We start from the raw sequence: 57333 nt of genomic DNA on the forward strand, positions 1-57333 counted from the left end.
ACCGACCACCTGGCCCACCTGGTTCTTCTTCTCGGCGCGGCCGAAGTCGTACTTGCGCACGCCCAGGAACTCGTTCAGGTTGTCCTCGTTGACCACCACCTTGCCCTCGAAGGTCTTCAGCTGCAGGCCCTTCACGACCTTGCGGCAGATCTTCGAGATCTCGCGCTCCAGCGAACGCACGCCGGCCTCGCGGGTGTAGTAGCGGATCACGCCGCGGATCGCGTCTTCGGTAACCTCGAGCTCGTCATCCTTCACGCCGTTGTTGCCACGCTGCTTGGGCAGCAGGTAGCGCTGGGCGATGTTGACCTTCTCGTCCTCGGTGTAGCCCGACAGGCGGATGACCTCCATCCGGTCCAGCAGCGCCGGCGGAATGTTCAGCGAGTTCGACGTCGCCACGAACATCACATCGCTCAGGTCGTAGTCGACCTCGATGTAATGGTCGGCGAAGGTGTGGTTCTGCTCGGGGTCCAGCACCTCCAGCAGCGCCGACGACGGGTCGCCGCGGAAGTCCATGCCCAGCTTGTCGATCTCGTCGAGCAGGAACAGCGGATTGCGCGTGCCGACCTTGGACAGGCTCTGCAGCACCTTGCCCGGCATCGAGCCGATGTAGGTGCGGCGGTGGCCGCGGATCTCGGCCTCGTCGCGCACGCCGCCCAGCGCCATGCGCACGAACTTGCGGCCCGTGGCGCGCGCCACCGACTGCCCCAGCGAGGTCTTGCCCACGCCCGGAGGGCCGACCAGGCACAGGATCGGCGCCTTCACCTTGTCGACGCGCTGCTGCACCGCGAGGTATTCGAGGATGCGTTCCTTGACCTTGTCCAGACCGTAGTGGTCCTCGTTCAGCACGGCTTCGGCATTGGCCAGGTCGTGCTTGATCTTGGTCTTCTTCGCCCACGGCAGGTTGACCAGCGTGTCGATGTAGTTGCGCACGACGGTCGCTTCCGCGGACATCGGCGACATCAGCTTGAGCTTCTTGAGCTCGGCCTCGGCCTTCTTGCGCGCTTCCTTCGGCATGCGAGCAGCCTGGATCTTCTTCTCCAGCTCCTCCATGTCGGCGCCTTCCTCGCCGTCGCCCAGTTCCTTCTGGATGGCCTTGACCTGTTCGTTCAGGTAGTACTCGCGCTGCGACTTCTCCATCTGGCGCTTGACGCGGCCACGGATGCGCTTCTCGACCTGGAGGATGTCGACCTCGTGCTCGAGCAGGTCCAGCAGCTTCTCCAGCCGCTTGCCCACTTCGGAGAGGTCCAGCACCGACTGCTTGGCATCGAGCTTCAGCGGCAGGTGCGCCGCGATCGTGTCGGCCAGCCGGCCGGCGTCATCGATGCCGGCGATGGACGTCAGGATCTCGGGCGGGATCTTCTTGTTCAGCTTGACGTACTGGTCGAACTGCTGCGTCACGGCACGGCGCAGCGCCTCGACCTCGGGCTGGTCGTCGGCTTCCGGCGGGATCGGCAGCACCTCGGCGGTGAAGTGCTCCTCGCCGTCCTCGATCTTGTTGGTCGTGGCGCGCTGCAGGCCTTCGACCAGCACCTTCACGGTGCCGTCGGGCAGCTTCAGCATCTGCAGGATGCTGGAGACGCAACCCATCTCGAACATGTCGTCGGGCTTGGGTTCGTCCTTGCCGGCCGCCTTCTGCGCGACCAGCATGATCTGGCGGCCCGCTTCCATCGCCGCTTCCAAGGCCTTGATGGACTTGGGACGGCCCACGAAGAGCGGGATCACCATGTGCGGGAACACGACGACGTCGCGCAGCGGGAGCAGCGGCAGCGTGATGGGTTCCGCGGGGAGGATCGGATGACCGGACATGAAAACCTCTCTTTCTCAGGCCCATCTAGGGCCCGAGGGGCCAATTACAAGGTGCCGTTCAATAGCCTTTGAGCAATTGCATTCCACGGCAAGGAGTGGCAAGCAGATCGCCCGGTGTCTCGGCTGGGTGGGCGGGCTCAGGCGCTCGCCTTGGCCTCGCGGTAGACCAGCAACGGCTTGGTGTCCTCATCGATGTTGTGTTCGTCCAGCACGACCTTGGCGACGCTCTCCAGCGACGGCAGCTCGAACATCGTGTCGATCAGCGCGTGCTCGACGATCGAGCGCAGGCCGCGGGCGCCGGTCTTGCGCGCCAGCGCCTTGCGCGCGACGGCGCTCAGCGCCGACGGGCGCACTTCCAGCTCGACGCCATCCATCGCGAACAGCTGCTGGTACTGCTTGACCAGCGCGTTGCGCGGCTCGGTCAGGATCTGCACCAGCGCGTCCTCGGTCAGCTCGCCCAGCGTGGCGATCACCGGCAGACGGCCGACCAGTTCCGGAATCAGGCCGAACTTGATCAGGTCGCCCGGCTCGACCTCGCGGAACAGCTCGCCGACCTTCTTCTCGCTCTTGCTCTTGACCGAGGCGCCGAAGCCGATGCCCGACTTCTCGGAACGGTTCTGGATGACCTTCTCGAGGCCGTCGAACGCGCCGCCGCAGATGAACAGGATGTTGGTCGTGTCGATCTGCAGGAAGTCCTGGTTGGGATGCTTGCGGCCGCCCTGCGGGGGGACCGAGGCCATCGTGCCTTCGACCAGCTTGAGCAGCGCCTGCTGGACGCCCTCGCCCGACACGTCGCGGGTGATGGAGGGGTTGTCCGCCTTGCGGCTGATCTTGTCGATCTCGTCGATGTAGACGATGCCGCGCTGGGCGCGCTCGACGTCGTAATTGCAGTTCTGCAGCAGCTTCTGAATGATGTTCTCGACGTCCTCGCCGACATAGCCGGCCTCGGTCAGCGTCGTCGCATCGGCGATCACGAACGGGACGTTCAGCACGCGCGCCAGCGTCTGCGCCAGCAGCGTCTTGCCCGAGCCGGTCGGTCCGATCAGCAGGATGTTGCTCTTGGACAGCTCGACGCCGTCCTTGGTGTCGGCCGCGTGGCGCAGCCGCTTGTAATGGTTGTAGACCGCGACGGCCAGCGTGCGCTTGGCCACGTCCTGGCCGATCACGTACTGGTCCAGCGTCGTCTTGATCTCGCTGGGGACGGGCAGGTCCGACTTGCTGGCGCGGCCGCCGGTCGCGGTCTCGGCCGGGACTTCGTCCCGGATGATGTCGTTGCACAGCTCGATGCACTCGTCGCAAATGAACACCGACGGGCCAGCGATCAGCTTCTTGACCTCATGCTGGCTCTTGCCGCAGAAGGAGCAGTACAAGACTTTTTCGCTGGAGTTGCCTTTTTTCTCGGCCATGGGAGTGCTGCTGGGGCTGCTGGAGGGCTGCGGGGAATACAGGCAAGTGCCTGCATTGATGATAGTTCAATTGCCGGCACCACCCTTGGGGGGATAAAAGCCCCTAAGAGTGGTCAGTTGGTACGGTCAACGGCGGTCAGTTGCCGTGCACGGCCGGCGGTTCCATCCCGCACCGCGGGATGGAGGCGGACGCAGCCGCGATCAGGGACGCTTCGCGATGACCTGGTCGATCAGGCCGTAGGTCGAGGCCTCGTCGGCCGACATGAAGTAGTCCCGCTCGGTGTCGGCCTGGATCTTCTCCAGGCTTTGGCCGGTGCGCTCGGCCAGGATGCGATTGAGCTGCTCGCGGGTCTTGAGGATCTCGCGGGCGTGGATCTCGATGTCGGTGGCCTGACCCTGCGCGCCGCCCAGCGGCTGGTGGATCATGATCTTGGAGTTCGGCAGCGCGAAGCGCTTGCCCTTCTCGCCGGCCGCCAGCAGGAAGGCGCCCATCGAGGCCGCCATGCCCATGCACAACGTCGACACCTGCGGCTTGATGAACTGCATCGTGTCGTAGATCGACATGCCGGCGGAAACGCTGCCGCCCGGCGAGTTGATGTACAGCGAGATCTCCTTGTCCGGGTTCTCGCTCTCCAGGAACAGCAGCTGGGCGACCACCAGGTTGGCGACGGCATCGTTCACCGGGCCGACCAGGAACACGATGCGTTCGCGGAGCAGGCGGCTGTAGATGTCGTAGGCGCGCTCGCCGCGGCCCGACTGTTCGATGACGATGGGCACCATGCCCAGGTTGCTGGTTTCAAGCGCGCTCATGAAATCCTCTGTATTGGTTCGAGATCACGACAAACCATTATGTCGTGCGCTCCATCCCCTTTCCGCCATGCGGGGGGGCCCTCCGGAGAGTGGCCTTCGCGCGCCGGTTGCGCCAGGGAAAGAAAAAGGCGCCGGCCTCGCGGCCTGGCGCCTTACTTGGCGGTGACTGCCCGGCGAATCAAGAGGGCACCGGGATAGTCCCTCGCCTGATCGGCAGACCAGGCCGATCAGGCCGTCGCCATCAGCTCGTCGAACGGCAGCTGCTTGTCGGCGATCTTGACCTTGCCCAGGACGAAGTCGGTGACGTTGTTCTCGATCACGACGGCTTCGACCTCGGCCATGCGCTCGCGGTCCGACAGGTACCAGCGCACGACTTCCGCCGGCTTCTCGTAGCTTTGCGAGATGTCCTCGATGTGCGCCTGCAGCTGCTCGGGCTTGGCCTGCAGGTTGTTGGCGCGCACCAGCTCGGCCACGACCAGACCCAGGCGCACGCGCCGCTCGGCCTGTTCGTTGAACAGCTCGGCGGGGATCGGGGCCTTGTCGGCGTCCTTGATGCCGCGCTTCTTCAGGTCTTCGCGGGCATTGGCGACCATGCGCTCGGCCTCGCCGGCGATCAGCGCCTTGGGCACCTCCAGCTCGGCCTTGCCGACCAGCGCATCCATCGCGGCGCCCTTGTTGCGGGCCAGCACGCGGAACTTCACTTCACGCTCGAGGTTCTTCTTGATGTCGGCGCGCAGCGCCTCGACCGTGCCGTCCTTGATGCCCAGCGCCTTGGCGAAGGCTTCGTTCACTTCGGGCAGGTGCTGGGCCTCGATCTTCTTGACGGTGACCAGGAAGTCGGCTTCCTTGCCGGCGACATCCTTGCCGTGATAGTCCTCGGGGAAGGCGAGCGGGAAGGTCTTGGACTCGCCCGCCTTCATGCCGCGCACGGCCTTCTCGAAGGCCTCGAGCATCTGGCCCTCGCCCAGCAGGAACTGGAAGCCGTCGGCCTTGCCGCCGGCGAAGGGCTCGCCGTCGATCTTGCCTTCGAAGTCGATGGTCACGCGGTCGCCGTCGGCGGCCACGTCGGCCGCGCCGCGCTGCGCGAACGACCGGCGCTGCTTGCGCAGGATCTCGACGGTCTTGTCGATGGCTTCCTCGGTGACGTCGGCGGTGACGCGCTCCACTTCAGCCTCGGCCAGGTCGCCGATCTTGACCTCGGGGTAGATCTCGAAGGTGGCGTCGAAGGCCAGTTCGCCGTCGGCTGAGGTGTCCTTCTGGGCGATGCTGGGCATGCCGGCCACGCGCAGCTTGGCTTCGTTGGCGGCGACCGTGAAGGCCTCGCCCAGCTTGTCGTTGACGACTTCGTACTGCACCTGCGCGCCGTAGCGCTGCGCCACGAAGGACATCGGCACCTTGCCGGGACGGAAGCCGTCGGCCTTGACGGTGCGGGCCAGCTTTTTCAGACGGGCTTCGACCTCGGTGTTGATGTCGGCGGCCGCCAGCGTGAGCGTGATGCGGCGTTCGAGCTTTTCGAGAGTTTCGACGGTGACAGCCATAGTGGACTCGGAATCAGTTGGAAGTGTGGTGCGCGGGGCCGGACTCGAACCGGCACGCCCGTGAAGGCGTCAGGACCTAAACCTGGTGCGTCTACCAATTTCGCCACCCGCGCCGGGTGAACTGGGGACGCCGCGATCGCTGCGCGCAGTCCGCGCGACGGCCCCTTGGTATTCAGAGTTGCAGAAAGTAGAGCCCATGGCCCTGCCGTCCGCGATCCGGAAAACCGGCGATTGTAGCCAAGGAATCGCGCGTTTCCGACGGGGACTCCCGCCCCTCCCGGGCGGGAGAAACCCCTCCCCGGTCAGTGGGACGAGGGCGCGATGCCCGCGTCCGGGTCCCGCTCGACGCGGAACCAGGCCGCGTACATCGCCGGCAGCGCCAGCAGCGTGAGCACGGTGGCGACGATCAGGCCGCCCATGATGGCCACGGCCATCGGTCCCCAGAACACGCTGCGCGACAGCGGCACCATCGCCAGCACGGCGGCCGCCGCGGTCAGCGCGATCGGCCGCAGGCGCCGCACCGCGGACTCGACGATCGCCTGCGCCGCCGGCACGCCGCGGCTGCGGTCCTGCTCGATCTGGTCGATCAGGATGACCGAGTTCCGCTGGATCATGCCCAGCAGCGCGATCACCCCCAGCAGCGCGACGAAGCCGAACGGCCGGTTCAGGATCAGCAGCGCCGCCGACACGCCGGCGATGCCCAGGAAGCCGGTCAGGAAGGCCAGCATCGCCCGCGAGAAGCTGTGCAGCTGCAGCATCAGCAGCGTGAAGGTGACGAAGAGCATGATCGGCACGCCCGCCGCGATCGAGCCGGTGCCCTTGCTGCTCTCCTCCACCGCGCCGGCGATCGTGATCGAGTAGCCCGGCGGCATCTCCTTGCGCATCGCGTCGAGCGCCGGCCAGACCTGGTTGGTCACGGTCGCGCCCTGCAGGCCCTCGATGACGTCGCCCTGCACCGTGATCGTGAACTGGCGGCTCTCCCGGTGCATGCGCCCCGGCTCCCAGGTGAACTGGGGCTTGGCCACCTGCGTCAACGGGACCGAGCGTCCCGAGGACGTCGTCACGTAGGCATTGGCGAGCTCCGACAGCGTGTCGCGCTCCTGCACCGGCTGGCGCAGGACGATGTCGATGAGGCGGTCGGCCTCGCGGTACTGCGACACCGTGGTGCCGGAGACCAGGATGCGCGCCGCCTGCGCGATGCTCTGGCTGGTGACGCCGAGCGCGCGCGCCTTGTCCTGGTCGACCTGCAGGCGCAGGACCTTGATGGCCTCGTTCCAGTCGTCGTTGACGCCCAGCATGTTGGGGTTGGCGCGCATCGTCTCCTTGGCGCGATCCGCGTACTGGCGCAGCAGCGCCGGATCGTCGCCCGAGATGCGGAACTGCACCGGGTACGGCACCGGCGGGCCGTTGGGCAGCAGCTTGACGCGGCCGCGCACCTCGGAGAATTCCTCGGCCAGGATCTGCGGCAGCTTGTGCCGCAGCGTCTCGCGGTCGGCCGGGGTCTTGGGCAGGATGATGGCCTGGCTGACGTTGGTGTTGGGCAGGATCTGGTCCAGCGGCAGGTAGAAGCGCGGCACGCCCGAGCCGATCCAGGTCGCGATGCTGCCCACCAGCGGCTCCTTGGCCATGCGGGCCTCGAAGCGCTGGGCGACCTGGTTGCTCTGCTCGATGGTCGAGCCCTCGGGCAGCCACAGGTCGACGAGGATCTCCGGCCGGCTCGAGTCCGGGAAGAACTGCTGCTGCACCTTGCCCATGCCGGCCAGGCCCAGCACGAACACCAGGATGGTCAGGCCGATGGTCTTCCAGCGGTGGTAGACGCACCAGGCGACCCAGCGGCGGAAGCGGTTGTAGAACGGCGTGTCGAAGACCTCGTGGGCCTCGCCCTCGTGGCCGGCGCGGGTCTTGAGCAGCAGCGCGCCGAGATACGGCACGAAGTAGACCGACACGATCCACGAGATCACCAGCGCCGCCGCGGTCACCGCGAAGATGGCGAAGGTGTATTCGCCCACGGTGGACTTGGCCAGCCCGATCGGCAGGAAGCCGACCGCGGTGATCAGCGTGCCGGTCAGCATCGGCTTGGCGGTGACGTCATAGGCGTACGTCGCCGCATGCATCTTGTCGTAGCCCTCCTCGAGCTTGCGCACCATCATCTCGACCGCGATGATCGCGTCGTCGACCAGCAGGCCGAGCGCGATGATCAGCGAGCCGAGCGAGATCTTGTGCAGCCCCACGCCCGCGTAGAGCATCACGACGAAGGTGATGGCCAGCACCAGCGGGATCGTGATGCCCACCACCAGGCCGGGCCACACGTCGATGCGCAGCGGCCGGGTGTGCAGGCCCAGGCTGATGAAGCTGACGCCGAGCACAACCACCACCGCCTCGATCAGCACGTGCACGAACTCGCCCACCGAGGTCTTCACCGCCGACGGCTGGTCCTGGATCTGCTGCAGCGTGATGCCCGCGGGCAGCTGCTGCTGCAGCCGCGCGACGGAGCCCTGCAGCGACTTGCCCAGCGCGATGATGTCGCCGCCCTTGCCCATCGACACGCCCAGCGCGACGACCTGCTTGCCGTTGAAGCGCACCATCGTCGTGGCCGGATCGACGTAGCCGCGGCGGACCTTGGCGATGTCCCCCAGCCGGATGCTGCTGCCGGCGCCCGTCTGCGCGTTGACGCCGCGGATCGGGAAATCGCTCAGCGCCTGGACCGAGTTCAGCTGGCCCTCGATGCGGATCTGCAGGTTGGCGCTGCCGGCGTCCATCACGCCGGCGCTCTCGACCGCGTTCTGCGCGTTGAGCTGCGACACGACCTGGTTGAAGTCCAGGCCCAGTTCGGCGAGCCGCTTCTGCGAGATCTCGATGAACAGCTTCTCCGCCTGCACGCCGAACAGGTCGACCTTGGCGACGTCGGGCACGCGCAGCAGCTCGGAGCGCACCGCCTCGGCCTGCTGGCGCAGTTCCTCCATCGAGAAGCCGCCGTCCGAGGACAGCGCGAAGATCGAGCCGTAGACATCGCCGAACTCGTCGTTGAAGAACGGGCCCAGCACGCCCTGCGGCAGCGTGGCCCGCAGGTCGCCGATCTTCTTGCGGACCGTGTACCAGAGCTGGGGCACCTCGCCCGGCGCGGTGTTGTCCTTCACCTGGAAGATGGTGAGCGACTCCCCCGGCTTGGTGTAGCTGCGGATCTTGTCGGCGTGCGGCACCTCCTGGAGGGTGCGCTCGATCTTGTCGGTGACCTGCTCGGCCATCTGCTGCGGCGTCGCGCCGGGCCAGTAGGCCTGCACGACCATCGCGCGGAAGGTGAACGGGGGGTCCTCGTCCTGGCCCAGCTGGAAGTAGGCGGCGAAGCCCAGCACCATCAGCACCACCATCAGGTAGCGCGTCAGCGGGGCATGCTCCAGCGCCCAGCGCGAGAGGTTGAAACCGGCGCGGCTCGGGTTGCTCATTCAGCGCTCCCCGGGATCAGCGCGAGGCCGGTGCGGCGGGCGATGGCGCGGCGCCCTCGGTCGGCGTGCCCGGCGGACGGAAGCGCTTGACCTTCTGCCCCGGCGTCAGCACGTGGCCGCCCGCCGTCACCACTTCCTGGCCCGGGGTCAGGCCTTGCACGACGAGCTCGTTGCCCTCGGCGCCGACGACGGTCACCGGCTTTGGATTCACCGTCATCGTCTTGGGATCGAGCAGCAGCACGGCGCTCTTGCCCTGCGATTCCATCACCGCGCTCAGCGGCAGCTTGATCGCGTTGTCCGTCGGCGCGCCGGTGAGGATCACGGTGGCGGTCTGGCCCAGATGCACGTCCTGATCGCGCAGTTCGGCCTTCACGAGGAAGGTGCGCGTCACCGGATCGGCGGCGGCGGCGAGCTCGCGCAGCTTGATCGGCTGGGCATCGGCCTTGGTGTCGCTCCACAGGCGGACCTTGAGGCCATCCGGGCGCGCCGCGGCGGCACGCACCAGCGCGACCTGGTCCTCGGAGACCGAGAACACGATGTCGCGCGGCCCGTCGTTGGCCACGCGCACCACGGGCGTGCCGGCGGCCACGACCTGGCCCGGCTCGGCGTCGATGCCGGTCACCACGCCGGCGACGTCGGCCACCAGGCTCGAGTACTGCGCCTGGTTGCGCTGCACATCGGACTGCGCGCGCGCCTGGTCGAACTGCGCCTGCGCGGCCTTGAAGGCGGCATCGCGGCGGTCGAGTTCAGCGGCGCTGATGAAGCCCTGGTTGTGGAGGTCGATGTAGCGCCGGTAATCGGCGCCCAGTTGATCGCGGTTGACCTTGGCGGCCAGCACGCCGGCCTTGGCGGCCTCCTGCGCCAGCACCAGGTCCGAGCTGTCCAGCCGCGCCAGCACCTGGCCCGGCTTCACCACCGAGCCCAGGTCCACGCGGCGCTCCAGGATCTTGCCGGCGACGCGGAAGGACAGGCGCGACTCGACGCGGGCCCGCACCTCGGCGGCGAACTCGCGCTGCAGGCCGGCGGATTGCGGCGTCAGCACGACGGTGCGCACGTAGCGCTCCGGCTCCGGGGGCGGCGTCTGCTTCCCGCAGGCCGCCAGCACGGCCAGGGCAGCAGTCGCTGCCAGGCCCTTCAACGCACGCCCCCAGGAGCGGCCGGACACAGAGCCGGCGAAATGATCGGACGGGCCGACGGGGGACACAGGAGACCGTGGGGGCATGAACACCTCGACAAAGCCGCGGCGCCCAGCACCGGGCACCGGAGTAACTGACTGACCGGTCAGTAATGTATTCAGCGGGTCCGGACGTGTCAAACCGACGGCGTACGGTTCGGCGGGGTACTGCAGGGGGACTGCGAGATTTGATGTTCCCGGACGACGGCGCGGAATTCCAGCGCCCCGGGTTCATCAAGAGGGCAGGCCCGCTCAGCGGAGAATGCCGGCCGTGAGCATAGAGCACTACGAAAACTTTCCTGTTGCTTCCTGGCTGAGTCCGCCGGCCCTGCGTCCCGCGATCATGGCGATCTATCGCTTCGCGCGGACCGCCGACGACCTGGCCGACGAAGGCGACGCCACGCCGGCGCGGCGCCTGGAGGACCTGGCCGGCTACCGCGCCGACCTGCGCGCCGTCGCCGCCGGCCAGGCGCCCTCCCCGCGCTGGGCGGCGGCCGTTTTCGCGTCGCTGGGGCCGGTGATCGCCCGCTTCCATCTGCCGGTGCGGCTGCTGGAGGACCTGCTGGACGCCTTCGAGCAGGACCTGGTCAAGACCGACTACGCGACCCGGGCCGAACTCCTGGACTACTGCCGCCGCTCGGCGAACCCGGTCGGGCGGCTGCTGCTGCACCTCTACGGCATCGGCGACGAGGAGGCGCTGCGGCGCTCGGACGCGATCTGCTCGGCGCTGCAGCTGATCAACTTCTGGCAGGACTTCACCGTCGACGGCCCGCGCGGCCGGATCTACGCGCCGCTGGAGGACCGCCTCCGCCACGGGGTCGAGGGACAGGACCTGCTCGCGCTGCGCGACGGCCCGGCGGCCCGCGCGCTGATCGAATCGCTGTGCGGCTGGGCCCGCGCGCTGATGCTCGAGGGCGCCCCGCTGGCTCACCGGATCCCGGGACGCGCCGGCTGGGAGCTGCGCTTGGTGGTACAAGGCGGCCTTCGCATCCTCGACAAGCTGCGGGCGGGGCGTTTCGACGCGCTGCGCCGGCGGCCCACGATAGGCGCGTCCGACGCGCCGCTGCTGCTGTGGCGCGCGCTGTCGATGACCGCGACCCGAATGAACACCCGCCGCGAAGGGACGGCGCGATGAGCACCAAGACCGACCAGACCCCCGATGCGCCGGCCGCCGGCGCCTCCACGCCGGAGCAGTACGTCCAGCAGAAGGCCGCCGCGAGCGGCTCGAGCTTCTATTACGCGTTCCTCTTCCTGCCGCCGCCGCGCCGCGCCGCGATCACCGCCTACTACGCCTTCTGCCGCGAGGTGGACGACGTGGTCGACGAGGTGTCCGATCCGGGCGTCGCCGCGACCAAGCTCGCCTGGTGGCGCAAGGAGGTGATGAGCGCCTTCAACGGCCAGCCCTCGCACCCGGCGATGAAGGCGCTGCTGCCGCACGTGAAGGACTACGACATCCGCGTCGAGCACCTGCTCGCCGTCATCGACGGCTGCCAGATGGACCTGGAGCAGACGCGCTATCTGGACTACGCCGGCCTGCAGCGCTATTGCCACCTGGTGGCGGGCGTCGTGGGCGAGGTGGCCTCGGGCATCTTCGGCCGCACCGACGCGCAGACCGTGGCCTACGCCCACAAGCTCGGGCTGGCGATGCAGCTCACCAACATCATCCGCGACGTCGGCGACGACGCGCGCCGCGGCCGCATCTACCTGCCGGTGAGCGAGCTGCAGCAGTTCGACGTCAAGGCGCACGAGATCCTCAAGCGCGACGCCCCCTGGGGCTACAGCGACCGCTTCATCGCCCTGATGACGTTCCAGGCCGAGCGCGCGCACCGCCTCTACGACGAGGCGATGGCGCTGCTGCCCGAGGCCGACCGCAAGGCCCAGAAGCCGGGGCTCATGATGGCCAACATCTACCGCACGCTGCTGCGCGAGATCGAGGCCGAGCACTTCCAGGTCCTGCACCAGCGCATCGCGCTGACGCCGCTGCGCAAGCTGTGGATCGCGATGAAGACGAACTGGCGCGGGCGCTGACGTGAGGCGGGTGGCCGTCATCGGCGGCGGCTGGGCGGGGCTTGCCGCGGCCGTCGAGGCGGTGTCGCTGGGCGCCGCGGTCACGCTGCTGGAGATGGCACCGGCGCTCGGCGGCCGGGCGCGCAGCCTGGAAGGCACGGCGCCGGCGCTCGACAACGGCCAGCACATCCTGATCGGCGCCTACACCGAATCGCTGGCGCTGATGCGCCGCGTCGGCGGCGATCCGGAGGCCGGCCTGCTGCGGATGCCGCTGCGGCTGCGCTACCCCGACCGCGAGACGCTGACCCTGCCGCCGGGCCCGCCCACCCTCGCCTTCCTGCGCGGCGTGCTGGGCTGCGCGGCCTGGCCGCTGCTCGACCGGCTGCGCTTCCTCGCCGCGAGCAGCGCCTGGACGCTGCGCGGCTTCCGCTGCGATCCCGCGCTGACGGTCGCGCGGCTCTGCGCGACCCTGCCGCGCGTGGTGCGCGACGATCTCATCGACCCGCTCTGCGTCGCCGCGCTGAACACGCCCGCCGACCAGGCCAGCGCGCAGGTCTTCCTGCGCGTGCTGAAGGACGCGCTCTTCAGCGGGCCGGGCAGCGCGGATCTGCTGCTACCCCGCCAGGGGCTGAGCGCCCTGCTCCCCGCGCCCGCCCGCGGCTGGCTGCTGGCGCGGGGCGCGGCGATCCGCACGCAGCGCGTGCAGCGGCTGGAGGCGGCGGGGCGCGGATGGTCTGTCGACGGCGAGCTCTTCGACACCGCCATCGTCGCCTGCAGCTCGGTCGAGGCGGCGCGGCTCACGCGCGATCTGGCGCCGTCCTGGAGCGCCACCGCCGGCGCCTTCGAGTTCCAGCCCATCGTCACGATCTATCTGGAAAGCCCCGGCTCCGCCTTGCCGGCGCCCATGGTCGCGCTGCGTGAATCGCCGGCCGAGCCCGCGCAGTTCGCGTTCGACCTGGGTCAACTCGGCCTGCATCCCGGCCTGTTCAGCCTCGTCGTCAGCGGCGCGGCGCCATGGATCGCCAAGGGCCTGGAGGCCACCGGCGAGGCGGCGCTCGCGCAGGCGCTCGCGCACTTCCAGTGGGCGGCGCCACCCAGGATCGTCCGCGTGCTCAGCGAAAAGCGCGCCACCTTCGCCTGCACGCCGGGTCTGCGACGTCCCGAAGCGCCGATCGCCGCCGGACTCTGGGCCGCCGGCGACTATCTGGCCGGCCCTTATCCGGCGACGCTCGAAGGGGCGGTGCGGAGCGGTCTGGCCGCGGCGCGTTCCGCCATGCGGCAAGCCCCGGCCGGATTCGCCGCCTGATGGGCAAACGCGACGGAGATCGCCCGGTAGACGCGCCTCTCGGTTTCGCCATGCAAAAACCAGGAGAAATCCTTCACAATCGTCCGCCATGAAGTCCAAGGAGCTCCAGACCCCCGCCATCCAGGTCCTCGAGCGCACGTTCGCCCTGCTGGACGTGCTGGCCCAGCACCAGGACCCCGTCTCGCTGAAAGTGATCAGCGAGACCACCGGCCTGCATCCCTCGACCGCCCATCGCATCCTGAACGATCTGGCGCTGGGCCGCTTCGTCGACCGGCCCGAGGCCGGCAGCTACCGCCTCGGCATGCGGCTGCTGGAACTGGGCAACCTGGTCAAGGCGCGGCTGGACGTGCGCGAGGCGGCAATCGGCCCGATGCGCGAGCTCCACAAGCTGACCCACCAGCCGGTCAACCTGTCCGTGCGGCAAGGCGACGAGATCGTCTACATCGAGCGGACCTACTCCGAGCGCAGCGGCATGCAGGTCGTGCGTGCCGTCGGCGGCCGGGCGCCGCTGCACCTGACCTCGGTGGGCAAGCTGTTCCTGGCCAGCGACGATCCCCAGCGCGTGCGTGCCTACGCGACGCGCACCGGCCTGTCGGGCCACACCCGCAACAGCCTGACCGAGATCAGCCTGCTCGAGCGCGAGATGGCGCTGGTGCGCCAGCGCGGCGTCGCGCGCGACGACGAGGAGCTGGAACTGGGCGTGCGCTGCATGGCCGCCGGCATCTACGACGACCAGGGCAAGCTGGTGGCGGGGCTGTCGATCTCGGCGCCGGCGGACCGGCTCGAGGAAGGCTGGCTCCCGCGCCTGAAGGAAACGGCGACGCGGATCTCCGCCGCGCTCGGTTTCCGCGGCTGAAACGACGAAGCGGGCCTCAGGGCCCGCTTCTGCTTTCAGCCTCGACGGCTGGCCGGCTTACTTCGCCGAGATCACCGGCGTGACCGCCGTGGCCGTGGCCGCCGCCAGCGGCGATGCCGCGCCGGTCAGCCACTTGCGGACGCGTTCCGCGTCACCGATCCGCGAGTACTTCCCGGCCGAATCCAGGAACACCATGATCAGCTTGCGTCCGGCGAGCTGCGCCTGCATCACCAGGCACTGGCCGGCCTCGTTGATGAAACCGGTCTTCTGCAGCCCGATGTCCCAGTCGCCCTGGCGGACCAGACCGTTGGTGGTGCCGAAGCGCACCTGCCGGCGGCCCAGCGCCACCGTGTATTCGGGCGAGGTCGACAACTCGCGCAGCAGCGGGAAGGCATGGGCCACCTTGACCAGCTTGGCCAGGTCGGCGGCGCTGGACTGGTTGCGGCTCGACAGGCCGGTGGGCTCGACGTAATGGGTGTCCATCATGCCCAGCAGCCGCGCCTTGGCGTTCATCGCGCCGACGAAGGCTTCCAGGCCGCCCGGATAGTTGCGCCCGAGCGCATGCGCCGCACGGTTCTCCGAGGACATCAGCGCCAGGTGCAGCAGCTCGCCGCGGGTCAGCGTGGTGCCGACCGTCAGGCGCGAGCCGGTGAATTTCTCGGTGTCCTTGTCCTCGTCGGTGATCTCGAGCTTCTCGTCGAGCGACTGGTTGGCCTCGACGACCAGCAGCGCCGTCATCAGCTTGGTGATGGACGCGATCGGCAGCACGGCCGATGGGTTCTTCGAGAACAGCACCTCGTTGGTGTCCTGGTCGACCACGTAGGCGACGCTGGACTTGAGGTCGAGGGGGTCTTCCGTGTCGTGCAGGCCGTACATCGTCCCGAAGGACGGTTTGGCGGGCACGACTTCCCGGATCGGGGCCGCCGCGCGGGCGGCCACCTTGCGCGGAGAACGCGGGGCCGGCTTGGCCTTGCGCACGCTCTTCGCCTTGGCTTTGGAGGACGACGTGGTGGTGGCCGCCTGCGCCGTTTGAACCGGCGCGAGACTGGCGGTCAAACCCGTCAGCAACATGACGCCGCTGAGCGCGGCACCAGACAGCAATGTCGCAATGGTCTTCAATCCAGTCCCCAGATGTGGGCGCGAGTTTAGGGGATCGCTGAAAGACCGGCAAGATCAATGACTTAACGCAGGCTCTTAAAGTGCCTGAATCCGTGCCATCCGACGCGGCCCGGGGGCCTGCGCGTGTTGTCCTGTCAACCTTGGGCGGCGACCCGCTCCGTTTTGCTCTGCAACTTGTTCAGAGCGCTCAAATATGCTTTGGCCGAGGCGACGACGATATCCGGGTCTGCCCCCACGCCGTTCACCACGCGACCGGCATGCTGCAAGCGCACCGTCACTTCGCCTTGCGATTCTGTGCTGCCGCCGGTGATCGCGCTGACCGAATACAGCAGCATTTCGGCCCCACTTTGGACCTTGCTCTCGATCGCCTTGAGCACCGCGTCCACCGGACCGTTGCCGTCGCTCTCGGTGCGGTGCTCGACCTCGCCCTCGGCGAACACCACCTGCGCCTGCGGGCGCTCGCCGGTCTCGGAGCGCTGCGCCAGCGCGACCAGCCGGTAGTGCTCATGGACCTGCGTCACCGACTCGTCCATCACCAGCGCGATGATGTCCTCGTCGAAGATCTCCGACTTGCGGTCCGCCAGGTCCTTGAAGCGGACGAAGGCGGCGTTGATCTCGGCCTCCGACTCCAGCGGGATGCCCAGTTCCTGCAGCCGCTGCTTGAAGGCGTTGCGTCCCGACAGCTTGCCCAGCACGATCTTGTTGGCGCTCCAGCCGACGTCCTCGGCGCGCATGATCTCGTAGGTGTCGCGCGCCTTGAGCACGCCGTCCTGGTGGATGCCGGACGCATGCGCGAACGCGTTGGCGCCCACCACCGCCTTGTTGGGCTGCACGACGAAGCCGGTCGTCTGCGACACCATCTTCGACGCCGGCACGATCTGCGACGGATCGACGCGGACCTCGAGTCCGAAATAGTCGCGGCGCGTCTTCACCGCCATGACGACCTCTTCCAGCGAGCAGTTCCCGGCGCGCTCGCCCAGGCCGTTGATGGTGCACTCGACCTGCCGCGCGCCGCCGATCTTGACGCCCGCCAGCGAGTTCGCCACCGCCATGCCCAGGTCGTTGTGGCAGTGCACGCTCCAGATCGCCTGGTCGGAGTTGGGCACCCGCTCGCGCAGCGTGCGGATGAACTCGCCATAGAGCTCGGGGATCGCGTAGCCGACGGTGTCGGGGATGTTGATCGTGCGCGCGCCCTCGCGGATCACCGCCTCGACGACGCGGGCCAGGAACTCCGGATCGGAGCGGTAGCCGTCCTCCGGGGAGAACTCGATGTCGCCGGTCAGGTTGCGGGCGAAGCGCACCGCCTGGATCGCCTGCTCCAGCACCTGCTCGCGGGTCATGCGCAGCTTCTTCTCCATGTGGAGCTCGCTGGTGGCGATGAAGGTGTGGATGCGCGAGCGCGCCGCGCCCTTCAGCGCCTCGGCGGCGCGCGCGATGTCGCGGTCGTTGGCGCGCGCCAGCGAGCACACCGTGCTGTCGCGGATCGTGTCGGCGATCGCCCTCACCGCCTCGAAGTCGCCGTGGCTCGCCGCCGCGAAGCCGGCCTCGATCACGTCCACCTTCAAGCGCTCCAGCTGCCGCGCGATGCGCAGCTTCTCGTCCTTGGTCATGGACGCGCCGGGCGATTGCTCACCGTCGCGCAGGGTGGTGTCGAAGATGATCAGCTGGTCGGACATGAAGGGCTTCCTCGCGGTGGCGGGCCTTGGGGATGAGGGGCGATCTTAGGCCGCGGATCAGGCGGCGACGCGGTCGGCGAGCTTGAGCAGGCCGCGTTGCGCCGCGCGGCGCAGGCCGGACACGATCGCCTTCAGCGAGGCCGAGGCGATGTTGCCGTCCATGCCGACGCCGAACAGCGTCGCCTCGCCCACGCGCAGCTCCAGGTAGGCCACGGCCTGGGCGTCGGCGCCGCTGCCCAGCGCGTGCTCGTGGTAATCGAGCACGCGGACCTGGGTCTTGAGCAGCTTGTTCAGGCCCTCGACGAAGGCATCGATCGGGCCCTTGCCCTGGCCGTCGATCTTCACCATCCGCACGCACAGGTCGGCCTGCGCCTGGACGCGGGTCTGGCCGTCCTCGGCGGTGTCGATCTGCGGATGCAGCGTCGGCGCCTGCTTCACGCCGTACTCGCGGTCGAAGATCTGCCAGATGTCGGCCGCGCCGAGCTCCTTGCCGTTCGTGTCCATCACGCCCTGGACGATCTGGCTGAACTCGATCTGCAGGCGGCGCGGCAGCTCCACGCCGTACTCGGCCTCGAGCAGGTAGGAGATGCCGCCCTTGCCCGACTGGCTGTTGACGCGGATCACCGCCTCGTAGCTGCGGCCCAGGTCCTTGGGGTCGATCGGAAGATAGGGGATCTCCCAGATGTCGCTGTCCTTGCGGGCGGCGAAGGCCTTCTTGATCGCGTCCTGGTGCGAGCCCGAGAACGAGGTGTAGACCAGCTCGCCCACGTACGGGTGGCGCGGATGGACGGGGATCTGGTTGCAGTGCTCGACGCAGCGGCGGATCTCGTCGATGTCGGAGAAGTCGAGCTCCGGATGCACCCCCTGCGTGTACAGGTTGAGCGCGACGTTGACCAGGTCCAGGTTGCCGGTGCGCTCGCCATTGCCGAACAGGCAGCCCTCGACGCGGTCGGCGCCGGCCATCAATGCCAGCTCGGCGGCGGCCGTGCCGGTGCCGCGGTCGTTGTGCGGATGGACCGACAGGATCACGCTGTCGCGGCGCTCGATGTTCCGGCCCATCCACTCGATCATGTCGGCGTAGATGTTGGGCGTCGAATGCTCGACCGTGGTCGGCAGGTTGATGATGATCTTGCGCTCGGGCGTCGGGCCCCAGGCCGCGGTCACCGCGTCGACGACGCGCTTGGAGAAGGCCAGCTCGGTGCCGGAGAACATCTCCGGCGAGTACTCGAAGCGGAAGTCCGTCCCGGGCTGCTTCGCGGCCAGCTCGCGGATCAGCGCCGTGTGCGTCACGGCCAGGTCGACGATCTCGTCCTCGCTCATGTTCAGCACGACGCGGCGCATCACCGGCGCGACCGCGTTGTAGAGATGGACGACCGCGCGCGGCACGCCCACCAGCGATTCGAAGGTGCGCTCGATCAGGGGCTGGCGCGCCTGCGTCAGGACCTGGATCGTCACGTCATCGGGGATGTGGCCGTCCTCGATCAGCAGGCGGACGAAATCGAAGTCCGTCTGCGAGGCCGAGGGGAAACCGACCTCGATCTCCTTGAAGCCGATCTTCACCAGCATCTGGAACATGCGCAGCTTGCGCTCGGCATCCATCGGCTCGATCAGGGCCTGGTTGCCGTCGCGCAGGTCGGTGCTCAGCCACAGCGGCGCCTTCGTGATCTGCGCGTCGGGCCAGCGGCGGTCCGGAAGGGCGATGGGAGCGAAGGCGCGGTACTTGGTCTGCGGTTGCTTGAGCATGAGAGCGTTCCTGGTGGGTTCAGGGGCGCAACTCGCAGACTCCAAATGGAAAAACGGCCCGCTGCGAGTTGCAATCGGGCCGTTGGATCTGGATGAACGTCGTGAGACTGACGGACGTGCGCAAATCAGCGAACCCGAAGGTCGCCTGGTAGTAGCAGCGCGGTGGCGGTCAGAAACGTCATGGGGGTCGAATATAGGGGCGCGGCGCCGCGATCGTCAACGACAGTGGGCCGCGCGCCGCGCTTCAAGCATTCGCTATCGGTGAAGGCCCGCTTCATCGGGCTCGTCGGTCGACATCGCGATCACGCTCGCCGGCTTGCCCTTGGCGCGCCGGACCGCATAGACGATGTAGCCCGAGATGCCATAGACGCAGAACACGCCGAACAGCACACGCGGCGGATCGATGTTGATCGCGGCGATCGCCAGCATGATCACCACCAGCACGATGAAGGGCACCGAGCGCTTGAAGGTGATGTCCTTGAAGCTGTAGAACGGCGCGTTGGTCACCATCGTGAGGCCCGCGTAGAGCGTGAAGCCGAAGGCCAGCCAAGCCAGCGCCGGATCGCGGTGGATGTCCTTGTAGCCGGCGCTGTCCAGCGCCCAGATCAGGCTCATCACCAGCGCGGCCGCGGCCGGACTGGGCACGCCCTGGAAGAAGCGGCGATCCACGACGGCGATGTTGGTGTTGAAGCGCGCCAGCCGCAGCGCCGCGCCGGCGATGTAGACGAAGGCGGCGAACCAGCCCCACTTGCCCAGGCCCTGCAGCGCCCAGGAGTACATGATCAGCGCCGGCGCCGCGCCGAAGGAGACCATGTCGGACAGCGAGTCCATCTGCTCGCCGAAGGTGCTCTGCGTGTTGGTCATGCGCGCGACGCGGCCGTCCAGGCTGTCGAGCACCATGGCCGCGAAGATGCCGTAGACGGACTGCTCGAAGCGCCCGCCGATGCCCATCACCACGGCATAGAAGCCGCTGAACAGCGCGGCCAGGGTGAACAGGTTGGGCAGCAGGTAGATGCCCTTGTGGCGCGGGCGCTGCGGGGCGTCGAGGACGTCGGGCTCGTCCTCGTCGAGCAGGTCCACGTTCTTGTTCTGGGTCGAATTCATGGGCCGGAAGGATACCAGCGCCACCAACGAGAAAGGCCGCGCGGGCGATCCGCGCGGCCTTGCGAAGGGGCGATCAGGCGATCAGTTCTTGGACTTGTCGACCAGCTTGTTGGCCTTGATCCAGGGCATCATCGCGCGCAGCTGTTCGCCGACCTGCTCGATCGGGTGCTCGGCGGTCAGGCGGCGGCGGCTGATCAGCGTCGGGGCGCCGGCCTTGTTCTCCAGGATGAAGGACTTGGCGTACTCGCCGGTCTGGATGTCCTTCAGGCACTGGCGCATCGCGTCCTTGGTCGCCTCGGTGACGACGCGCGGGCCGGTCACGTACTCGCCGTACTCCGCGTTGTTGGAGATCGAGTAGTTCATGTTGCCGATGCCGCCTTCATAGATCAGGTCGACGATCAGCTTGAGCTCGTGCAGGCATTCGAAGTAGGCCATCTCGGGCGCGTAACCGGCTTCGGTCAGCGTCTCGAAGCCGGCCTTGATCAGCTCGACGGCGCCGCCGCACAGCACGGCCTGTTCGCCGAACAGGTCGGTCTCGGTCTCCTCGCGGAACGAGGTCTGGATGATGCCGGCCTTGCCGCCGCCGTTGGCCGACGCGTAGCTCAGCGCCAGGTCGCGCGCCTTGCCGGTCTTGTCCTGGTAGACGGCGATCAGGTGGGGCACGCCGCCGCCCTGGCGGTAGGTGTTGCGCACCGTGTGGCCCGGGGCCTTCGGGGCGACCATCCACACGTCCAGGTCCTCGCGCGGCTGCACCTGGCCGTAGTGCACGTTGAAGCCGTGCGCGAAGGCCAGCGAGGCGCCCGCCTTGATGTTGGGCTCGACTTCCTTCTTGTAGACGTCGGCGATCTGCTCGTCGGGCAGCAGGATCATGACCACGTCGGCGGACTTGACCGCCTCGGCGATCTCCGCGACCTTCAGGCCGGCGCCTTCGGCCTTGGCCCAGGACGCGCCGCCGCGGCGCAGACCCACGGTGACCTTCACGCCGCTGTCGTTCAGGTTCTGGGCATGGGCATGGCCTTGCGAGCCGTAGCCGATGATGGTGACGTTCTTGCCCTTGATCAGGCTGAGGTCGGCGTCCTTGTCGTAGTACACGTTCATGGTGGTCTCTCCGGGGGAAATCAGTACGGGGGTGGTTCAGTGGCGCGCGTCGTCAGACGCGCAGGATGCGTTCGCCGCGGCCGATGCCGCTGGTGCCGGTGCGCACCGTCTCGAGGATGGCGCCGCGGTCGATCGCGTCGATGAAGGCGTCGAGCTTGCCGGCGTCGCCGGTCAGCTCGATGGTGTAGGTCTTCTCGGTGACGTCGATGACATGGCCGCGGAAGATGTCGGCGGTGCGCTTGAGCTCCTCGCGCTCCTTGCCGACGGCGCGCACCTTGATCAGCATGAGCTCGCGCTCGATGTAGCGGCCCTCGGTCAGGTCGACGACCTTGACGACCTCGATCAGCCGGTTCAGGTGCTTGGTGATCTGCTCGATCACGTCGTCGCTGCCGCTGGTGACGATGGTCATGCGCGACAGCGAGGGGTCCTCGGTCGGTGCCACGGTCAGGCTCTCGATGTTGTAGCCCCGGGCGGAGAACAGCGCGACGACGCGCGACAGCGCGCCCGGCTCGTTCTCGATGAGCAAAGCAATGATGTGTTTCATGGAATCTCGTCCTTCGCGCTCTTCAGACCGCCGGCGGTAACCGGACGGCCCTTGGCCACGCTCTTCGATCTAGGGAATGGGCCGGATCGCTCCGAGCGCCTCGGACCCTGCGCCGCCGGTCGCGACGCGCGCGGTAACGCGCGCCGCGCCGGACGGCTTCGAGCCGTCAGCGGCCTCAGAGGTCCTCGGACCCCAGCAGCATTTCCGAAATGCCCTTGCCCGCCTGGACCATGGGCCAGACGTTCTCGGTCGGGTCGGTGCGCACGTCCAGGAAGACCGTGCGGTCCTTCAGGCGCATCGCCTCGCGCAGCGCGGGCTCCACGTCCGAGGGCTTCTCCACCAGCAGGCCGACATGTCCATAGGACTCGGCCAGCTTGACGAAGTCGGGCAGCGCATCCATGTAGCTGTGCGAGTAGCGCTTGCCGTAGTCCAGCTCCTGCCACTGCCGCACCATGCCCAGGTAGCGGTTGTTCAGCGACACGATCTTGACCGGCGTCTTGTACTGCTGGCAGGTGGACAGCTCCTGGATGTTCATCTGGATGCTGCCTTCGCCGGTGATGCAGAAGACGTCCGACTCCGGCTTGGCGAGCTTGATGCCCATCGCGTACGGCAGGCCCACGCCCATCGTGCCCAGACCGCCGGAGTTGATCCAGCGGCGCGGCTCGTCGAAGCGGTAGAACTGCGCGGCCCACATCTGGTGCTGGCCGACGTCGGAGGTGACATAGGTGTCGCGGCCGCGGGTCATGTTCCACAGCGTCTCGACGACGTACTGCGGCTTGATGACCTCGGTCGAGTGCTTGTAGGCCAGGCAGTCGCGCTTGCGCCAGTCGTTGATCTGGCTCCACCAGGCGTTGATGGACTCGCTGTCCGGGCGCGCCTGCGCCTCCTTGATCTGGGCGATCAGCTCCTGCAGCACGTCCTTGACGTCGCCCACGATCGGGATGTCCACGCGCACGCGCTTGGAGATCGACGAGGGATCGATGTCGATGTGGATGATCTTGCGGTCGACCGACGAGAAGTGCTTCGGGTTGCCGATCACGCGGTCGTCGAAGCGCGCGCCCACGGCGAGCAGCACGTCGCAGTGCTGCATCGTCATGTTGGCCTCGTAGGTGCCGTGCATGCCCAGCATGCCGAGGAAGCGCGGATCGGTGCCGGGCATCGCGCCCAGGCCCATCAGCGTGTTGGTGCAGGGATAGCCCAGCAGCTCGACCAGCTGGCGCAGCTCGGCCGTGGCCTCGCCCAGGATCACGCCGCCGCCGGTGTAGATGTAGGGACGCTTGGCGCCCATCAGCAGCTGGACCGCCTTGCGGATCTGGCCGCTGTGGCCCTTCTTCACCGGGTTGTAGGAGCGCATCTCGACGCGCTCCGGGTAGTGGAACGGCGTGCGATTGAGCGAGACGTCCTTGGGGATGTCCACCACCACCGGGCCGGGACGGCCCGTGCGCGCGATGTGGAAGGCCTTCTTCAGCGTGGTCGCCAGGTCGCGCACGTCCTTGACCAGGAAGTTGTGCTTGACGATCGGGCGGGTGATGCCGACGGTGTCGCACTCCTGGAAGGCGTCCAGGCCGATGGCGGGCGTCGGGACCTGACCGGTGATGATCACCATCGGGATCGAGTCCATGTACGCCGTCGCGATGCCGGTGATGGCATTCGTGACGCCGGGACCGGAGGTCACCAGCGCGACGCCGACTTCGCCGGTCGCCCGGGCATAGCCGTCGGCGGCGTGCACGGCGGCCTGCTCATGGCGCACCAGCACGTGCTGGATGGCGTCCTGCTTGTAGAGCGCGTCGTAGATGTAGAGGACGGCACCGCCTGGATAGCCCCAGAGGAACTTCACGCCTTCGGCCTGAAGACTCTGAACCAGGATTTCGGAGCCATTCAGTTCCTGTCCGGAACTGACGGAATGGGGGTGCGGTTGTGAGCGAGCTTCCGTGATCGCTGCACGTTTGATGTCCGCGGCAGACATGTCCATATGTCGAACCTCTGAGAATTTCTCTGACGAAAAACCATCGGTGCTTCTCCTCTCGCCCTTGTGAGGCGGACTTGAAACGTCGCGTCAAAAACAGGGGCGCCCCGGTTGGGCGGCCTACTTGAGACTTAAAAACTGCGGTGTGCGAGGGGGCTGATTATGCACACAAACCCGCAAGCGGCCCGCGAGGCAATGGCTATTTGTAGTGCGGGTGCCATAATCCGCGCCGTTTTGCCTGCCTCCACGCCCTCCGACGGCGCCAGCCCTTGGCCACAGACAAAGAACTCAACGACTTTCTCAAATCCGTCGATCGCCGCGCCTTCAAGCGCACGGTCTACATGGTGCGAGACGAGGACGCCGCACTGGACATCGTCCAGGACGCCATGATCCGCCTGGCCGAGAAGTACTTCGACCGCCCGGCGGCCGAGCTGCCGATGCTGTTCCAGCGCATCCTGTCGAACGCGACGATGGACTGGTTCCGCCGCCAGAAGGTGCGCAACGCGGTCTTCAGCAACCTGTCGGACTTCGAGGGGAGCGATCCCGGGGACGACTTCGACCTGCTGGAATCGCTGGAGACCCAGGAAGGCTCGATGGGGGCGCTGTCGGCCGCGGACGAGGTGTCGCGCGTTCAGGTGCTGGGCGCGATCGAACAGGAAGTGGCCGCCCTGCCGGCGCGTCAACGGGAAGCCTTCCTGCTGCGTTACTGGGAGGAACTCGACGTCGCGGAGACGGCCGCGGTCATGGGTTGCTCCGAGGGCAGCGTGAAGACACACTGCTCCCGCGCCGTGCATGCGCTGGCCAAAACGCTGAAAGCCAAGGGAATCTCGCTATGAAGAAGAACACGCCAGGAACGCCGCTGCCGCTGGAGGCTGAAGCGCGCGTGACCCGTTTCGGGCTGCGGGTGGCTGCCGGCCTGACCGAGCAGAGCGAGACCCTGTCCGGCGACATCCAGGAACGGCTGCGCTTCGCGCGTGAGCAGGCGCTTGCCAAGGCGATGGCCGCGCGCGCCGCGGCGCCGGCGCAGACGGCGTCCGACGCGCGCCAGGTCGGCGGCGGCACGCTGGCGCTGGGCGGCGGCGAGAAGACGCCGCGCTGGCGCAAGGCCGCGGCGCTGCTGCCGCTGGCGCTGCTGCTGGGCGGCCTGCTGCTGATCCAGCACAGCCAGTGGTACGAACAGATCCGCAGCGCGGCCGAGCTCGACACCGAGATGCTCTCCAAGCCGCTGCCGCCGGCGGCCTACAGCGATCCGGGCTTCCGCGAGTACCTCAACGAGGACCGGAACGACGCCAACACCCCCGCCAGCGCCGAAGAGGGCGAGAAGTCCGACGAAGCGAAATCGTCGCAGTGAGGCGGTGCGTGGCCAGACTCCTCCGCCTCTCTCCGCTTCTTCCCGGCCTTGGCGTTTTCCCTGATCCTCGCGACTGGCGCCTGCTGGCGCGCCGCCTGAGCCTGGCGGCTGCCTGCGGCGCGCTCGCCATCGGCGCGGCCAGCGTGTCCGCGCAGGAGACGGCCGCCTCCGGCCCGGCCAACCCGCCGGCGTCCGCGGACGCCGCCTCACCCGCTCTGCGCGCCTCCTCGGCCATCCGCCACGCCGGCCCGGCGACCGGCCCCGGCGCGCTTGTCGTCGGCCAGAACTGGGCGTCGTTGAGCGCCTCGCAGAAGGAGGCGCTGGCGCCACTGGCGAAGGAATGGGATCAGCTCGACGGCGCCCGCAAGGGCAAGTGGCTGGAGATCGCCGCCCGTTACCCCTCCCTGTCCGCCGAACACCAGCAGCGCCTGCGCGAACGCATGTCCGAATGGGCGCAGATGTCGCCGGCCGAGCGCCAGCGCGCCCGCATCGGCTACCAGCACGCCAGCGAGCTGCGCACGCCGGAACAGGAATCCCAGTTGCGCGCCAAGTGGGAGGCCTACCAGGCACTGCCGGCCGAAAAGCGCCAGCGCCTGGCCGAACGCGCAGCCGAGAAGGCCTCGGCCGCCGGCCTCGAAGGCTCGGCGCCGGCGCGCCCGGGCCGCGCCCATGCGCCGATCGGCCGCGCGCCGCTGAGCTCGGCGACCAGCCCCACGATCGTCCAGGCCTTGCCCGGCGCGACCACCGTGCTGCTGACGCAGCGCGCCGAGCCGCCGCTGCCCGGCGCCAGCGCGGCCCCCGGCCGGCCGCTGCGCACGCCGCGCGACGCCAAGCTCGATCCGAACACGCTGCTCCCCCGCCGCGACGGAGCCAGCCGCTAAACTGGCCGGATGACCTCCGCCCCTGGTGCCACTGCTGCCACTGCCGCCGGCGACGATGCCCCGCCGGGCCTGATGCGCCGCCTCGCCGCCTTCATTTATGAAGGCGTCGTGCTGTTTGGCGTCGTCTTCATCGCCGGCTGGCTGTACTCGACGCTCACCCAGCAGCGCAACGCGATGGTCGGCCAGCACGGCCTGCAGGCCTTCCTGTTCCTGGTGCTGGGCATCTATTTCATCTGGTTCTGGTCGCGCGGCGGCCAGACCGTGGCGATGCGCGCCTGGCATCTGCGCGTCGTCGACACCCAGGGCAGACCGCTGACCCAGGCGCGCGCCACGGCGCGCTACCTGGCGTCCTGGCTCTGGTTCCTGCCGGCGCTGGCCAGCGTGCACCTGCTGGGGCTGGACCACAGCACCGGCGCGATCTTCGGCGCCATGGCCGCCGGCATCGCCGGCTACCTGCTGCTGGCCCGGCTGCATCCGCGGCGCCAGTTCCTGCACGACGTGCTCTGCGGCACGCGCCTGGTGACGCGGCGTCCGCCGCCGCGCGCCGCGGCGGCCCTGTCCGCCGGCGATTCCTGATCTCTCCCCTTTTCCCGACGATGAGCAACCCCCACAAGGGCCGCACCGGCCTGAACCGCATCCTGCACGCGGCCGGCTATTCCTGGGCCGGCCTGGTCGCCGCCTACCGCGGCGAGAGCGCCTTCCGCCAGGAGACCTGGCTCACCATCATCGGTGCGCCGCTGGCCTTCTGGGTCGGCAAGGACTGGGTGCAGGTCGCGCTGCTGCTGGGCTCGCTGCTGCTGGTGCTGATCGTGGAGCTGCTGAACTCCGCGGTCGAGGCGGTCGTCGACCGCGTGTCCTTCGAGATCCATGACCTCAGCAAGCGCGCCAAGGACATCGCCAGCGCCGCCGTGCTGCTGTCGCTGCTGCTGGCGGGCGGCGTCTGGGCCGCGGCGATCTGGCAGCACCTGCGCTGACGGCCGCGAGCGCTGGTCAGCGCTGAATGAACAAGGGCGGGACGCCGATCGGCGCCCCGCCCTTGCTGCTTCTCGAGTGCTGGAAAGCGGCGGTCCGAGGATCAGACGGCGGCTTCGTCCTGTTCGCCGGTGCGGATGCGGATGACCTGCTCGACGGCGGTGACGAAGATCTTGCCGTCGCCGATCTTGCCGGTCTTGGCGGCCTTGAGGATGGCGTCGATGCAGCGGTCGACCTCGTCGTCCTTGACCACGACCTCGACCTTCACCTTGGGCAGGAAGTCGACCACGTACTCGGCGCCGCGGTACAGCTCGGTGTGGCCCTTCTGGCGGCCGAAGCCCTTCACTTCGGTGACCGTCAGACCGGAGGCGCCGACCTCGGCCAGCGACTCGCGCACTTCGTCGAGCTTGAACGGTTTGATGATGGCGGTGATCTGTTTCATCGCGGGCTCCGGGAGAGGGAAATGACAGGCGGGACTGGCGGTGATTTAAGCACGGATCGTCTGGCCGGGGCGCCCGCCATTGGAGAAGCGAGTCATCGCGCGCCTGGCCGCGCCGGCGGGTTCAATCCGGGATCCGGTCCAGGTCCGCGAGCCACACGGCCGGCTCCGAATCGCTGGGCGCGCGCCAGTCGCCGCGCGGCGACAGCGACCCGCCGCTGCCGACCTTGGGCCCATTGGGCACGCAGCTGCGCTTGAACTGGCTGCCGCGGAAGAAGCGGCTGACGAAGATCCGCAGCACCCGCTTGATCTCGGCCAGCGGGTAGTCGTTGCGCCGCACGTGCTCGCCGTCGGGCCAGTCGCCGCGCGCCTTGTCGCCCCAGGCATGGCGCGCGAGGAATGCGATCTTGGCCGGCGCGTAGCCATGGCGGATCGTGTAGAACAAATTGAAGTCCTGCAGCTCGTAGCGGCCGATCCTGTCCTCGGTGCTCTGCAGGCCCGAACCGTCGGCGCGCGCGTCCTGTGGCACGAGCTCCGGGCTGATCTCGGTGCCCAGGATGTCGAGCAGCACATCGCGGCCGGCATGGCCGAGCTGCTCGGTCTCCGCGACCCAGCGCACCAGGTACTGGATCAGCGTCTTGGGCACGGACGCGTTCACGTTGTAGTGCGACATGTGGTCGCCGACGCCGTAGGTGCACCAGCCCAGCGCGAGCTCGCTCAGGTCACCGGTGCCCAGCACCAGCGCGCCGGTGTGATTCGCCAGACGGAACAGGTGGCTGGTGCGCTCGCCGGCCTGGACGTTCTCGAAGGTGACGTCGTAGACCGGCTCGCCATTGGCGTAGGGATGGCCGAGGTCCTTGAGCATCTGCTCGCAGCTCGGGCGGATGTCGATCTCGCGGGCCTCGCAGCCGATCTCGCGCATCAGGCGCAGCGCCTGGTCGCGCGTGCGGGTGCCGGTGGCGAAGCCCGGCATCGTGACGCCCAGGATGTTCGACCGCGGCCAACCCATCTGGTCCATCGCGCGCGCGGCCACCAGCAGCGCGTGCGTCGAATCCAGTCCGCCCGAGATGCCGATCACCAGCTTGTGGATGCCGCTGGACACCAGCCGCTGCACCAGCGCCTGGACCTGGATGTTGAAGACCTCGTTGCAGCGCTCGTCGCGGCGCTGACGGTCGGAGGGCACGTAGGGGAAGCGCTCGACGCGGCGGCGCAGCGGCAGCGGCTGGGCGCGATCCAGGCCCGATTCGAACTCGACCGTTCGGAAGGTCTTGAGCAGTGGCGCGTGATGCCGCACCGAATCGCCGAAGCTGGTCTGCCGCATGCGTTCGCGCGAGAGCCGCTCCAGGTCGACATCGGCCGCGACCAGTTGCGAGCGGCGCTGGAAGCGTTCGCTCTCGGCGAGGAAGCTGCCGTTCTCGTAGACGAGGGCCTGGCCGTCCCAGGCGAGGTCGGTGCTGGATTCGCCGGCGCCGGCCGAGGTGTAGACATAGGCGGCGAGGCAGCGCGCCGACTGCTGCCCGACGAGCTGGTGCCGGTAGCCGGACTTGCCGACCGTGATGTTGGAGGCGGACAGGTTGACCAGCACCGTCGCGCCGGCCAGCGCGGCGTAGGAGGACGGCGGGATCGGCGTCCACACGTCCTCGCAGATCTCGACGTGCAGGCGCAGCAGCGGCAGGTCGCTGGCGGCGACGACGATGCGCGTGCCGAAGGCCACGCGCTGGCCGAGCAGGACGATCTCGTCGCTCAGCGCCTCGTCGGCGGCGTTGAACTGGCGGACTTCGTAGAACTCGCCGTAGTTGGGCAGATAGCTCTTGGGCAGGACCGCGAGCAGCCGGCCGCGCTGGAACACCACGGCGCAATTGAAGAGCCGGTGCTCGATGCGCAGCGGCAGGCCGACGACCGCGACGGTCGGCAGGTCCCTGGACACGCCCAGCAGATGCGCGAGCGCCGCTTCGCAGCCATCGAGCAGCGCGCGCTGATGGAACAGGTCGTCGCTGGTGTAGGCCGCCAGGCCGAGCTCGGGGAAGGCGGCGACCGCCGCGCCATCGGCGGCGGCCTCGCGCAGCAGCTGCGCGGTCTGCTCGCCGTTGAAGGCCGGATCGGCGACCCGGCACAGCGGGATGCCGACGGCGACGCGGGCGAAATCGTGGGTGTAGAGGTTGTCGAAGGACGGGCCCGCGGCGGCGGGCGAGGAGGTCGTTGACGCTTGCATGGCGAGCATCCTGCCACCAAAGCGAGGGCATTGAACTTGCCCCTAAGATTTGCCGAGCATGACCGCCCCGCCCTCGCCTCCCTCCCTGTCCTCCGCGGACGCCGTACAGCCGCTGATCCGCGTCGACGACGATCCGGCCGCGCTGCCGCGCGATCAATGGAACGCGCTGCTGGCGGCCTCGCCGCTGCCGTCGCCGTTCATGAAGCTCGAGTATCTCGAGGCGATGCAGGCCTCGGGCTCGGCGGTGGCGAAGAAGGGCTGGCAGGCGCAGTTCATCAGCGTCTGGGACGAGGGCACGCTGATCGCCGCCTGCCCGGTCTATCTGAAGGGCCACTCCTACGGCGAGTACGTCTTCGACTGGGCGTGGGCCGACGCCTACGAGCGCCACGGGCTCGAGTACTACCCCAAGCTGCTGGTGGCGGTGCCGTTCACGCCGGTGCCGGGCAGCCGGCTGCTGGCGCGTGACGAGGCGGCGCGGCAATGGCTGGTGAAGGCGCTGCAGGCGCTCGCGGCGCGGGCGGAGCTGTCGTCGGCGCATGTGCTGTTCGGCGACGAGCGGGACCAGCGCGCGCTGACCGGCGAAGGCTGGCTGGCGCGCCAGCAGGTGCAGTTCCACTGGACCGGCGATGGGGTGCCGAGATCCTTCGCCGACTACCTCGCGACGCTGCAGCGCGAGAAGCGCAAGAAGATCCAGCAGGAGCAGCGCAAGGTCGCCGAGGCGGGCGTCCGCTTCGAGGCGCTGCGCGCCGGGGCGATCACGCCCGGCGACTGGGACTTCTTCTACGAGTGCTACACGCGGACCTACCTCGCGCACCGCAACAAGCCCTACCTGACGCGAGACTTCTTCGCGCGCATGGCCGCGGACATGGCGGAGCACTGGCTGATGTTCGTGGCGCGGGATGAGCAAGGGGACCGCGTCGCGGCGTCGCTGGTGGCGATCGATGAATCGCAGCGTGCCGCGTATGGGCGCTACTGGGGCTCGACGCGCTACATCCCCAACCTGCACTTCGACGCCTGCTATTACCAGCCGCTGGCCTGGTGCCTGGAGAACGGCTGGCGCCGCTTCGAAGGCGGCGCGCAAGGCGAGCACAAGATGGCGCGCGGGCTGATGCCGGTGGCGACGCACTCGGCGCACTGGCTCGCGCACTCGCAGTTCCGCGAGGCGGTCGCCGATTTCCTGCAGCGCGAGGGTGAGGCGATGGAGGAATACATCGATGAACTGGAACGGCATCAGCCGTTCAAGGCTGCCCCGGAGCTTGAACGCCCCGCTTGAGATCCTTGATGGCGGACGGCGCTTCGCAGGCGGCTCCCGCGCTTCGCATTCGGACCTTGGATATCAGCTGCGACCTCGACACTGCCGGCCTGCCATGCGGCCGTCCGCATGTTTGATGCACGCACCAAGGAAAGACGGATGGGATGTTTTGCCTCCAAGCCCCTGAGCCCGCGGGCTTCTGACGCAGTGCGAGGACGCACCGGATCTTTCGAATCCAGTTCGTCTTCTTCCACGGGTTCCTCGCCCGACGCTGGCACGCTGGGACACCATGCGCTATCGCCGCGAGGCGGAAGCCCGTCGGCGGAAGGTTCTTCCCCCGCGCGCCGCATGACGTTGCCAGGGGCGCTTGCGTCCTCCTCCCGCGCTGGCGACTCGAACATCGGGCTGCAAGGGGATGCCTACGTGCAGCGCAACGGGGAGGTCCTGCCGTCGATCAACACGCTGCCCACCAAGGCAGCGCGTGCGGCGTTCTTGAAGAAGCACGATCCGGTCCATCAGCTGGGGCTGACCAATGCCTCGGTGTTCTTCCGGGCGACGGAAAGAGACCGGATCCAGGACGGCGCGCTGGAAGGTCACCCGGCGGCGGGCGCCACCATCCGAAACCACCTGGCCCTCGCGCCCAACCCGTACATGCCGGGGCAGTTCATGCCGGCAACGATGTTGGCGCTCAATTTGCCGGATCCGGCGCTGAACGTCATGTTCGGCCCCGATGCCTACCAGGCCGCGATGAACTATGCGTCCACCAATGGTCGCGTGGCGGTGAAGATGACGCTCGGCGACATTCGCAGGGCCGGGGGTGGTGACGTGTTCCTCGACGTCCGGGCGCCATCCGGCCAGGACAACAGCGCTCGTGCGCTGATCGTCACCCTGCCCGCCGGCGCGACGGTGCCTGTGACCATCGTTGATTGAGCGGTCGACGAGCCGCCGCTGGGTCAAGTGCTGACGCAGTGCGCCAGCCACGAGTCTTGTGCGCGCGTGCGCCATGCGGCCCGCCAACCGAGCCAGAAACAACAAAGCGCCCCTCGGGGCGCTTTGTCACTTGAGTGGCGCCAGACAGCCTGCTGTCCGGCATCCAACCTCGCCTCAGGGCTGCTGCGCCTTCGCGTAGTTGGCCAGGCCGTCGGTGATTTCCTTCCTGGCGGCTTCCGGGCCTTCCCAGCCCTTGACCTTCACCCACTTGCCGGCTTCCAGGTCCTTGTAGTGCTCGAAGAAATGCTGGATCGCCTTCAGGCGCATCTGGTTGATGTCCTCGGGCTTGGTCCAGTGCTCGTAGATCGGCAGGATCTTGGTCGTCGGCACGGCCAGCAGCTTGGCGTCGCCGCCGGCTTCGTCGTCCATCTGCAGCACGCCGATCGCGCGGCAGGTCACCACCACGCCCGGGGTCAGCGGGAACGGCGTGATCACCAGCACGTCCACCGGATCGCCGTCATCGGCCAGCGTCTGCGGGATGTAGCCGTAGTTGCACGGGTAATGCATCGCCGTCGTCATGAAGCGGTCGACGAACAGCGCGCCGCTTTCCTTGTCGACCTCGTACTTGATCGGGTCGGCGTTCATCGGGATCTCGATGACGACGTTGAACTGCTCGGGCGCCTTCGCGCCAGGGGTGACTTTGTGCAGGCTCATGGTGGTGGACAGCGGATGAATGCAGAGGAATCCCGGAGCGCTCCGGGAAAGCCGGGATTCTAGAGGCTCGCCCGAATGCCCCCTGACACCCCCGCCACCGGCGGGGATCCGTCATCAGGTCGTCAAGCTGTGCGGCGGCCGCTCGCCCGCCAGCGCCTGCGCCAGGCTGGCCAGCACCATCTCGCCCATCGCCGCCCGCGTCTCCTGCGTCGCGCTGGCGCGATGCGCCTGCAGCACGACGTTGTCCATGTCCAGCAGCGCCGCCGGGACATGGGGCTCGTCGGCGAAGACATCCAGCCCCGCGCCGGCGATCCGCTTGTCCCGCAAGGCAGCGACGAGGTCGGCTTCCTTGACCAGCCGGCCGCGCGCCACATTGACCAGGAAACCGCGCGGCCCCAGCGCGTCCAGCACCGGCGCGTCGATCAGGTCCCGCGCCTGGTCGGCCGCGGCGCAGACGATCAGCGCGTCGCTGTCGCGGGCGAGCTGGAGGAGGTCCGGCTCGAAGACCCAGGACACGCCGGGGATCTCCTTCAGATCGGTGTAGCGCACCGGGCAGCCGAAGGCGCCCAGGCGCTCCGCCACCGCGCGGCCCACGCGGCCCAGCCCCACGATGCCCACGCGCATCCCGCTGACGCGGCGCGCCAACGGCAGCGCCCCCGGCTGCGGAAACTTCGGCCACAGCCCGCCACGGACGAAGCGATCGACCGCGCCGAGATGGCGGCAGGTCATCAGCAGCAAGCCGACCGCCATGTCGGCGACATCCTCGGTCAGCGCGCCGAAGGTGCCGGTCACCGGCAGCCCGCGCGATCGGGCGTAGGCCAGGTCGACCGCGTCGGTGCCGACGCCGTTGACCGCCACCACCTCGAGCGCCGGCAGCCGCTCCATCATCGCGCGCGAGATGCCGGTGTGCCCGCCGGTGATCACGCCGCGCATCGACGCGCCATGCGCCGCCAGATACGCGTCCGGATCGGCCTGCTCGAACAGCCGGTGCATGGTGTACAGCGCCTCGAGCCGCGCATTGATGGCCGGCACGAGGATGGGATTGAGTTGCAGGATGTGAGGTTTCATGGGGACTCCCGGTGGCGGAACGTTCATTCGGGCTGGATGCCGGCGGTCTTGATGACCTCGCCCCAGCGCTTGTATTCGGCGGCCTGGAAGCTCGCGAGCTCGGCCGGCGTGGAGATGAACGGCTCCATGCCGTTCTGCTCGACGAAGCGCTTGACCGTCTCGGCCGTCATGGCCTTCTTCATCAGCGCGTTGAGGCGGTCGATCACCGGCGCGGGCGTGCCCGCGGGCGCGTAGACGGCGTTCCAGTAGCTGATCTCGTAGCCGGGCAGGCCGGCCTCGGCGATCGTGGGCAGGTCCGGCACCAGCGGCGAGCGCCTGGGACTGCTCACGCCCAGCGCCTTGAGCTTGCCGGCCTTGACCTGCGGCAGGCTGGTCGTGAGGTCCACGATCATCAGGTCGACCTGCCCGCCCACCGGGTCCACCATCGCCTGCGGATTCGCCTTGTAGGGCACGTAGGTCAGCTGCGTGCGCGTCATCTGCTGGAAGAGCTCCGCCGCGACGCGCGCCGAGGAGCTGCCGGCGCCGAAGGTCAGCTGCTGCTTCCTGGCGATCGCGGACAGCTCGGTGACGTTGCGCGCGGGCAGGCGCGGATTCGTGACCAGCAGCAGATAGCCCTTGACCAGCGCGCCCACCGGCGCGAAGTCCTTCACCGGGTCGTAGGCGAGCTTGCGGAACAGATGCGGATTGGCGGCCTGCGTCGTGTTGGTGGTCATGAACAGCGTGTAGCCGTCGGCGGCGGCGCGCGCCACGGACTGCGCGGCAATGCCGCCGCTGGCACCGGCCTTGTTCTCGACGATCACCGGCACCTTGGCCGCGGCGGTGATCTCGGCGCCGATGGCGCGGGCCAGGCCGTCGGTGGTACTGCCCGGACTGGAGCCGACGACGATGGGGATGGGCTTGGACGGAAAGGCGCCCGGGCTGGCCGGCTGCGCGAACGCGCCAAGGGACGCGAGGCAGGCGGAGCCGAGGAGCGAGCGCGCGGCGGCGCGGCGGGTGGGATGCATGCGGTTGTCTCCGATGGGTCCAGGATCGGCATCGCGAGGACTTCTGGCCGGTGCTCGTCGATGTCGCGTGGACTCATGCTGGCAGCGGCACCGGAGCGGGTCAATATTGATCATCAAGATCAATCTCATCCGATGAACACGGATTTCCAAGGGGTTACTCACCACGCGCGCGGTCTGTACGGCCATCATGTTGACGATTACATTGACGACCTCATCAACGACCTCGCGGACGAACGCGCACCGCCCGATGCCCACCTGGATGACCCTGGACGAAGCGCGCGACGCCCTGGGCGTGCGGCCGCAGACGATCTACGCCTATGTCAGCCGCGGCCGCATCGACGTGTCGCCGGATCCGCAGGACTCGCGCCGCAGCCTCTATCGCGCCGACGACGTGAAGGCGCTGCTGCGCCGCAAGGAAACGGGGCGCACGCGCGAGACCCTCGCCGCGACCACGCTGTTCGGCGCCGAACCCAGCCTGCCGACCTCGATCTCGACCTTCTCCGGCGGCCGGCCGTTCTATCGTGGCGTCGATGCCGTCGAACTCGCGGCGTCCGCCACGCTCGAGGACGCCGCGCGCCTGCTGTGGAATGTCGAGCAGCCGCCGCGCTTCCCGAGTCCCGTGGCCGTGAAGGGCCTGGCGGCCACGCCGGCGCTGCAGGCGGTGTCCGCGCTGCCGGCCGGCCGCGCCCGCGCCTTCACTGAACTGGCCGCGCTGACGGCGACCGGCCATTCGACGCGCGGCCGCGTCGCGCGCGTGCTGGCCGAGGAGTCCGCGGCGCTCGTCGGCCGTCTGGCGTCCGCCTTCGGCGCGTCGGACGAGGACGGGCGGCCGCTGCACGAGCGCCTCGCGCGCGGCTGGGGCCAGTCCCGCGCGGTCGCCGCGCTGCTGCGCAAGACCCTGGTGCTCGCGGCGGACCATGAGATCACCAGCTCCGCGTTCTCCGCGCGCATCACCGCGTCGACCGGCGCCTCGCTGCCGGCCTGTCTGCTGGCGGGACTGACGACCTTCTCCGGCCCGCTGCATGGCGACGCCTCCGGCCGCGTGCGCACGCTGTTCGACGAGGTCGAGCGCGACGGCGCGGACGCCGTGGTCCATCGCCATCTCTCGTCGGCGACGCCCATCCCGGGCTTCGGCCACCCGCTCTATCCGGACGGTGATCCGCGCGCCGCGTCGCTGATGGCGGACTTCAAGCCGCCCGCCGCGATCGCGCGGCTGATCGAGCGCGTCGTCGCGCTGACGGGCCTGCCGCCGTCGATGGACGTGGCGCTGGCGGCGCTCGCGGCGCGCCATCGCCTGCCGGACGACGCGGCCTTCGCCATCTTCGCGATCGCGCGCAGCGTGGGGCTGCTCGCCCACAGCATGGAGCAGCTCGCGGTCGATTCGGTGATCCGCCCGCGCGGCCGCTACACCGGCCCGAGCGCGGCGCGGCCGGCCGATCCGCGCAAGGCCCGGCGCAAGCCGCGCTGAGCCGTCCTGCTCTGCCTTGCGTCAAGGACGCGTAAAACCTGCCGCCCCGGCACGCGCCATGCCCGGGGGCCAGTCCTTGCCTCACTCCCGCGACAGCGGCGCGCAAAGCCTGACACCACACTTGCAAGGGCCGGCGATCCGCTGGTAAACGCTCATGCCATGCGGGAGGCCCGGCCTTAGCATGACCCGACGGACTGTTGCTGTTGCGTGCGCGCAGGCCCGGCGCCCGCTGGATGGAACGTCTTCACAGGATGGCGATCAGCGAGAGGAGACACACACATGTCGACGAGTTTGGCGCTGTACTTCGCGCTGGCCTGCGGGCTGGCGGCGGTGCTCTACGGCTTTATCCAACGCAGCTGGATCCTGAGCCAGGACCCCGGCAACCCGCGCATGCAGGAGATCGCCGGCGCGATCCAGCAGGGCGCCGCGGCCTACCTGGCCCGGCAGTACCGCACCATCGCGATCGCCGGCGTCGTGCTGGCCGTGCTGATCGGCCTGTTCCTGAAGTGGCAGACCGCCGTGGGCTTCGTCGTCGGCGCGGTGCTGTCCGGCGCCTGCGGCTTCATCGGCATGAACGTCTCGGTGCGGGCCAACGTGCGCACCGCGCAGGCCGCCACGAAGGGCATGGCCCCGGCGCTCAACGTCGCCTTCAAGGGCGGCGCCATCACCGGCATGCTGGTGGTGGGCCTGGGACTGCTCGGCGTGGGCCTGTTCTTCATGTGGGTCAGCCAGAACGGCACCCTCACCGGCAGCGAGACCCTCAAGCCGCTGCTCGGCCTGGCCTTCGGCTCGTCGCTGATCTCGATCTTCGCGCGGCTGGGCGGCGGCATCTTCACCAAGGGCGCGGACGTCGGCGCCGACCTGGTAGGCAAGGTCGAGGCCGGCATCCCCGAGGACGATCCGCGCAATCCGGCCGTGATCGCGGACAACGTCGGCGACAACGTGGGCGACTGCGCCGGCATGGCGGCCGACCTGTTCGAGACCTACGCCGTCACGCTGATCGCGACGATGGCGCTGGGCGCGCTGACCTTCGGCGGCATGTCCGCCGCGGCGCTGGTCTACCCGCTGGTGCTGGGCGGCGCGTCCATCATCGCGTCCATCGTCGGCTGCGGCTTCGTCAAGGCCAGCCCCGGCATGAAGAACGTGATGCCGGCGCTCTACAAGGGACTGATCGTCGCCGGCGTGCTGTCGGCGATCGCGTTCTGGTTCATCACCCGCGCGCTGTTCCCGCAGGACCTGACGCTGCCCGGCGGCCAGACCATCGGCGCGACCGCGCTGTTCCTGTCCTGCCTGGTCGGCCTGGCGCTGACCGCCGGCATGGTCTGGATCACCGAGTACTACACCGGCACCGACTACAAGCCGGTGCAGCACGTGGCGCAGGCCTCCACCACCGGCCACGGCACCAACATCATCGCGGGGCTGGGCGTGTCGATGCGCTCGACGGCCTGGCCGGTGCTGTTCGTGTGCATCGCCATCGTGGTGGCGTACAAGCTCGCGGGGCTGTACGGCATCGCGATCGCGGCGACGGCGATGCTGAGCATGGCCGGCATCGTCGTGGCGCTGGACGCCTACGGCCCCATCACCGACAACGCCGGCGGCATCGCCGAGATGGCCGAGCTGCCCGAGAGCGTGCGCGACATCACCGACCCGCTGGACGCCGTCGGCAACACCACCAAGGCCGTCACCAAGGGCTACGCGATCGGTTCGGCCGGCCTGGCCGCGCTGGTGCTGTTCGCCGACTACACCCACGCGCTCGAGTCGCAGGGGATGACGGTCAGCTTCGACCTGAGCAACCACATGGTGATCGTCGGGCTGTTCCTCGGCGGCCTGATCCCCTACCTCTTCGGCGCGATGGCGATGGAGGCGGTGGGGCGCGCGGCCGGCTCGGTGGTGGAAGAGGTCCGGCGCCAGTTCCGCGACATCAAGGGCATCATGGAAGGCACCGCCAAGCCGGAGTACGGCCGCGCCGTCGACATGCTGACCGCCGCCGCGATCAAGGAAATGATCGTGCCCTCGCTGCTGCCGGTGGTGGCGCCCATCGTCGTCGGCCTGGCGCTCGGTCCGGCCGCGCTCGGCGGCATGCTGATGGGGACCATCGTCACCGGGCTGTTCGTCGCCATCTCCATGTGCACCGGCGGCGGCGCCTGGGACAACGCCAAGAAGTACATCGAGGACGGCCACCACGGCGGCAAGGGCAGCGACGCCCACAAGGCCGCGGTGACCGGGGACACCGTCGGCGATCCCTACAAGGACACGGCGGGGCCGGCGGTCAATCCGCTGATCAAGATCATCAACATCGTGGCGCTGCTGATCGTGCCGCTGCTGCCGGCGGCCGGGATCACCGGACCGGCCGCGGGCGGGCGCACGCCGCCCGCGGTCACCGCGCCGGCGGCGGACGCGTCGATGCCGGCCGGCATGCCGGAAGTGGTCGCCAGCGGACCGACCGAGGGCGCCAGCGCCCCGGCCATGGAGGCCAGCGCGGCGTCAGCCCCCTGAGCTTGGTGAAAACGCTGAGAAAAACAGCCCCCCTGGGGGCTGTTTGCGCTTTGAAGGGTTCTGCGCGCGCGGCAGAATCCCCGGTCAGCACCACCATCGATCCGGGACTCCGCTCACCATGCTCAGCCAGGCCATCACGCCGCGCGAATTCGAACGCCGCCGCGAGCAGTTGGCCGAGCTTCAGCGCTACCTCGCGTCCCAGGAGGCGGCGTACGCGGACTGCCGCCAGTGGATGCAGCGCTTCGTGGACCGCTACGTCAGCGCGCTGGGCCCGCTGTACATGGAGCTGGACGCCCTCGAATCGCAGCTCTACTGCGCGATGCGCTACCTGCACGAAGCGCTCGCGCGCAACGGGCTGGAACATCGCGCCCCCGAGCCTCCGCGCGCCACCGCCCTGCCCCATCTCCCCGTGCTGCCGGCCGGCGCCCCGCTCCCCGCGGAACCGGAAGGCGGGCTGATCCAGGTCGGGCCGCCCCCGTTGAAGACCCTCTACCGGCGCGCCGCGAAGCGGCTGCATCCGGACCTGGCGCCCGACGACACCGAGCGCGCGCACCGCGAACGCAAGATGGCCGAGGTCAACGAGGCCTACGCGGCCTGCGACCGCGGCCGGCTCGAGGCGCTGCTGCTGGCCGCCGGCGAAAGCCCGGTGAAGGTGCGCGGCGGCGACGCCGACGCGGTGATGGAATGGCTGCGCGGCGCCGAGCGCGCCGTGCAAGGCCGGCTGCGCGTGGTCCAGGCCCACCTGGCGCTGCTGAAGAACCACACGATGCACGAACTCGGCGAATCGATCGAACGCGCCGAGAAGAAAGGCCTGGATCCGCTCGCGATCATGGCCAGCCGGCTGCGCGCCCAGATCACCGAGCGCCGCCAGGAGCTCTACATCGGCCAGCGCCTGCAGCCCGCGTCCAGCATGGCCGAGGCCTTCCTGCGCCAGCGCCAGCAGCGGATGGGCGGCGGCATCGCCGCGCCGCTCTGACGCGCGATCCGCTGGCGCCGTGCCGCTGCGTTTCGCGCCGTCCGCCGGCGTTCCGTCGCAAGCCCATGGTCCCCGTGGCCCCGCCGCGGGACAGTCGCGTCCATCACGACACGACCTGGAGCCCGCCATGCACGCCACCCCGTCCCTTTTCGAGATCCTTGCCCACATCCCGCTGTTCGTCTGGGCGATCCTGGCCGTCATCCTGGCCATCGGCATGAAGCTCAGCCGCACGACCCGCGTCGCGACCCGCCGCGTGGTGCTGCTGCCGCTGATCTGGCTGGTCTTCGGCGCCTGGGGCGTGGACAGCGGCCCTGGCCTGCTGAGCGGCGCCGGCGGCGCCTGGGCGCTGGCCCTGCTGGCCGGCGCCGGCCTGGTGCGCGCGCTGCGCTGGCCCGGTCAGGTGCGCTTCGACACCGCCACCCAGCGCTTCATCGTCCCTGGCAGCTGGATCCCGCTGGCGCTGATGCTGGCCATCTTCGTGCTGAAGTCCTATGCCGGCATGACGCAGGCCATGCACCCCGGCGTCGCCGCGCAGTTCGGCTTCGCCGCCGGCACGAGCGCCGCGTTCGGTTTCCTCAGCGGCTGCTTCCTGGGACGCTCGCTCGGCATCCTGGCCGCCCGCCCGCGCGTCGACGCCGCGATCGCCGCCTGACGCCGCCCGCCTCCGCACGCCGCCCGCCGCCACTCATCCACGCGCCTCGATGACCCCCGCCGCCCCCGCGCTGTCCCTCCGCTGGTGGATCAAGCAGCTGCTGATCGTGACCGTCCTCGCGGTGGGCGTGTGGGCGGTGCTGGTCTCGGCCTTCCTCCAGCCGCCGGGGATGACCTTGATCTACTGCTTCTTCGTCTCGCTGTGCTGCGCGAGCGCGATCTCCGCGCTGCGCTACGGCCTGGCCTGGCTGCGGCGGGCCGTGCTGCGCCGCGCGGGCATCGCCGCCGGGCCGGCGGCAGCGGCGGCGGCAGTGGCCGAAACGGCGGACTCCGCCGGCTGGCCCGGATGGCCACTGATGGTGGTCAGCCTGGTGCTGGGCACGGCGGTGGGCTACTCCGCGGGCGTGGCGATCGCCAACGCCTTGACCGGGCAGCAGGCGCACACCTTGCTGTCGATCCCGCTGCGCCGCGCGCTGGGCGTGATGGTGGTGTCGCTGATCCCGGGCTTCGCCGCGACCGGCTTCTTCCTGCACCGGCACCGGATGGCCGCCGCCGCTGCCCAGGCCGAGACGCTGCGCCGCCAGGCCGCCGAGACGCAGCTGCGGCTGCTGGAATCGCAGCTCGAGCCGCACATGCTGTTCAACACGCTGGCCAACCTGCGGGTGCTGATCGGCCTGGACGCGGCACGCGCGCAGGCGATGCTCGATCACCTGATCGCCTTCCTGCGCGCGACGCTGTCCGCGTCGCGGGCCGAGCGCCACACGCTGAAGGACGAGTTCGCGCGGCTGGACGACTACCTGGCGCTGATGCAGGTGCGGATGGGCGCGCGGCTGCGCTTCTCGTTCGAGCTCCCGGAGCCGCTGGCCGGCGTGCTGGTGCCGCCGCTGCTGCTGCAGCCGCTGGTGGAGAACGCGATCAAGCACGGGCTGGAGCCGCATGTCGGCGGCGGAACGCTGACGGTGCGCGCGGCCCACGACGGCGACCGGCTGCAGCTGGACGTGGAGGACGACGGCGCCGGCTTCGATCCGGCCGCGGCGCCGGCGCCGGGCGGCGGCTTCGGCACGACGCAGGTGCGCGAGCGCCTGGCCGTCGCCTGCGGCGCGGACGCCAGCCTGGAACTGCGGCGCCGCGAGCACGGCGGCACGCTCGCCCGCATCCGCATGCCGCTGGCCGCCGCGCCCTCCGCCGCCGCCGCCACGGCCACTCCTTTCCCCTCGATCTGAGACTCCCATGCCCACCGCCCTGATCGCCGAAGACGAAGAACTGCTGGCCGCTCACCTGCGCCAGGAACTGCGGGCGCTGTGGCCCGAGCTGGACGTGGTGGCGATGGCCGCGCATGGCGAGGAGGCCGTGACGCTGGCCTTGCGGCACCGGCCGCAGGTGTGCTTCCTCGACATCCGCATGCCCGGCATGACCGGCCTGGAGGCGGCCGCGCAGTTGGCGGACGAGTGGCCCGACGGGACGCCGTTCCCGCTGCTGGTCTTCGTCACCGCCTACGACCAGTTCGCGCTGCAGGCCTTCGAGCGCGCGGCGGTCGACTACGTGCTCAAGCCGGTGCAGCGCGAGCGGCTCGCGCAGACGGTGGCCCGGCTGCAGGCGGCGCTGTCGCAGCGGCAGGCGCCGCCGGCGGCGCTCGAATCGGCCATCGAGCAGTTGCGCGGCCTGCTGGGCGGGGGCGCGCCGACCGCTCCAGGCGCTTCGGGCGCTTCGGGTGCTTCGGCCCTGCTGCGCCATCTGCAGGTGGGCGTCGGCGACGCGATCGTGATGGTGCCGGTCGACGAGGTCGTGTACCTGGAAGCGGCGGACAAGTACGTCCGCGTGCTGACCGCCGACCAGGAGTACCTGGTGCGGATCTCGCTGCGCGAACTGCTGCCGCAGCTCGATGCGCAGCGCTTCTGGCAGGTCCATCGCGGACACATCGTGCATGTCGACGCGATCGAGCGCGTCCTGCGCGACGACACCGGCAAGCTCACGCTGCGGCTGCGCCAGCGGCCGGAGAAGCTGGCGGTGAGCCGGATGTACGCCCATCTGTTCAAGGCGATGTGACGCGCGATGCCCCTCAGATGAAGAACTCGCTGCCGCTTCTCGTCAACCGGATCTGGAGATCCGTGCTGGTGTCGCCCGGCGTCACCAGGATGCGCTGGTCGTAGCTCGACGCCGACGTCTCCCCCTTGCCATCGACATCGATCCACAGCGAGATCGTGCCGTCCGTCTTCAAGTCCTTGCGAAGGTACTTGCCAACATCGCCGGGCGAAGTCGTGTCAAACCGGAGGCCGCCCAGCTGGATGACGTCGCCCTGAGCGCGGCGGTAGCCGTGAATCCAATCGACTTCCTTGTCGCTGGAGCGGGCCTCGAGCATCCAATGGAACACATCGGCCGCGGCGCTGCCATACAGGTGGTCCGAGAAGCCTCTTTCCTCCCGGGCGATGGACTGGTCGCCCTCGACCTTCGCATCGACGGCCCGGGTACCGCTGAACTGCCGATCCTGGACCATGACGTGGTGGATGTCCTCGTGCCCGGGATCGGAATCCTGTCCGCGCATGGATACAAAGGCCGCATTGCCGGCCCGGTCCACCGCCACCGCCGCATACAGCCCCTCGGGACCGGGGAACCCGTCCCGCTTCCCGGGCCCGCCCGGCTCACCCGCCTTGATCATGAGTCCGGGTTGCAGCCAGCCACGGAGCTGACCGGCAGCGGTCCCAACGTCGGTGGAGTCGACCGGGATGAACAGGACCTGGACATCCTCGTCGGCGCTGAACTCCGTTCGCTGCGCCCGCTGAGTGCCCTGAGGCCCGCTCGAGTCCGCCAGGAAATGCTGCGCCGAGACCGCCGGCGCCGTGAGGTCGACGTTCAGCGTGACGGCGTTGTCCGGGCTCCAGTGGCCGGCGGCGTCCTGTTGCTGGATCCGGACTTCCAGGTCGCCAGCATCCGCGTTCGAGAGGGAAATACGGTCGCCCGTGCCGGTCTGGTACGTCATGCCGCCGTCGAGGCTGTACCGCCAGGCCATCGCCCCGGCCATCGGCTTGACCTCGATCCAGCCCTCCCGGTTCACGTCGTTCCCCGTGTGGAAAAGCGTCGTGCCGGGTCCGGCGTTAGCCTCGGGGTAGTGGTCGCGCGCCGCGTTCCTCAACGTGTATCCGGGCACAGGCACAGGCACAGGCACAGGCACAGGCATGGGCATGGGCGCCTGGGCCTCTCCGGCGGCATCCCCGACACCGGCCTCGCCGGACGCGGGTGGATCGCCGCTGTCGTTGCTGTTCTCGTTGCCGGTGGCGGCATGAGGATCCGGCTCGGGGGCAGGTCCCGCCTCTGGCGCGAGATGCGGCGGCCTGCCCATGTCCGGCTCCGGCTCCGGCTTCCTGCCGCCCGCGACGCCCAGCAGGCTGACCGCGGAGCCCGCCATCAATGCCGCCCCCACCAGCCAGGCCGTTGCCGCGGCGCCGGACTTCCCGGTCGAGTGCTCGTCCATCCCAAGGTCCGCCGGCGGCCCCTCATCGGCCGCGGGGCCGGGCGGCGCGTCTTCCAGCCGGCCGTCCGGCTCCTCGTCGTCGCGGCGGCGGCGCCGTTTCGCGCCGGCCTCCGCGGACGGATCGCGAGGCACATCGGGGACCATCAGGGCACGTCGTAGGGTGTTCATGGGAGCGTTCATGGGGTCATCCGGTTCGAGGTCCGGCAGTATCAAAAAGGCCGCGGGACCTCGTCCATGACTCCCGCGCGCCCGCCTCCGGAAGTCCCATTCCCCCGTCGAGAGGCGTCGCCTACCGGAACGCAGCAGCGTCATCCCTTGCAACCCTCAGCACGCGCCCCACCTCGAACATCTCCATCCGCGGATCTCGCCTCGAGCGCGCCACGTAGAATCTGCGGCCTCTTTCGAGACTCCATTCATCGATGTCCAGCCACGACAAGACCGCTGCCGCTCCGGCGCCCGACAAGACGGACGCCACCGCCGTCAAGCCCAGCAACTTCCTGCGCGCCATCATCGAGCGCGACCTGGAGCAGGGCTTCCAGCCGGCGCGCCACTTCGGCGGCAGTCCGGGCGACGCGGCCCATCACGCCGCCGGTCCGCTGGATCCCGCGAAGATCCGCACCCGCTTCCCGCCCGAGCCCAACGGCTACCTGCACATCGGCCATGCCAAGTCGATCTGCCTGAACTTCGGCCTGGCGCGCGACTACGACGGCGTGTGCCACCTGCGCTTCGACGACACCAACCCCGAGAAGGAGGAGCAGGAGTACGTCGACGCGATCAAGGAGATGGTCGCGTGGCTGGGCTGGAGCTGGGACGCGCCGGACGGCCGCGGCCACGAGACCAGCCACCTCTTCTACGCCAGCAACTACTTCGACTTCATGTACCGCGCCGCCGAGTACCTGGTGTCGCAGGGCCTGGCCTACGTCGACGAGCAGACGCCCGAGGAGATGCGCGCCAACCGCGGCGACTTCGGCACGCCGGGCAAGAACAGCCCCTTCCGCGACCGGTCTCCCGAAGAGAACCTCGCCCGCCTGCGCGAGATGCGCGACGGCAAGCACCCGGACGGCGCGATGGTGCTGCGCGCGAAGATCGACATGGCCTCGCCCAACATCAACCTGCGCGACCCGGCGCTGTATCGCATCCGCCGCGCGACGCACCACAACACCGGCGACCAGTGGTGCATCTACCCGATGTACACCTACGCGCATCCGATCGAGGACGCGCTGGAGTGCATCACCCACAGCGTCTGCACGCTGGAGTTCGAGGACCAGCGCCCGTTCTACGACTGGCTGCTCGAGCGCCTGGCCGAGGGCGGCCTGCTGGCCCGCCCGCTGCCCCATCAGTACGAGTTCGGCCGCCTCAACCTGAGCTACGTCGTGACCTCCAAGCGCAAGCTGCGCCAGCTGGTCGAGGAGAAGCACGTCGACGGCTGGGACGACCCCCGCATGCCGACGCTGGTGGGCATGCGCCGCCGCGGCTACACGCCCGAATCGATCCGCGCGATGGTCGAGAGCACCGGCGCGTCCAAGACCAACGCCTGGATCGACTATTCGGTGCTGGACGGCTACCTGCGCGCCGACCTTGAAGGGAAGGCCGCCCGCGCGATGGTGGTGCTGGATCCGGTGCCGCTGAAGCTCGAGAACTACGCCGAGATCTTCGGCTCGCTCGAGCACCGCGAGCCTTGCGCCGCCCCCGCCCATCCGCATGTGCCGGAACTGGGCCAGCGCCATTTCAGCCTCGGCCCCACGCTGTGGATCGAGCGCGAGGACTTCATGGAGACGCCGCCCAAGGGCTACCACCGCCTGTTCCCAGGCAACAAGGCGCGCCTGAAGTACGGCTATGTCATCGAATGCACCGGCTGCGAGAAGGATGCCGAGGGCACCGTCACCGCCGTCCTCGCGAAGCTGGTGCCCGACACCAAGAGCGGCACGCCGGGCGCGGATGCGGTCAAGGTCAAGGGCGTGATCACCTGGGTCGGCGCCCATGAGGGCGTCGCGGCCGAGCTGCGCCTGTATGACCGCCTGTTCACCGAGGCCCAGCCCGATGCCGGCGAGCGCAACTTCCTGGAGCTGCTGAACCCCGGCGCCAAGCGCGTCGTGCGCGGCTACCTGGAGCCGTCGCTGAAGGACGCGGCGCCGGATACGAAGGTGCAGTTTGAACGTCATGGCTACTTCGTCGCCGATCGCGTCGACCATCGCGCCGACGCGCCGGTCTTCAACAAGATCACCGGCCTGAAGGACAGCTTCGGCAAGTAAGGTCAGCCGGTCAGCACCGCGTTCGGGATGACGGCGTTCGGGATCACGGCGTTCGCCAGCGCCAGATGGGGCGGTTGCGGCCAGTCCCGGTCGAGCTCGACCAGCACCGTCGTCGGGAAGCTGGCATTGCCGGCGGCATCGACCTGCACCACCGACACCGTGTACCGGCCCTGCAGGTGGTCGAACAGGCTGGCGGGAAGCTCGTCGCTGGCCCAGGGAAAGAACGCCCCGTTGTTGATGGAGATCTGCACGGTCGTGGTGGGATCGCGCTTGTCGATCCGCATCGCCGGATCGGACGTGATGCCGTCCGTCGCCGACAGGCCCGTGTCGTTCACCAGCGAGATCCGCGCCCCGGCCGGGGCCGTGGTGTCGAGCTCGAAGTCCAGCCAGGCCTGCGCGCTGTCGTGCCCGGCCGCGTCGCTCTGGTAGACACGCACCGTCTTCGGACCGTCGCCGGTCGCCGCGGCGATCCGGCCCGGGATGGTCGCGAACTCGCCCTGCGTCCAGGTCGCGCCGCCATCGAAGCTGTACCACCAGCGGCCGTCCGGCTCGAGCCCGCTGACCGCCACGGTGCCGTCATTGGTCAGCGGCCGGCCGTCCGGGGCGGTCGCGGCGATCCGCTGCAGCCCCAGCACCGCGGTCGCCGTGGACGGCGTCCCGCCCTCCAGCGCCGGCTCGTGCGGCCGCGCCGCCACGATGGGCAGCGGGATGGCGCCCGGCTTCGCGTCGCCGGGGCCGCCGGTGATGCCCGCCGGGACACCTCCGGCGCCGCCGCCGGAACCCGCCGCCATCGCGCCAGCGCCCAGCCCGCCGAGCATCAACGCCATCAGCGGGGTGCGCTCGTCGTCGTCCTGCGCGGACGCGGCGGCATCGGCGGCGTCATCCACGGGGTCATCGGAACCATCGGCCAGCGGCGCCAGCCCGGTCATCGGCAGTCGAGTGCGGAACATGTCGGATCCAGAAGAGTGGGAGGAGGCCCAAGTGTTCGCCTCACCCGCGGTCCGCGCATCTGCCTACTCCAGTAGGCGAACCCGTCCGCCCCACGGACTCCGGTAGTCGGACCGACTTGTCCGCGTGGGCGACGCGCCGGTGCGCTGTCCGGCGCCCGCCCGGACGGCGTCCGTCCGGCGTCCGCGAACTGTCCGCGGACACCTCAAGCGCGTGACGCGCGAGCGGCAAGTGCTTGATTTCCCAGGTATTCCTCCCCGCGGACCGCCTGGCATGGCGCTTGCGAACAAGTGCGGCATCGATCACACGCGCCACCGCTCGGACACCTTCATGATTCGCGACACCTCCGCACAGGACCGCCCCGTTGCCCGCCCCCACGGCCGCCGCCGCCTCTGGCTGGCGCTGGGCGGCGCGGGGCTGCTGATCGCCGCCGTCACCGCCGCGCCGGCGGTGCAGCGGATGATGGGCAGCGGCAACTCGGTGAGCCTGCAGCGGCTCTCGGTCGCCGCGGTCGAGATCGGCCCGCTGGTGCGCGACGTGGCCGGCGAGGGCAAGGTCGTCGCGGCGATGAGCCCCACCGTCTACGCGCTGCACGGCGGCAACCTGGTGCTCAAGGTCAAGGCCGGCGACAAGGTCGCCAAGGGGCAGTTGCTCGGCGAGATCGACAGTCCCGACCTGCGCGCCAAGCTCGCGCAGGAGCAGAGCAATGCCGACGCGCTGCGCACCGAGGCCCTGCGCGCCGAGGTCGATGGCCGCGAGCAGCGCGCCGCGCTGCGCTCGAGCTACGAGAACGCCGCCATCGACCTGCAGACCGCGCGCAACGACCTGGAGCGCCAGACCAAGGCCTACGAGGCCGGCGCCGTGGCCGGCATGCAGGTCGAGAAGGCGCGCGACGCGCTGGAGAAGGCCCGCATCACCGCTGCCCACGCGCAGTCGGGCCTGGGCCTGAAGGACGACAGCCTGAAGTTCGAGCTCCAGTCCAAGCAGCAGGCGCTGCAGCGCCAGCAGCTGCTGGTGAAGGACCTGGAACGCCAGGTCACCGAGCTGCAGCTGCGCTCGCCGGTGGACGGCCAGGTCGGCCAGTTGCTGGTCGCCGAGCGCGCCAACGTCAACGCCGGCACCGGCCTGCTGACGGTGGTCGACCTGAGCGCGCTGGAAGTGCAGATGCAGGTGCCCGAGAGCTTCGCCCGCGACCTCGCGATCGGCATGCCCGGCGAGATCGCCGGCAACGGCCGCCAGTGGCGCGGCCTGGTCAGCTCGGTGTCGCCCGAGGTCGTCAACAACGAGGTCGCCGCGCGCCTGCGCTTCGACGGCGCCACGCCCGACCAGCTGCGCCAGAACCAGCGCCTGTCGGTGCGCGTGCTGCTGGACCGCCGCGAGAAGGCGCTGACCGTCGCCCGCGGCAGCTTCGTCGAGGACGGCGGCGGCCGCTTCGCCTACGTCGTGGAGGACGGCCAGGCGGTGAAGCGTCCGATCCGGCTGGGCGCGCAGAGCCTGTCCAAGGTCGAGATCCTGGAGGGCCTCAAGCCCGGCGACCGCATCGTGGTCTCCGGCGCCCAGGCCTTCGACGGCGCCGAGCGCGTCACGCTGAGCCCCTGACGCGCCGCCCCACGCCCCGCCCCCCATTCCGATTTCCGCGAAATCCCCGGACAACCCGCGAACCACCGCCATCACCGCCCCGTGAGGACTCCCATGCTGAAGATGCAATCGCTCTCCAAGGTCTACCGCACCGAAATGATCGAGACCTACGCCCTGCGCGACTTCAACCTGCAGGTGCGCGAAGGCGAGTTCGTCGCCGTGACCGGGCCGTCGGGCTCGGGCAAGACCACCTTCCTGACCATCGCCGGCCTGCTGGAGGCCTTCAGCGGCGGCCGCTACGAGCTCGACGGCGTCGACGTCAGCGGCATGAACGACACGCAGCGCTCGCGCATGCGCAACGAGAAGATCGGCTTCATCTTCCAGGCCTTCAACCTGATCCCCGACCTGAATGTGCTGGACAACATCGAGGTGCCGCTGCGCTACCGCGGCATGAAGTCCGCCGAGCGCCAGCGCCGCGCCCGCGAGGCGCTGGCCCGCGTCGGCCTGTCCGCGCGCGAGCGCCACTACCCCGCCGAGCTCTCCGGCGGCCAGCAGCAGCGCGTGGCCATCGCCCGCGCGCTGGCCGGCGAACCGCGCCTGCTGCTCGCCGACGAGCCCACCGGCAACCTGGACAGCGCGATGGCGCGCAGCGTGATGGACCTGCTCGAGGAGCTGCACCGCGACGGCGCCACCATCGTGATGGTCACGCACGATCCGCAGCTCGCCGCCCGCGCGCAGCGCAACGTGCATGTGATCGACGGCCAGGTCGTCGACATCGCCGCCGAGCTGCACATGGATCCCGCGCTGCTGCGCGCCGCCCCCTCCGCCGCGTCGGCCTGAGTCCATGCGCATGTCCTTCCCTTCGAGACTGGCGGCGCTGGCCGTGGCCGCGCTGTGCGCCGGCTGCTGCCTGCCGGCCGCCGCCGAGGACCTGCTCGAGGTCTATGCGCAGGCCCGCGCCGCCGACCCGGTGCTGGCGGGCGCGCGCTCGGTGCTGGGGCAGCAGCGGGAGCTCGCCGTCCAGGCCCGCGCGCCGCTGCTGCCGCAGTGGTCCGCGCAGCTGAGCGAGCAGCGCCAGGATGGCGGCGCCCGGCAGCATGGCCTCACCCACGGTATCACGCACAGCCTGACCCAGGTGCTGGTCGACCTGAGCCAGCTGCGCAGCTGGGATGCGGCGCGGACGCTGGCCGACGCCGAAGGCGCGCGCGTGCGCGCCGCCGAGGCCGACCTCTGCGCCCGTGTCGCCCGCGCCTACTTCGGCGTGCTGACGGCGCAGGCCGCGCTGACCACCGCGCAGGCCATCGAGGACGCCTACGGCCAGCAGGTCGCGCAGGCGCAATCGCGCTTCGAGGCCAAGCTGTCGGCCTCGCTCGATGTCGAGCAGGCGCGCGCCTATTTCGAGCTGGCGCGCGGCGGCACCGCGCAGGCGCAGGAGGCACTGCTCGACGCGCGCCAGGCGCTGGCGCAGCTCACCGGCCAGATGCCCGGCGCGCTGCATCCGCTGGCGCCCGAGCTCGCGATGCTGATGCCCGATCCCGCCGATCCTCAGGCCTGGGTGACGCAGGCGCTGCGCGACAACCCCTCGCTGCAGGCGGCGTCGCTGGCGGTGACCGCCGGCGACCAACGCGTGGCCGCCGCCCGCGCCGCGCACCTGCCGACGCTGAGCGCCGGCCTGGACGGCCAGCGGCTGTCGGGCTCGGCCGTGGGCAGCGACGTCGCCGGCCGCTACAACACCACGGTCGGCCTGAAGCTGACCATCCCGCTGCTGGCCGGCGGCGCGACCGAATCGCAGAAACGCCAGGCCGTGTTCCAGCGCGAGCAGCTGCGCGACGACCTGGAGGGCGCGCGCCGCGCGATGACGCGCGAGACGCAGGCGCAGTACCAGGCGGTGCTGTCGGCGCTGAGCCAGATGCGCACCGCCGGCGCAGCGGTGCAGGCGGCGGACAAGGCGCTGGCCTCCACGCGCAGCGGCCTGGACCTGGGCGCGCGCTCGATGACCGACCTGCTGCTGGCGATCCAGACGCAGAGCAACGCCCGCAATGCCTGGGAGCAGGCGCGCCACCGCTACGTGCTGTCCAAGCTGCTGCTGCAGCAGGCGGCCGGCGCGCTCGGCGAGCCGCAGCTGGCCGCCGTCAACACGCTGCTGGACCCGGCGCCCGCCGCGGTGACGGCGGCCCGATGAGATGAGAGGGGACCCCCGATGCTGACCTACTACCTCGAACTGGCCCTGCGCGCCTTCCGCAGCCATCGCGGCCTGACCGCGCTGATGCTGCTGTCGATCGCGATGGGCGTGGCCGCCTGCATGACGACGCTGACGCTGTTCCACGTCATGTCCGGCGATCCGATCCCGGACAAGAGCGGCCGCCTCTTCAACGTGCAGCTGGACGCCGAGTCCAGGCGCGACTGGAAGCCGGGCGACGAGCCCGAGCTGCAGCTCACGCGCTTCGACGCCGAGGCGCTGCTGCGCGAGAAGCGCGGCGTGCGCCAGGTGATGATGACCGGCGCCTTCATCGCGGTCGATCCGGCCGGCTCCGGCGACGCGGCGCAGCCGCCGTTCTTCACCGGCGGACGCTGGACCTCGGCGGACTTCTTCGCGATGTTCGAGGCGCCCTTCCGCTACGGCAACGGCTGGTCCGCCGCCGACGACGGCGCGGAGGCCCGCGTGGCGGTGATCTCGAGCACCCTGAACGACCGGCTCTTCGGCGGCCAGGACAGCCGCGGCAAGACCGTGCGGCTGCGCGACAAGGACTTCACCGTGGTGGGCGTGCTCAAGCCGTGGCGCCCGGCGCCGCACTACTTCGACCTGACGCTGGGCGCCTATGCGAAGCCGGCCGACGTCTATGTGCCCTTGAGCACCTCGCTGTCGCTGCGCCTGGGCGCCTCCGGCAACATGAACTGCTGGGGCCGCACCGATGGCGTCGACCCCCGCGCGCCCAACGCGCCCTGCGCCTGGCTGCAGTACTGGGTGCAGCTCGACACGCCGCAGCAGGTCGCCGACTACAGGACCTACCTGACGCAGTACTCGGACCAGCAGCGCGAGGCCGGCCGCTTCGAGCGCCCGTCCAATCCGCGGCTCAGCAGCGTGATGGCGTGGTTGACGCTTCAGAAGGTGGTGCCCAGCGACATCAAGCTGCAGGTGTGGCTGGCCTTCGGCTTCCTGGCGGTGTGCCTGACCAACACGGTGGGCCTGCTGCTGGCCAAGTGCCTGCGCCGCAGCGGCGAGATCGGCGTGCGGCGCGCGCTCGGCGCGCCGCGGCGGCAGATCTTCCTGCAGTTCCTGGTCGAGGCGGGCACGCTGGGGCTGGCCGGTGGCCTGCTGGGCCTGGCGCTGACCTGGGCCGGCCTGTGGGTGGTGCGGCAGAACCCGTCCGATTACGCCCAGCTGGCGCAGCTCGACTGGCCGATGCTGGCCACGACGCTGGGCGTGTCGCTGGCGGCCAGCGTGCTCGCCGGGCTGCTGCCGGCGTGGCGCGCCTGCCAGATCACGCCCGCCATCCAGCTCAAGACCCAGTGACCGAATGACCCAGTGGCGCGGCCGCCGCCGCGCCGAGGAGCCTTCCCCATGGACATCCTGCCCATCCTCTCGACGCTCAAGCGTCACAAGACCGCCGCCGGGCTCATCGTGCTGCAGATCGCGCTGACCTGCGCCATCGTGTGCAACGCGCTGTTCCTGATCTTCCAGCGCATCGAGCGCATCACCGCCGACACCGGCATGGCCGAGCCGGAGCTGGTGATGTTCTCGCTGTCCAGCATGGCGCGGGTCGAGAACCCCGAGCCGCAGACGCAGTCCGACCTGGCCGCGCTGCGGCAGCTGCCGGGCGTGGCCTCGGTGACGCTGACCAACCAGTACCCGTACGGCCGCAATTCCAACAACTCCGGCGTGCGGCTCAGCCCGGACACCACCCAGCCCAGCCGCGTGGTCGCCGGCCACTATCAGACGGGGCGCGACTTCATCCGCACCATGGACCTGGAGCTGGTCGAGGGCCGCGATTTCGAGCCCACCGAGTACGTCGCGAACTCGTCGCTGGACAACGACCCCAATCCGCGCGTGCCGGCGGTCATCGTCAACAAGCGGCTGGCGGAGCGGCTGTGGCCCGGCGAATCGGCGCTGGGCAAGGCGATCTACGTCTATGGCGACCAGCCGCAGCGCGTCGTCGGCGTCGTGCGGGAGCTGGCCTCGCCCAGTCCGGGCTCGCAGGACGAGAACACGCTGCACACGATGATGTTCCCGGTGCAGCCGAGCTTCCGCGGCGGCAGCTTCGTGATCCGCGTCGCGCCCGGCGCCGACCGCGAGGCGGTGCTGAAAGCCGCCACCGGCAAGCTGCTGGCCAACAGCCCGGGCCTGCGCCGCGTGATCCGCGACCAGGACACCATGCTCAAGCTGCGCGCGAACTACTACCGCCAGGACCGCTCGATGATCCAGCTGCTGGCCGGCGTGTGCGTGGGCCTGCTGGTGGTGACGGCCTTCGGCATCGTGGGCCTGGCCAGCTTCTGGGTGCAGCAGCGCACGCGGATGATCGGCACGCGCCGCGCGCTGGGCGCCACGCGCGGCCAGATCCTGCGCTACTTCCAGACCGAGAACCTGCTGCTGTCCACGGTGGGCATCGTGCTCGGGATGATCGGCGCCTACGGCATCAGCCTGCTGCTGATGCGGACCTACGAGCTGCCGCGGCTGCCCTGGGTCTACCTGCCGGCGGGTGCGCTGGCGCTGTGGGCCCTCGGCCAGATCGCGGTGCTGGCGCCGGCGCGCCGGGCCGCGGCGCTGCCGCCGGTGGCCGCGCTGCGCGGCGGTTGAGCCGCGCGCGGGATCCGTGTCATCCGATATGCTGCGCCACCCATGAGGACCGTCCTGATCATCGATGACCACGCCGGTGTCGGCGAGGCGCTGTCGCTGCTGCTCTCGCTGCACGACATCGAGCCGCTGTACGCGGCCTCGCCGGCCGAGGGCATGGCGCTGCTGGGCCAGCGGCGCGTGGACCTGGTGATCCAGGACATGAACTTCAGCGCCGACACGACCTCGGGCGAGGAAGGCCGCGCGCTGTTCCAGCGCCTGCGCGAGCGCCATCCGGACCTGCCCATCATCCTGCTCACCGCGTGGACGCAGCTGGAGCAGGCCGTGGCGCTGGTGAAGGCCGGCGCGGCGGACTATCTCTCCAAGCCCTGGGACGACGCCAAGCTGCTGGCCACGGTCGAGAACCTGCTGGAGCTGGCGGAGAACGGCCGCGCGCTGCGCGAGAGCCGCCATGAGCAGCGCCAGCGGCGTGACGAGCTGCGCCGCCGCTACCAGCTCGACGGACTGGTGTTCGAGTCGCCGGCGCTGACGCGCTGCCTGGAGCTGGCCTGCCAGGTCGCGCGCTCGGCGGCGTCGGTGCTGGTGACGGGGCCCAACGGCAGCGGCAAGGAGCGCATCGCGGCCATCGTGCACGCGAACTCGGCGGTCGCGGACGGCCCCTTCGTCGCGGTCAACTGCGGCGCGCTGCCGGGCGAGCTGATCGAGGCCGAGCTCTTCGGCGCGGAGAGCGGCGCCTTCACCGGCGCGGCCAGCGCGCGCGAGGGCCGCTTCGAGAAGGCGGACGGCGGCACGCTGTTCCTCGACGAGATCGGCAACCTGCCGCTGGCCGGCCAGGTCAAGCTGCTGCGCGTGCTGGAGACCGGCCGCTTCGAGCGCCTGGGCTCGAGCCGCACGCGGCAGACGACGGTGCGGGTGATCTCGGCGACCAATTCGGACCTGCGCGCGATGGTGCGCGCCGGCGCCTTCCGCGAGGACCTGTACTACCGGCTCAACGTGATCGAGGTCGCGCTGCCGGGCCTGGCCGAGCGGCCGCAGGACATCCTGCCGCTGGCCGAGCATTTCCTGGCCGGGCGCGCGGCGCTGAGCGACGGCGCGCGCGAGGCGCTGCTGGCGCATCCGTGGCCGGGCAACGTGCGCGAGCTGAAGAACGCGATCGAGCGCGCGGCGCTGCTGGCGCCGGGCCGCGTGATCGGCGAGGCCGACCTGGCGCTGCCGGCCGCGGCGCCACTGGCCTCGCGCAACCTGGACGAGCCCAGCCGCGAGTCGGTGGTGGCGGCGCTCGAGGCGGCCTCGGGCGTCGTGAGCCGCGCGGCGCAGTCGCTGGGGCTGTCGCGCCAGGCGCTGTACCGGCGCATGGAACGCTACGGGCTGGACGCCGGATGAAGGAAGCGCCACGGGCGGAGCGACGCGCGGGCTGGCACCGCTCGCTGCATCTGCGGCTGGCGCTGTGCCTGGTCGCCGCCGCCATCGCGGCGGTGCTGATCCACATGACGCTGACGCTGTGGCCGGTGCCGCAGTTGATGGCCGCGCTGGGGCGCACGCCGTTGGCGCCGTGGAGCTGGGGGGCGCTCGCGCTCAGCTTCGCGCTGATGCTGCCGATCGCCTGGGGCCTGGCCAGCCTGCTGCTGATGCCGCTTGCCAGCCTGCTGCGGGCGCTGGAGAGCACGGTGCTCAGCTACCGCGACGGCGAGTTCGGCAGCGCCATCGCCGCCGACGCGCCGGGCGGCCTGTCGGAGCTGTCCAGCCTGATGCGGCTGCACAGCGAGCTGGGCCAGGCGCTGCGCGAGCAGCGCCGGCACCTGGCGCAGCGGGAGTTGCTGCTCGACACCGTGGTGCAGAACACGCCGGTGGCGCTGGTGCTGACCGACGCGCAGGAGCGCATCGCCTACGCCAACATCGCCGCGCGGCAGCTGATGGACCAGGGGCGCAGCCTGGCGGGGCGCTCGCTGGACGAGGTGCTCGCCGAGGCGCCGCAGGACCTGCGGCTGGCGCTGGCCGGCGCGCAGGACGGGTTGTTCAGCGTCGGGCTGGATGGGCAGGAGGAGCGTTTCCACCTGTCGACGCGGGACTTCCGGCTGCAGGGCCAGCCGCATCGGCTGCGGCTGCTGCGGCGCATGACGCGCGAGCTGTCGCGGCAGGAGGTCGCGAGCTGGAAGCGCGTGATCCGCGTGATCAGCCATGAGCTGAACAACTCGTTGGCGCCGATCTCGTCGCTGGCGCACAGCGGCGCGGAGCTGGCGCGGCGCGGCCAGCACGAGCGCGTGCCCGGTGTCTTCGCCAGCATCGGCGAGCGCGCGCAGCACCTGCATGCCTTCCTGGCCGGCTACGCGCGTTTCGCGAAGCTGCCCGCGCCCGCGCTGGCGCCGGTGGACTGGGGGCCGTTCATCGAATCGCTGGGCGCGCATTACCCGTTCACGCTGACGGGCGCGCTGCCCGCGGCGCCGGGCCGCTTCGACGCGGCGCAGATGGCGCAGGCGCTGATCAACCTGCTGAAGAACGCGCATGAGTCCGGCAGCGCGCCGGACGGCGTGAGCCTGGCCGTCAGCGCGCCGCGCGAGGACTGGCGCATCGAGATCGGCGACCGCGGCCCGGGGATGACCGAGGCGCAGCTGTCGCAGGCGCTGCTGCCGTTCTATTCGACCAAGCGCAGCGGCAGCGGGCTTGGCCTGGCGCTGTCGCGCGAGATCGCCGAGGCCCACGGCGGCCGGATCGCGATGGGCAACCGCGAGGGCGGCGGCCTGTGGGTGGCGATCAGCTGGCCGCGCGCGTGAGGCTCATTTGTAGAAGGCTTCGACCTTGCCCTTGAGCTTGATCATCAGCGGCTGACCCTTGCGGTCGAGCGTGCGGCCGGCCGGGACCTTGATCCAGCCTTCGGAGACGCAGTACTCCTCGACGTCGCGGCGCTCCTTGCCGTTGAAGAGGATGCCGATGTCGTGCTCGAAGACCGCGGCGTCGTGGTGCGGGCTGCGCGGGTCGATGGACAGGTGGTCGGGCAGTTCGGGGCGGGTGGTGTCGCTCATGACAGGTTCGTGCAGGGGAATCCGAAAACGCGGCATTGTCCCGCAGACGAGCGCCCTAACATCGCCCGCATGAACGCCGCCGCACATCCCCTCCCCGAGACCTTCTCCTCGTCCTCCTCCGCCATCGATGCCATCACGCTGAAGGCGCTGGCGGACTTCCCCGCCCAGCTCGCCGCGCATTTCGCGCTCTTCCCGGCCGAGGCCCGGCATTGGGCGCCGCCGTCCTGGGACGGCGTGCCGAGCGAGCCGCTGACCGCGATCGAGCAGGTCTGCCATGTGCGCGACATCGAGATCGAGGGCTATCAGCAGCGCATCCGCCGCACGCTGGCGGAGGACGATCCGCTGCTGCCTTCGCTGGACACGGACGCGCTGGCGCGCGATCGCCGCTACGGCGAGGACGACGCGGCGGCCGCGCTGGCCGCCTTCACGGCGGCGCGGACCGAAACGCTGGCGATGCTGGCCGCGGTCACGCCCGAGCAGCTGACGCGCCGCGCGCGCTTCGAGGGCTATGGCCCGCTGACCTTCAAGGCGTTGATCCACTACCTGTGCAGCCACGACCAGCAGCACCTGGCGGGGCTGCAGTGGCTGCTCGGGCAGTTGGACGCGGGCGATGCATCTTCAAAGAACTCGGCTCAAAGCAATCCCGAACCACGATTTCGTTACGAGTCTCGTCAGACCTAGCAGGCTGCTGAAATACTGATTCCAGGAGAGCCTGACATGCCGCGTCAGATTCCTATATCAATCCCGAATCGGGGGAGTCGGCATCGCCGCCAAACACGGACTCGACGAGTTTTCCGCCCACATGGACGTTGATCATCCATGAGAGCTCACCGCAGCGCTTAAGAATCGTCGCGTTGGCAATTTCCTGAGCTCGGAAAAGGAAATCACGGATCTCATCAACTCCAATTTCGAGAGGCGCGCCGATGCATATCTATCGGGAGGTCATCTGCCAAAAAAAACGCAAGCAGAAATTTAATATAACTTCATTTCCAATAAGATATCAGTCAAACGATGAGGGATGCCCGTGATTTGCAACTCTCTCGACAATCTGAAAATATCCTGAATCTTCACGCCACTCTCGTATTTACCTTCGTCCAGGCTCTCCCAAAAAAAACTCTTTTGGGATGATTATGTGCGCGAGATCCTTGTAAAGAAATGGCTGCCCCCACACTCCGCTGTCGCCTATGAATTCAGTATTAATGTCATTTAACGCCGGCAAGCCGGAGGTCCAATAGTGAATGTCTGTCGATAGGCTTCCGAATGT

47 protein-coding genes and 1 tRNA gene (1 of these 48 cut by a window edge) are annotated in these 57333 nt (G+C 69.5%); 26 read left to right on the top strand and 22 right to left on the bottom strand.

Features of this window, described 5'->3' with window-relative positions; translation table 11 throughout:
• From lon to ACEN96_RS21075, 7 genes are all read right to left on the bottom strand, one after another.
• Positions 1–1806 carry the 5' portion of an endopeptidase La gene (lon, locus tag ACEN96_RS21045; protein ID WP_495585005.1) on the bottom strand. Its footprint begins 621 nt before the window's first position, so the window shows 1806 of its 2427 coding nt (coding positions 1–1806); the start codon lies at positions 1804–1806; its stop codon lies beyond the left edge, outside the window.
• A 137-nt stretch (positions 1807–1943) separates the two neighbouring features.
• Positions 1944–3212 carry an ATP-dependent Clp protease ATP-binding subunit ClpX gene (gene clpX / locus ACEN96_RS21050; RefSeq protein WP_495585006.1) on the bottom strand — a complete coding sequence of 423 codons (1269 nt, stop codon included), beginning with the start codon at positions 3210–3212 and terminating at the stop codon, positions 1944–1946.
• A gap of 201 nt (positions 3213–3413) precedes the next feature.
• Positions 3414–4022 (bottom strand): ATP-dependent Clp endopeptidase proteolytic subunit ClpP, encoded by a 609-nt coding sequence (gene clpP, locus ACEN96_RS21055; protein ID WP_343639564.1) that lies wholly within the window; start codon positions 4020–4022, stop codon positions 3414–3416.
• Between the two features lie 227 nt (positions 4023–4249).
• The gene (tig, locus tag ACEN96_RS21060; protein ID WP_495585007.1) at positions 4250–5560 is read right to left on the bottom strand and encodes a trigger factor; all 1311 of its coding nucleotides are present in this window, start codon (positions 5558–5560) and stop codon (positions 4250–4252) included.
• Positions 5561–5586: 26 nt separating this feature from the next.
• A tRNA-Leu gene (locus tag ACEN96_RS21065) sits at positions 5587–5673 on the bottom strand.
• A 189-nt stretch (positions 5674–5862) separates the two neighbouring features.
• On the bottom strand, positions 5863–9003 hold the full coding sequence (locus ACEN96_RS21070) for an efflux RND transporter permease subunit (RefSeq protein WP_495585008.1): 3141 nt from the start codon (positions 9001–9003) through the stop codon (positions 5863–5865).
• 16 nt (positions 9004–9019) lie between these two features.
• Positions 9020–10141 carry an efflux RND transporter periplasmic adaptor subunit gene (locus ACEN96_RS21075; RefSeq protein ID WP_495585009.1) on the bottom strand — a complete coding sequence of 374 codons (1122 nt, stop codon included), beginning with the start codon at positions 10139–10141 and terminating at the stop codon, positions 9020–9022.
• A 298-nt stretch (positions 10142–10439) separates the two neighbouring features.
• Here ACEN96_RS21075 and hpnC point away from each other — a divergent pair, with 298 nt between their 5' ends.
• From hpnC to ACEN96_RS21095, 4 genes are all read left to right on the top strand, one after another.
• Complete coding sequence (gene hpnC / locus ACEN96_RS21080) at positions 10440–11312, top strand: squalene synthase HpnC (RefSeq protein ID WP_495585010.1); 873 nt, start codon at positions 10440–10442, stop codon at positions 11310–11312.
• Positions 11309–12205, top strand: a complete 897-nt coding sequence (gene hpnD, locus ACEN96_RS21085; protein ID WP_495585011.1) for a presqualene diphosphate synthase HpnD — start codon at positions 11309–11311, stop codon at positions 12203–12205. Before hpnC ends, hpnD begins: the two co-directional genes overlap by 4 nt.
• A 1-nt stretch (position 12206) precedes the next feature.
• The gene (gene hpnE, locus ACEN96_RS21090) at positions 12207–13490 is read left to right on the top strand and encodes a hydroxysqualene dehydroxylase HpnE (RefSeq protein WP_495585012.1); all 1284 of its coding nucleotides are present in this window, start codon (positions 12207–12209) and stop codon (positions 13488–13490) included.
• Positions 13491–13578: 88 nt separating this feature from the next.
• Complete coding sequence (locus ACEN96_RS21095) at positions 13579–14346, top strand: IclR family transcriptional regulator (RefSeq protein WP_343639572.1); 768 nt, start codon at positions 13579–13581, stop codon at positions 14344–14346.
• 57 nt (positions 14347–14403) lie between these two features.
• Here the strand turns inward: ACEN96_RS21095 and pbpG are convergent, their stop codons facing one another.
• From pbpG to ACEN96_RS21130, 7 genes are all read right to left on the bottom strand, one after another.
• Positions 14404–15417, bottom strand: coding sequence for a D-alanyl-D-alanine endopeptidase (pbpG, locus tag ACEN96_RS21100; protein ID WP_495588653.1), 1014 nt, complete (start codon positions 15415–15417; stop codon positions 14404–14406).
• A gap of 182 nt (positions 15418–15599) precedes the next feature.
• Entirely contained in the window at positions 15600–17141 is a 1542-nt protein-coding gene (locus ACEN96_RS21105; protein ID WP_495585013.1) for a 2-isopropylmalate synthase, read from the bottom strand.
• 57 nt (positions 17142–17198) lie between these two features.
• Positions 17199–18884 carry a 2-isopropylmalate synthase gene (leuA, locus tag ACEN96_RS21110; RefSeq protein ID WP_495585014.1) on the bottom strand — a complete coding sequence of 562 codons (1686 nt, stop codon included), beginning with the start codon at positions 18882–18884 and terminating at the stop codon, positions 17199–17201.
• A 255-nt stretch (positions 18885–19139) separates the two neighbouring features.
• Positions 19140–19988 (bottom strand): CDP-diacylglycerol--serine O-phosphatidyltransferase, encoded by an 849-nt coding sequence (pssA, locus tag ACEN96_RS21115; RefSeq protein ID WP_495585015.1) that lies wholly within the window; start codon positions 19986–19988, stop codon positions 19140–19142.
• Between the two features lie 81 nt (positions 19989–20069).
• Positions 20070–21086 (bottom strand): ketol-acid reductoisomerase, encoded by a 1017-nt coding sequence (gene ilvC, locus ACEN96_RS21120; protein ID WP_343639581.1) that lies wholly within the window; start codon positions 21084–21086, stop codon positions 20070–20072.
• Positions 21087–21138: 52 nt separating this feature from the next.
• The gene (gene ilvN / locus ACEN96_RS21125; RefSeq protein WP_495585016.1) at positions 21139–21630 is read right to left on the bottom strand and encodes an acetolactate synthase small subunit; all 492 of its coding nucleotides are present in this window, start codon (positions 21628–21630) and stop codon (positions 21139–21141) included.
• A 175-nt stretch (positions 21631–21805) separates the two neighbouring features.
• Positions 21806–23602: an acetolactate synthase 3 catalytic subunit gene (locus ACEN96_RS21130; RefSeq protein WP_495585017.1), complete on the bottom strand. Its 1797-nt coding sequence runs from the start codon at positions 23600–23602 to the stop codon at positions 21806–21808.
• 263 nt (positions 23603–23865) lie between these two features.
• On the opposite strand from ACEN96_RS21130, the gene ACEN96_RS21135 reads away from it, so the two are divergent.
• From ACEN96_RS21135 to ACEN96_RS21155, 5 genes are read left to right on the top strand one after another with little or no spacing between them, the layout of a single operon-like run.
• Positions 23866–24432, top strand: coding sequence for an RNA polymerase sigma factor (locus ACEN96_RS21135; RefSeq protein WP_495585018.1), 567 nt, complete (start codon positions 23866–23868; stop codon positions 24430–24432).
• Positions 24429–24947 (top strand): DUF3619 family protein, encoded by a 519-nt coding sequence (locus ACEN96_RS21140; RefSeq protein WP_495585019.1) that lies wholly within the window; start codon positions 24429–24431, stop codon positions 24945–24947. Before ACEN96_RS21135 ends, ACEN96_RS21140 begins: the two co-directional genes overlap by 4 nt.
• An 8-nt stretch (positions 24948–24955) precedes the next feature.
• Entirely contained in the window at positions 24956–25828 is an 873-nt protein-coding gene (locus tag ACEN96_RS21145; protein WP_495585020.1) for a DUF3106 domain-containing protein, read from the top strand.
• 9 nt (positions 25829–25837) lie between these two features.
• Entirely contained in the window at positions 25838–26404 is a 567-nt protein-coding gene (locus ACEN96_RS21150; RefSeq protein WP_495585021.1) for an RDD family protein, read from the top strand.
• Positions 26405–26424: 20 nt separating this feature from the next.
• The gene (locus tag ACEN96_RS21155) at positions 26425–26802 is read left to right on the top strand and encodes a diacylglycerol kinase (protein WP_495585022.1); all 378 of its coding nucleotides are present in this window, start codon (positions 26425–26427) and stop codon (positions 26800–26802) included.
• A 101-nt stretch (positions 26803–26903) separates the two neighbouring features.
• Here ACEN96_RS21155 and ACEN96_RS21160 read toward each other — a convergent pair whose 3' ends face one another.
• Together ACEN96_RS21160 and ACEN96_RS21165 are read right to left on the bottom strand one after the other, a co-directional pair.
• Positions 26904–27242 (bottom strand): P-II family nitrogen regulator, encoded by a 339-nt coding sequence (locus ACEN96_RS21160; RefSeq protein ID WP_343639592.1) that lies wholly within the window; start codon positions 27240–27242, stop codon positions 26904–26906.
• Between the two features lie 121 nt (positions 27243–27363).
• Positions 27364–29451: an NAD(+) synthase gene (locus tag ACEN96_RS21165; protein ID WP_495585023.1), complete on the bottom strand. Its 2088-nt coding sequence runs from the start codon at positions 29449–29451 to the stop codon at positions 27364–27366.
• 58 nt (positions 29452–29509) lie between these two features.
• On the opposite strand from ACEN96_RS21165, the gene ACEN96_RS21170 reads away from it, so the two are divergent.
• Complete coding sequence (locus ACEN96_RS21170) at positions 29510–30724, top strand: GNAT family N-acetyltransferase (protein ID WP_495585024.1); 1215 nt, start codon at positions 29510–29512, stop codon at positions 30722–30724.
• A 327-nt stretch (positions 30725–31051) separates the two neighbouring features.
• Positions 31052–31633, top strand: a complete 582-nt coding sequence (locus tag ACEN96_RS21175; RefSeq protein WP_495585025.1) for an AvrPphF family type III effector — start codon at positions 31052–31054, stop codon at positions 31631–31633.
• A gap of 174 nt (positions 31634–31807) precedes the next feature.
• Here the strand turns inward: ACEN96_RS21175 and ppa are convergent, their stop codons facing one another.
• The 3 genes from ppa to ACEN96_RS21190 form a co-directional block, all read right to left on the bottom strand.
• Complete coding sequence (gene ppa / locus ACEN96_RS21180; protein ID WP_495585026.1) at positions 31808–32347, bottom strand: inorganic diphosphatase; 540 nt, start codon at positions 32345–32347, stop codon at positions 31808–31810.
• A gap of 114 nt (positions 32348–32461) precedes the next feature.
• A complete protein-coding gene (locus tag ACEN96_RS21185; protein WP_495585027.1) occupies positions 32462–33415 on the bottom strand; it encodes a 2-hydroxyacid dehydrogenase in 954 nt (317 codons plus the stop codon).
• 23 nt (positions 33416–33438) lie between these two features.
• Entirely contained in the window at positions 33439–34419 is a 981-nt protein-coding gene (locus ACEN96_RS21190) for a Bug family tripartite tricarboxylate transporter substrate binding protein (protein ID WP_495585028.1), read from the bottom strand.
• Between the two features lie 247 nt (positions 34420–34666).
• Here ACEN96_RS21190 and ACEN96_RS21195 point away from each other — a divergent pair, with 247 nt between their 5' ends.
• The 6 genes from ACEN96_RS21195 to ACEN96_RS21220 all read left to right on the top strand — a co-directional run bounded on the left by ACEN96_RS21195 (position 34667) and on the right by ACEN96_RS21220 (position 42056).
• Positions 34667–35887, top strand: a complete 1221-nt coding sequence (locus ACEN96_RS21195) for a citrate synthase family protein (protein WP_495585029.1) — start codon at positions 34667–34669, stop codon at positions 35885–35887.
• 279 nt (positions 35888–36166) lie between these two features.
• The gene (locus tag ACEN96_RS21200; protein WP_495585030.1) at positions 36167–38383 is read left to right on the top strand and encodes a sodium-translocating pyrophosphatase; all 2217 of its coding nucleotides are present in this window, start codon (positions 36167–36169) and stop codon (positions 38381–38383) included.
• 118 nt (positions 38384–38501) lie between these two features.
• Complete coding sequence (locus ACEN96_RS21205) at positions 38502–39359, top strand: J domain-containing protein (RefSeq protein ID WP_495585031.1); 858 nt, start codon at positions 38502–38504, stop codon at positions 39357–39359.
• A 127-nt stretch (positions 39360–39486) separates the two neighbouring features.
• Positions 39487–40011 (top strand): DUF6622 family protein, encoded by a 525-nt coding sequence (locus ACEN96_RS21210; RefSeq protein WP_495585032.1) that lies wholly within the window; start codon positions 39487–39489, stop codon positions 40009–40011.
• A 49-nt stretch (positions 40012–40060) separates the two neighbouring features.
• Positions 40061–41233: a sensor histidine kinase gene (locus ACEN96_RS21215; RefSeq protein ID WP_495585033.1), complete on the top strand. Its 1173-nt coding sequence runs from the start codon at positions 40061–40063 to the stop codon at positions 41231–41233.
• A gap of 7 nt (positions 41234–41240) precedes the next feature.
• Positions 41241–42056, top strand: coding sequence for a LytR/AlgR family response regulator transcription factor (locus ACEN96_RS21220; RefSeq protein ID WP_495585034.1), 816 nt, complete (start codon positions 41241–41243; stop codon positions 42054–42056).
• Between the two features lie 13 nt (positions 42057–42069).
• Here the strand turns inward: ACEN96_RS21220 and ACEN96_RS21225 are convergent, their stop codons facing one another.
• Positions 42070–43659, bottom strand: a complete 1590-nt coding sequence (locus ACEN96_RS21225; RefSeq protein ID WP_495585035.1) for a hypothetical protein — start codon at positions 43657–43659, stop codon at positions 42070–42072.
• Between the two features lie 239 nt (positions 43660–43898).
• On the opposite strand from ACEN96_RS21225, the gene ACEN96_RS21230 reads away from it, so the two are divergent.
• Complete coding sequence (locus ACEN96_RS21230; protein ID WP_495585036.1) at positions 43899–45731, top strand: glutamine--tRNA ligase/YqeY domain fusion protein; 1833 nt, start codon at positions 43899–43901, stop codon at positions 45729–45731.
• Between the two features lie 2 nt (positions 45732–45733).
• Here the strand turns inward: ACEN96_RS21230 and ACEN96_RS21235 are convergent, their stop codons facing one another.
• Complete coding sequence (locus ACEN96_RS21235; RefSeq protein WP_495585037.1) at positions 45734–46681, bottom strand: Ig-like domain-containing protein; 948 nt, start codon at positions 46679–46681, stop codon at positions 45734–45736.
• Positions 46682–46952: 271 nt separating this feature from the next.
• On the opposite strand from ACEN96_RS21235, the gene ACEN96_RS21240 reads away from it, so the two are divergent.
• The 7 genes from ACEN96_RS21240 (at position 46953) to ACEN96_RS21270 (ending at position 55820) form a co-directional block, all read left to right on the top strand.
• On the top strand, positions 46953–48278 hold the full coding sequence (locus ACEN96_RS21240; protein ID WP_495585038.1) for an efflux RND transporter periplasmic adaptor subunit: 1326 nt from the start codon (positions 46953–46955) through the stop codon (positions 48276–48278).
• Positions 48279–48371: 93 nt separating this feature from the next.
• Complete coding sequence (locus ACEN96_RS21245; RefSeq protein ID WP_495585039.1) at positions 48372–49097, top strand: ABC transporter ATP-binding protein; 726 nt, start codon at positions 48372–48374, stop codon at positions 49095–49097.
• A gap of 10 nt (positions 49098–49107) precedes the next feature.
• Positions 49108–50439: a TolC family outer membrane protein gene (locus ACEN96_RS21250; protein ID WP_495585040.1), complete on the top strand. Its 1332-nt coding sequence runs from the start codon at positions 49108–49110 to the stop codon at positions 50437–50439.
• Positions 50440–50457: 18 nt separating this feature from the next.
• Complete coding sequence (locus ACEN96_RS21255; protein ID WP_495585041.1) at positions 50458–51771, top strand: ABC transporter permease; 1314 nt, start codon at positions 50458–50460, stop codon at positions 51769–51771.
• 48 nt (positions 51772–51819) lie between these two features.
• A complete protein-coding gene (locus tag ACEN96_RS21260; RefSeq protein WP_495585042.1) occupies positions 51820–53052 on the top strand; it encodes an ABC transporter permease in 1233 nt (410 codons plus the stop codon).
• 42 nt (positions 53053–53094) lie between these two features.
• A complete protein-coding gene (locus ACEN96_RS21265; RefSeq protein ID WP_495585043.1) occupies positions 53095–54432 on the top strand; it encodes a sigma-54-dependent transcriptional regulator in 1338 nt (445 codons plus the stop codon).
• Positions 54429–55820, top strand: a complete 1392-nt coding sequence (locus ACEN96_RS21270) for a sensor histidine kinase (protein ID WP_495585044.1) — start codon at positions 54429–54431, stop codon at positions 55818–55820. The genes ACEN96_RS21265 and ACEN96_RS21270 overlap by 4 nt, the downstream gene beginning before the upstream one ends.
• Before the next feature lie 3 nt (positions 55821–55823).
• On the opposite strand, the gene ACEN96_RS21275 is transcribed toward ACEN96_RS21270, so the two are convergent.
• Positions 55824–56069, bottom strand: coding sequence for a DUF3297 family protein (locus ACEN96_RS21275; protein WP_495585045.1), 246 nt, complete (start codon positions 56067–56069; stop codon positions 55824–55826).
• A gap of 69 nt (positions 56070–56138) precedes the next feature.
• On the opposite strand from ACEN96_RS21275, the gene ACEN96_RS21280 reads away from it, so the two are divergent.
• Positions 56139–56750, top strand: a complete 612-nt coding sequence (locus tag ACEN96_RS21280) for a DinB family protein (RefSeq protein WP_495585046.1) — start codon at positions 56139–56141, stop codon at positions 56748–56750.
• Positions 56751–57333 lie beyond the last annotated feature (583 nt).

Source organism: Roseateles sp. Mitsp63, from assembly GCF_059491535.1.

Excerpts from the sequence above, each read along its gene's own strand:
- ACEN96_RS21255 (WP_495585041.1), top strand. The coding sequence starts at position 50,458 with ATGCTGACCTACTACCTCGAACTGGCCCTGCGCGCCTTCCGCAGCCAT.
- ACEN96_RS21270 (WP_495585044.1), top strand. The coding sequence starts at position 54,429 with ATGAAGGAAGCGCCACGGGCGGAGCGACGCGCGGGCTGGCACCGCTCG.
- ACEN96_RS21205 (WP_495585031.1), top strand. The coding sequence starts at position 38,502 with ATGCTCAGCCAGGCCATCACGCCGCGCGAATTCGAACGCCGCCGCGAG.
- ACEN96_RS21220 (WP_495585034.1), top strand. The coding sequence starts at position 41,241 with ATGCCCACCGCCCTGATCGCCGAAGACGAAGAACTGCTGGCCGCTCAC.
- ACEN96_RS21210 (WP_495585032.1), top strand. The coding sequence starts at position 39,487 with ATGCACGCCACCCCGTCCCTTTTCGAGATCCTTGCCCACATCCCGCTG.
- ACEN96_RS21200 (WP_495585030.1), top strand. The coding sequence starts at position 36,167 with ATGTCGACGAGTTTGGCGCTGTACTTCGCGCTGGCCTGCGGGCTGGCG.
- pssA (WP_495585015.1), bottom strand. The coding sequence starts at position 19,988 with ATGAATTCGACCCAGAACAAGAACGTGGACCTGCTCGACGAGGACGAG.
- ACEN96_RS21250 (WP_495585040.1), top strand. The coding sequence starts at position 49,108 with ATGTCCTTCCCTTCGAGACTGGCGGCGCTGGCCGTGGCCGCGCTGTGC.
- ppa (WP_495585026.1), bottom strand. The coding sequence starts at position 32,347 with ATGAGCCTGCACAAAGTCACCCCTGGCGCGAAGGCGCCCGAGCAGTTC.
- ACEN96_RS21240 (WP_495585038.1), top strand. The coding sequence starts at position 46,953 with ATGGCGCTTGCGAACAAGTGCGGCATCGATCACACGCGCCACCGCTCG.
- ACEN96_RS21260 (WP_495585042.1), top strand. The coding sequence starts at position 51,820 with ATGGACATCCTGCCCATCCTCTCGACGCTCAAGCGTCACAAGACCGCC.
- ilvN (WP_495585016.1), bottom strand. The coding sequence starts at position 21,630 with ATGAAACACATCATTGCTTTGCTCATCGAGAACGAGCCGGGCGCGCTG.
- ACEN96_RS21235 (WP_495585037.1), bottom strand. The coding sequence starts at position 46,681 with ATGTTCCGCACTCGACTGCCGATGACCGGGCTGGCGCCGCTGGCCGAT.
- clpX (WP_495585006.1), bottom strand. The coding sequence starts at position 3,212 with ATGGCCGAGAAAAAAGGCAACTCCAGCGAAAAAGTCTTGTACTGCTCC.
- ACEN96_RS21265 (WP_495585043.1), top strand. The coding sequence starts at position 53,095 with ATGAGGACCGTCCTGATCATCGATGACCACGCCGGTGTCGGCGAGGCG.
- hpnD (WP_495585011.1), top strand. The coding sequence starts at position 11,309 with ATGAGCACCAAGACCGACCAGACCCCCGATGCGCCGGCCGCCGGCGCC.
- ACEN96_RS21175 (WP_495585025.1), top strand. The coding sequence starts at position 31,052 with ATGACGTTGCCAGGGGCGCTTGCGTCCTCCTCCCGCGCTGGCGACTCG.
- pbpG (WP_495588653.1), bottom strand. The coding sequence starts at position 15,417 with ATGTTGCTGACGGGTTTGACCGCCAGTCTCGCGCCGGTTCAAACGGCG.
- ACEN96_RS21105 (WP_495585013.1), bottom strand. The coding sequence starts at position 17,141 with ATGTCCGACCAGCTGATCATCTTCGACACCACCCTGCGCGACGGTGAG.
- ACEN96_RS21150 (WP_495585021.1), top strand. The coding sequence starts at position 25,838 with ATGACCTCCGCCCCTGGTGCCACTGCTGCCACTGCCGCCGGCGACGAT.
- ilvC (WP_343639581.1), bottom strand. The coding sequence starts at position 21,086 with ATGAACGTGTACTACGACAAGGACGCCGACCTCAGCCTGATCAAGGGC.
- ACEN96_RS21165 (WP_495585023.1), bottom strand. The coding sequence starts at position 29,451 with ATGCAAGCGTCAACGACCTCCTCGCCCGCCGCCGCGGGCCCGTCCTTC.
- ACEN96_RS21130 (WP_495585017.1), bottom strand. The coding sequence starts at position 23,602 with ATGGACATGTCTGCCGCGGACATCAAACGTGCAGCGATCACGGAAGCT.
- ACEN96_RS21275 (WP_495585045.1), bottom strand. The coding sequence starts at position 56,069 with ATGAGCGACACCACCCGCCCCGAACTGCCCGACCACCTGTCCATCGAC.
- ACEN96_RS21185 (WP_495585027.1), bottom strand. The coding sequence starts at position 33,415 with ATGAAACCTCACATCCTGCAACTCAATCCCATCCTCGTGCCGGCCATC.
- ACEN96_RS21160 (WP_343639592.1), bottom strand. The coding sequence starts at position 27,242 with ATGAAACAGATCACCGCCATCATCAAACCGTTCAAGCTCGACGAAGTG.
- ACEN96_RS21225 (WP_495585035.1), bottom strand. The coding sequence starts at position 43,659 with ATGAACGCTCCCATGAACACCCTACGACGTGCCCTGATGGTCCCCGAT.
- ACEN96_RS21230 (WP_495585036.1), top strand. The coding sequence starts at position 43,899 with ATGTCCAGCCACGACAAGACCGCTGCCGCTCCGGCGCCCGACAAGACG.
- ACEN96_RS21280 (WP_495585046.1), top strand. The coding sequence starts at position 56,139 with ATGAACGCCGCCGCACATCCCCTCCCCGAGACCTTCTCCTCGTCCTCC.
- ACEN96_RS21155 (WP_495585022.1), top strand. The coding sequence starts at position 26,425 with ATGAGCAACCCCCACAAGGGCCGCACCGGCCTGAACCGCATCCTGCAC.
- ACEN96_RS21140 (WP_495585019.1), top strand. The coding sequence starts at position 24,429 with ATGAAGAAGAACACGCCAGGAACGCCGCTGCCGCTGGAGGCTGAAGCG.
- hpnC (WP_495585010.1), top strand. The coding sequence starts at position 10,440 with ATGCCGGCCGTGAGCATAGAGCACTACGAAAACTTTCCTGTTGCTTCC.
- ACEN96_RS21195 (WP_495585029.1), top strand. The coding sequence starts at position 34,667 with ATGCCCACCTGGATGACCCTGGACGAAGCGCGCGACGCCCTGGGCGTG.
- ACEN96_RS21070 (WP_495585008.1), bottom strand. The coding sequence starts at position 9,003 with ATGAGCAACCCGAGCCGCGCCGGTTTCAACCTCTCGCGCTGGGCGCTG.
- tig (WP_495585007.1), bottom strand. The coding sequence starts at position 5,560 with ATGGCTGTCACCGTCGAAACTCTCGAAAAGCTCGAACGCCGCATCACG.
- ACEN96_RS21190 (WP_495585028.1), bottom strand. The coding sequence starts at position 34,419 with ATGCATCCCACCCGCCGCGCCGCCGCGCGCTCGCTCCTCGGCTCCGCC.
- leuA (WP_495585014.1), bottom strand. The coding sequence starts at position 18,884 with ATGCTCAAGCAACCGCAGACCAAGTACCGCGCCTTCGCTCCCATCGCC.
- clpP (WP_343639564.1), bottom strand. The coding sequence starts at position 4,022 with ATGAGCGCGCTTGAAACCAGCAACCTGGGCATGGTGCCCATCGTCATC.
- ACEN96_RS21215 (WP_495585033.1), top strand. The coding sequence starts at position 40,061 with ATGACCCCCGCCGCCCCCGCGCTGTCCCTCCGCTGGTGGATCAAGCAG.
- ACEN96_RS21245 (WP_495585039.1), top strand. The coding sequence starts at position 48,372 with ATGCTGAAGATGCAATCGCTCTCCAAGGTCTACCGCACCGAAATGATC.
- ACEN96_RS21095 (WP_343639572.1), top strand. The coding sequence starts at position 13,579 with ATGAAGTCCAAGGAGCTCCAGACCCCCGCCATCCAGGTCCTCGAGCGC.
- ACEN96_RS21170 (WP_495585024.1), top strand. The coding sequence starts at position 29,510 with ATGACCGCCCCGCCCTCGCCTCCCTCCCTGTCCTCCGCGGACGCCGTA.